Here is a 57671-nt window from a genome sequence, read left to right on the forward strand (position 1 = left end):
CCACCATCCGCCGTCCTCCGCGAGCCCGAGGGCGCATCGGCCCTGCCGCGCGGTGAGAAGGTCCGCGGATTCGGCGAGCAGTCCCGCCGTCACCTGCGGTGTGTCCATTCCGATCTGGAGAATCGGCAGCCCGAAACGGCCGAACGTGTCGGCGTGGGCGTTCACCAACCGCTCCGCGAAACTCTCACCCCGCTGCGGCACCACGGTGAATCTGCTCAGCGTCGCGGCGATGTCGCCGCCCCGGACCGCGCGGCCGAGGTCACCGGTCATCGCCACCACCCGCTGCGCCACCCCGGCACCGGCGACTGCGTCGAGCGTGTCCAGCAGTGAGGCGGCGGCGAGGGCTGCCGCCCGGGCGTCGCCGACGTCCCTTGCGAGCCGGGTCTTCGCGAAGCCGGGCACCGGCGCCTTCGCGGCCACGAGTACGGCGACGTCGAGGGTCACCCGATCACCTTCCAGAAGTCGTGGACGGCAACGACGGTGCCCTTCAGTGAACCCGACACCTTCGACGTGCCCGCGGTGCGCGGGCGATACGTGATGTCCTGCTCCACGACCCGCCAGTGGGCGCGGCCCGCGAGCACGAGAAGCTGCAGCGGGTAGCCGGACCTGCGGTCGTCGACACCCAGATCGAGAAGGTCCTGCCTGCGTACGGCTCGCATCGCCCCGAGGTCGTGGATCGGCAGCCCGTACCGGCGCCGGAGCCGGGCGGCGAGGACGGCGTTGCCGATCCTGCTGTGCAGCAGCCACTTTCCCCGTCGCCGGCCCACCGCGAGGTCGGCACCCGAGTTCAGGGCGGCGACCAGCCGGGGGAGTTCACCGGGGTCCATCGAGCCGTCGCCGTCCAGCACGCAGACCACCCGGGTCTGCGCCGCCAGCACCCCGGCTTGCACAGCGGAACCGTACCCCGGGACGGGCTCCCGCACCACCGACGCTCCGTGTGCCACCGCGACCGCGGCGGTGTCGTCGGTGGAATTATTGTCCACCACCACCGTCCGGTAATCGCGGGGTACCGCGGCGAGCACGCCGGGCAGGGAACCGGCCTCGTTCATGCACGGGATCACGACGGTGACGTCCCGCGCGGAGATCGGCGCACGCTCAGACACGGGGAGGTCCCGCCGGCGCCGCGTCCCGCAGGGGTGCGTGTGCGAACGCCGCAATCCCCTCGGCGGGCAGGATCTTCGCCCGAAACCCCAGCCGCTCCCTGGCTCGTCGGGGGTCGGCGACGATGTGCCGGACGTCGCCGGGACGGTACTCACCGGTGACGACGGGTTCGGGCCCGCCGTAGGACCGGGCGAGCGTCGCCGCCACCTCGCCGATCGTCACCGGTTGTCCGGAGCAGACGTTGAAGGCTGTGAATCCCGGCAGTGCGGCCTCGGCCGCGGCCACGTTCGCCGCCGCGACGTCGTGAACGTGCACGAAATCCCGTGTCTGCCTGCCGTCTTCGAACACGCTCGGTGGTTCGCCGGCCTCGAGGGCGGACCGGAACATCGCCGCCACTCCCGAGTACGGCGTGTTGCGCGGCATGCGGTCGCCGTACACGTTGTGGTAGCGCAGCGCCGTCACGGATCCGCCGGTGGCCAGCGCCCAGGCGAGAGCGTAGTTCTCCTGGGCCACCTTGCTCGCGGCGTAGAGACTTCGCGGCCGCAGCGGCGAATTCTCCTCCACGAGTGCCCACTCCAGGAGTTCGCCCGTGCCGGGGTCCGTCTCGTCGAAGTTCCCTGCCGCCAGGTCCTCGGCCCGCCGGGCGGACGGTTCCACGAACTCGCCCCGACCGTTGCGGTACCGGCCCGCCCCGTAGACGACCATCGACGATGCGAGTATCAGCCGGCGGCAACCCGACTCGTGCATCGCGGCGAGCAGTGTCGCCGTGCCGAGGTCGTTGTGGCTGGCGTAGGCCGGGGCGTCGCTCACATTCACTCCGGCGCCGACGACGGCGGCCTGATGGCACACCACGTCCACACCCCTGAGCAATTCGGTCAGGGCAGGTAGGTCGCGCACGTCGGCATGCCGCACACCGTCCGGGGGTTCGGCGCAGTTCCCGTGCGCGGACGGAAGCAGCGCGTCGACGGCGACGACGTCGTGGCCGGCCTCGGCCAGCGCGGTGCGGACGTGGCCGCCGATGAATCCGGCGGCGCCCGTGAGCAGTACGCGGGTTCCGGTCACGGCAACTCGATCGGCAGGGTCACGCCCTCGTGGACCCGGCAGGCGTCGCACGGACCCTCGGGGGCGGCGGCGATCGCGGACCGCACGAGCGTCTTCAATGACCCGAGGTTGCGCTGGAACTCGGCGAACACGTCCACGGCACGCACCCCGTCGCCGGCCTCGATTCCCGCATCGAGATCGGTGACCAAAGCGATGGTGGCGTAGCACATCTCGAGCTCTCGGGCGAGGACCGCCTCGGGATGACCCGTCATGTTGACGAGGGTCCAGCCCTGCCGGGCGAACCACAGGCTCTCGGCCCGGGTCGAGAACCGCGGTCCCTCGACCACCACCAGCACACCGCCCTCGACGGTGCCCGGCCGCGCGGCGGCCTTGCGCAGGTCGGCGCAGTACGGGTCGGCGAACTGGACGTGGACGCCGCCGCCGTCGAAGTACGTCTGCGCGCGGCCGCTGGTGCGATCGACCAGTTGGTCCGGCACGACCATCGAACCCGTTACGAGGTCCGGGGTGAGGCTGCCGGCGGCGCAGGGTGCGAACACCCGCTGCACGCCCAGCGTGCGCAGCGCCCACAGGTTCGCGCGGTACGGGATGGTGTGGGGAGCGAACTCGTGCCGGACGCCGTGGCGGGGGAGGAACGCCACCGTCCTGCCCTCCACGTCGCCGACCGTGATCGGAGCGCTGGGGCTGCCGTACGGCGTGTCGATCGTGATCTCGGTGGCTCCCTCGTCGAAGAACGAGTAGAAGCCGCTCCCTCCGATCACGGCGACGTCCGCGCGGACCGGGTCGGGTGAACTCGTTGCGGTCATACGCTCCATCCTCCGTCGTTATGCTGGGCGCGAGTGCGACTTTCGTCGAAGGAGATGACGTCATCGGATCCCCACAGCGCACCGGCGAGCGGAATTTCCTCTACCGCGACTTCGTCGGCGCCGGGCTCGCCCTGATCCTCGTGGTGGTCGCGTTCGTCGTTCCGTACTTCGGAAACGAGACGATCACCCCCATCGTCAACCGCACCGCGAAGAGTGTGCGGGATTTCGCGGACGCCGCGCCGCTGTTCGGGTTCCGCGACGTGCACTTCGGGTGGGGCAGCCCGGTCGCCGTCGTCATCGCGGTGGCGGTCGTCGTGTGGGGCCCCGGGCTGGCGCAGACGCTGTCGTGGCGGCGCCTCACTGTCGGGGTGTGGCTCGGGTCCGCCCTGTGGGCGATGGCGCTGGCACTGGTCGACGGCTGGCGGCGCGGATTCGTCGACCGCCTGACCTCCACCGACGAGTACCTGCACGAGGTCCCCGGTGTCACGGACATCCCGGCGACGCTGCGGGGTTTCGCCGACCGGATCCTGGACCTGCAGCCCGACTCGTGGACCACCCATGTGTCCGGGCACCCGCCCGGTGCGCTGCTGACGTTCGTCTGGCTCGACCGGATCGGACTCGACGGCGGTGCGTGGGCGTCCGCGCTGTGCGTCGCGGTCGGGTCGAGTGCCGGCGCCGCCGTGATCGTCGCCGTCCGGGCGCTCGGCGACGAGGCGACGGCCCGCCGCGCGGCCCCGTTCCTGGTGCTCGCACCCGCCGCGATCTGGGTGGCGGTGTCGGCGGACGCGCTGTTCGCCGGCGTGGTCGCGTGGGGAATCGCCCTGCTGGCGATGTCGGCGACCCGTGCCGTCCCGGTCCCCGCGCTCGTCGCCGTGGCCGCGGGAGTGCTGCTCGGATTCGGCGTCTACCTCAGCTACGGGCTCACGCTGATGGCGATACCCGCGGTCGCCGTCCTGGTGATCGCGCGCACGGCCCGGCCGCTGGCGTTCGCACTGGTCGGCGCGCTCGCGGTGGCCGCCGTGTTCACGCTGTGCGGATTCTGGTGGTTCGACGGCTACCAGTTGGTGCAGGAACGGTACTACCAGGGCATCGCGTCGGACCGCCCCTTCGCCTACTGGGGCTGGGCCAACGTCGCGTCGCTGATCTGCGCGGTCGGGTTGGCGGTACCCGCCGCGTTGCCCCGGACGTTCGCCTGGTCGCGGGTTCGGACGCTGTCGCCGGTCCCTCTCCTGGTGCTCGCCGCGGTCCTCGCAGTGGTGATCGCCGACCTGAGCGCGCTGAGCAAGGCCGAGACCGAGCGGATCTGGTTGCCGTTCGAATGGTGGCTTCTCGCCGCCCCCGCACTCCTGCCGCGCGGAAGCCATCGGTTCTGGCTCGCGGTGCAGGCCGCCGGTGCGCTGGCCGTCAACCATCTGCTGTTCACCAACTGGTGACGGCCGGCGCATCCGGGTTGCCGTGAGAGGGCCTACGGTCACTTGGTCGCGATCGTGATGGTTGCGATCCCGACCAGCAGGCCCGGCGTGACGGCGTCGGTCTTGAACGTCTCGTTCAGCAGGCCGGCAGCATCCGCCGAGACCTTGACCTCGGTGCCCTGCAGGATCGCCGTGTCGTTCGGTCCGGTCTGCAGCGGCTTCAGCGTACGGCCGTTGAGATCGAACAACACCGCGTCGGTCGCCGCGGGTGAACCGTTGACGCTCACGTCGCCGGTGAGGAGCGACGTGCCCGGATCGATCGCGAAATCGGTGAGTTCGACGACGGTGCCCGGTGCCGCCAGCGACAATCCGCTGCCGTCGTGCATGATCTCGCCCTGCACGTAGGGGTCGACCGTGCCCGGCTCCCAGTACTTCACGTTGCCGCCGGTGATCGGGAAGCTGACCGAGCCGTCGGCGAGCGTTGCCGAGCCCACCACTCCGGGTGTGAGGCCGAGCGTCGTCAGCGCCCCGGTGAAGCCGGGATCGAGTGCGACGGCGGTACTCACCCCGGTCAGGTTGTCGACCTGGGCGACGGGTGCCGGCTGGGAGGATGCTACTGCGCTCATATCTGAGGATGCACTCGAATCATTGCTCGAGCACGCCGCGAGCGGGGTCAGTGCCAGGGCTCCGATGGCCGCTGCTACGAGTGCTTTTCGATAGTTCGACATCATGATCAAACAACCTTTCCGGAGGAAGGGGTGGTGGGTGGATGTTCACTAGGTATTCGACGCGGCTTCCCCGGCGGATGGGAGCTCTTACGCCCATTCCATCCGCACGAAGTGCCGATTCGCATGCTGCAGAACATCGATCACCCGAAGCCCCGCCGCGCGTGCGACCTCGGACGCGGCGGCCACGCCCACACTGGCCCAGGCGAACCAGTCTCCGGCGAGATGCTCCGTCTCCCAGCGCAGGAGTTCGCGGCGAACCCCCGCCGTGGTCGGTGGATCCACCTCGGCGATCACAATTCCATGTGGTTGCAACAGTTCTCGCGCGCGATTGAGCACGCGAACGGGTTCCCCGCCGATGCCGATGTTGCCGTCGGCGAGCAGCACCCGGTCCCAGTTCCCCGACCGCGGCAGCGGCGCGAAGATGTCCCGATGCAACGCGACACCGCCGCGGCGGATCGTGAGCTGTACTGCCGTGACGGATGAATCGACGCCCAGCGCCGTGACACCGGCGGACACGAGCGCCGCAGTGAGCCTGCCGGGCCCGCACCCGAGATCGACGGTCGGGCCGTGACACCCGGCGAGCATCACCCGGTCGGCGATCCGATCGGCGAGCGAGGCCGACGCGCCGCCCATCCACCGGTCGAGCGGCAGGGCACGGCGCGTTCCCGTCGCATCACGCACCCAGCACGGGAGCCCCGCCGACGCCCGCCGCAGCAGGAGGTTCGTGGACATCCCGGTCTTCCTCATGGCCGACTCACGGCGTCGCCGTCCTTGCGGGACAGCGCGAGTCGGGTGGCGTAGGCGAGAGCGGCCACCGCGAAGAACGCGGCACTGAGTAGCAGCCAGCGGTCGAGATACGGTTCCTGCGTCAACCCCGTCGCCGCAAGATATGCGTCGCCGCCCTGCTCGATGATCCCCGGCAGGAACAGCAGCAGGGTCAGCCCGGACGCGAGCGCCGGTACGCGAATGTAGTTCAGCGCCGGAACCGTCCGGGGCTGCAGAGATCTCCGTCCCCGCACCGCGTCCAGCCCCGACGTCAGCGACCGGTCGGCGAGTGCGTACAGCGGGAACAGCACGAGGTCGTGGGCGATCACCGCACCGAGGAACCACACGGCGATCGACTTCCACCACACGTCCGGATTCCACAAATTGTGCAAACCCACCACCGACACCGCGTACCCGGCGAGTGCGAACGTGAACAGCACGGCCAGCAGATGCAGCGGGTCGGCTCCGTAGACGCGGGCGAATCGGCGCATCTCACGCCTCCCGGAATTCGATGGACTGCACCCATTTGGTGTTGTGGACACCGGGCAGGGCGGGAACGATGATCCGCGCGGGATAGCCGTGGTCGAGGGAGATTTCCGCGCCGTTCACCTCGAGGGCGAGCAGGGCGTCGGAGTCGCGCACCTGATCGGCCGTGAGCACCGCCTGATTGAACGCCCCGGACCGCTCCAGCGACGTCACCTTCGCCGAGCCGAACACCGTCACCCCCGCGGCGTCGGCGAGGTCACGCAGTCGCACGCCGGTCCAAGTCTCGACGGTGGACCACCCCTCGACGCACGCGATCGGGAGCGACGCGGTGTGCGACGGCATCGCACGCAGCTGACTTCGGCTCAGCTGCACGGGTTCCGCGCCACCCGTCACCGACAGCCGCCAGGTGTCGTCCGTCTGATCCGGGGTGATCTGCGCGGCCACCGCGGTCCGGTTGATCTGAAAGTCGTTGGGGCCGTCCCCGTACGAGCGACCACGCGGCAGCAGCAGCGCGGCGTTGCGCAGGAAACCGCCGGTGGTCTGTCCGACCGACAGCACCGCGACGAGTGCGGCGCCGCCGCCGACCAGGGCGAGTGCGCCGCGCCTGCTGATCGTGGCCGGGGTGGGGTCCGCGGCGACGAGGCCGTTCTCGTCCACCGGCTCGGGCCGCGTGTCGGCGCGGGACGTGCGCAGCACTTCCCGGAACGACCGGGACCGCAGCGACCGCACCATCAACGGCACCTTCAGGATCGTGTGCGTCACGAACCCGGCGATGAAGACCCACGCGCCCCAATAGTGCGCCGTGTAGAAGTCGAAACCGAAGATGTAGTCGTACTGGATGTTCAGGACGCCGGTGATGATCTCGAACAGCGCACCACCGACAAGGGCGATCAGCGACAGTCGTTCGAGCGCCTGCGCCGGCGACCGCACCGGTGGGAACACGAACAGTTTCGGGATCACCGACCACAGTTTGGCGAGCACGATCGGCACCAGGATCAGTCCGAGCCCGACGTGCAGACCCTGCGTGAGCCGGTACAACCACGACGGCCGGGTGGGCCACGCGAAATACGGAAGGTGCAACCAGCCGACGTCGCCGGGTCGAGCCTGCCCGAATTGCGGCCCGTACGCGATGTAGGAGAGCAGCCCCGTGACGATGACGACGGGCAGCCCGATCAGCAGTACGAGGCCGAATACCGAGGTCAGCCACGGTCCGCGCAGTGGGCTGCGGAGCCGTGGGCCGCGCGAGTGGTCGGTCATCGTGATCAATCCCTCCGGCTCGATCGTCTCGAGCCTCAGAGGTGATTCGGTACCGCCGCCGTGCAGGACTGCCCTTCGGGCCCGTGAGTACTTGTTAACCGCCGGACGTTAACAAGTACTCACGGGTGGCCGTGCCGGATCTCGTCCCGCGGCTGGTCGTAGCGAACCATCTCGTATCCGATCATCGCGAGCAGGACCGCGGTCAGCACGCCGAGCGTGGCGAGCGCGGGGATGTGCCAGACGACGGGGAGCAGTGCGATCAGCACGACCGCCGTCACGACGCGCGGCACGGTCACCGACCTCGTCGCGTACGCCTTGAAGGCGACCAGCGCGAGGAGGTACAGCGCCGCGCCACCGAACAGTGCCACCAGCGGCCAGCCGTGCAGCGGATCCACCAATCGGTGATTGTTGCCGTCGCCGACGTACGACAGGATCTTCTTCAGACCCAGCGACAGCATCACGATCCCGATCACCATCGGCAGGTGGATGAAGCTGTAGCAGTTGCGGGCGATCTTGATCTGACGCGCACCGGTTGCCTCCTCGAACGCGTGCTCCACCGCCAGGGATGTGACGTCGAAGTACGACCACCACAGCAGTCCCGACACCGCGAGCCCCAGCAGGGACGCGACGATGATCGCCCACGAGATCGGCAGGCTCGCGACACCGATGCCGATCGACACGATCGACTCGCCCAGCGCGACGATGATGATGAGCCCGTGCCGCTCGGCGAAGTGGCTGACCGACCGCAGCCGCCAGTCGTTTCCGCCGACCAGTGTCCCGAGGTAGTCCCCGGCGAGCGCCAGAATCCACATGACGGTCTGCGCGGTGCCGGTGAGTTGCGACGCGACGAGCAGGAACACGGTGCCGGTCACCATGCTGGGTGCGAACCGGAGCACCTGGCCGCGCAGTTGCGGGTCCTCGCGGCTGACCACCCAGAACATCACCAGGTGCAGGAGCCGGACGACGAAATAGCCGAGGGCGAAGATGACGGGACCGTCGAGTCCGCCCGGGAGGTCGTCGAAGGCCTCGGGGATGGTCAACGCGGTGACGAACATGGCGCCCATCGCCCCGAACATCACGACCCGCACGATGCCCTCGTCGGCGCGCACGAGGTTGCACAGCCACGCGTACCCCACCCAGCTCCACCACAGCACGGCCATCACCAGGGCGCCGCGCAGCAGATTGACGCCGGTGGGGTCGTCGGCCATCAGGTCGGTGACACGGGTGAGCGCGAAGACGAAGACGAGGTCGAAGAACAGCTCGAGCGGCGACACCGACGCTCGCTCTTCGACGAGACGGGGACGCAAACGATGGGCGAAGGTCACGGGAAGAATGCTGCCACCGGAACGCGGCCCGGCAAAGTCCTACGAACTGCGACGATCCTCGGGGTCGGGTGTGCTCGTCCGGTCGGGGGTTCCCACGGGGGTGCTGGGAATCCGCCCGGTGAAGAACAGCGCGGCGATGGCGAGCAGCGCGGTGACGGCGTACGCGACCTGAAGCGCCTCGAGTCGCGCGTCGGAATTGATCGCGAGAATCTCCTGGGCGGTGGAATCCGGAACGGACGCCTCCTTCATGGCCGCCTCCAGTTGGGTGTCGGAGAGGAACGGGACACCGCTCGCCAGTTCGGTGGTGGCCTGCTCCTGCACCGACGGCGGAACGTCGGGGTCGGCCTGGATTCCCGCGACGATGGAGGTGCTGAGGGTCGCGATGAGCACCGATCCGATCAACGCCGTGCCCAGCGACGCACCGAGGTTGGTGGCCGTGTTCTGCAGGCCGCCGACCTCGGCGCTCTGCGAGTCGGGGACGGCCGAGACCGTGACGGCGCCGAGTTGGGAGGCCAGCGCGCCCAGCCCGAGCCCCATCAGCAGCATCGGAACGGCCACGACACCGGCATTGGCCCCGGGATCCATGCCTGCCACGAGGACGAGGATGCCGACGATCATCGAGGTCAGACCGAACCGGACCACCGTGCGCGGGCTGGCCGCGGGCCACAGTTTGGGGATTCCGGCGGCGGCCAGCAGCAGAGCGACGGACAGCGGGATGAGCCGGAGCCCGGTCTGCAGCGCGTTGAGTTCGAGGACGACGGACAGAAACAGGGGGACGGTGAAGAAGACACCGGCCTGAATGGTGAACTGGGCGAAGAACATGGTGAGCCCACCGGACAGTTGCCGGTTGCGCAGCAGCCCGGGGTCGATCAGGGGTTCGCCGCCGGTGGCGGCGAGATGGGATTCCCACCGTAGGAACCCGTAGAGCACGAGCAGGCCGACCAGGACCAGCCACACGACGGGCGACAACCCGAGGACGTCGGGTCCGCCGGGCTTGGGCTGCAGCCAGCCCCATTCGCTCGACCGCAGCACACCGAACACCACCATGCCGAGGCTCACCACCGACAGCGCCGATCCGGCCAGGTCGAGGTGCACCTTCGATGGGGGAACGTCGCTGATGCGGCGCAGCACCAGTAGGATGCCGACGACGATCACCACCTCGCCGGCGAACACGTACCGCCACGACGCGAACGTCGTGACCGCACCGCCGATGAGGGGGCCGGCCGCGACCGCCATCGCACCGGCCGCGGCCACCAGTCCGTACGCTGCGGGACGCCGCTCGGCGGCGAAGTTCGACGCGACGAGGGCGACGATTGCGGGCATGATCAGCGCGGCGCCGATGCCCTCGAGCAGCGACCAGCCGATCAGCAACACCGGAAGGTTCGGTGCCAGCGACGTCGTCAGCGAGCCGGCGCCGTAGATGACCAGGCCGAGGCCGAACGCGCGCCGGCGACCGATGATCGTGCCGACCTTGCCGCCGGTGATCATGAGCGTCGCCATCACGAGTGTGTACAGCGTGATGGCCGTCTGGATGCCGGTGATCGTGGTGCCCAGGTCCGAGGCGACCGTGGCCATGGACACGTTCATGACGGAACTGTCCAATGTCATGAGGAACTGGCCGGACGCCAGCACGGTCAGGACGAGACCGGATCCCGCGACCGTCGACGACTCGTTGCCAGTAGCCATGACGGCCATTCTCGCCGGGCAACGGCGCGCGCGTCCCCCGAACGGTGAACCTGTGAGTACTTATTAACCCCCGGCGGTTAATAAGTACTCACGGGCGGCGGAGCCGCCCTACTTCACGCCACCCGCGGTGAGGCCCGACACGATGCGGCGCTGCAGGAGCAGCACGATGATGACGAGCGGGATGGTCACGACCGTTCCCGCGGCCATCACGGACGTGAACGGCTCTTCGTGCGGTTTGCTTCCCGCGAATTGTGCGATGGCGACGGTGGCCGGCTGGGTGATGTCGTTGGACAGCTGACTCGAGATCAGGTACTCGTTCCACGACGCGATGAAGGCGAGGATCGCGGTGGTGAACAGTCCCGGTGCGGCCAAGGGCAGCAGCACCATTCGGAAGGCCTGCCGTCTGCTGGCCCCGTCGATCCGGGCGGCCTCCTCGAGTTCCCAGGGCAGTTCCTTGAAGAACGCGGTGAGGGTGTAGATGGTGAGGGGCAGCACGAACGAGATGTTCGGGACGATCAGCGCCTGGTACGTGCCGAACCAGCCCATCGACGTGAACAGCTGGAACAGCGGTGTCAGGACGGCGACACCCGGGAACATCGACGCGGCCAGGATGATCCCGAGGACCGCGTGTTTGCCCCGGAACTGCAACCGTGCCAGCGCGTACGCGGTGCCGACCCCGACGATCAGTCCGATCGCGGTGGTGACGGCGCCGATGATCGTGCTGTTGACGAGTGCCCGGGCGAAGTGGTTGCCCGCGTCCGTGGAGAACACGTTCGCGAAGTTGTCCAGCGTGACGTGGGTGGGCCACGGCGTGGTGTCGAACGTGTAGTCGGAGTCCCGGAAGGCTGTGACCACCATCCAGTAGACGGGGGCCAGACCCCAGACGACGATCACCGCGAGGCCCGCGTACGTGCGGATCGACGCGAGCGACGGTCCCCGGCGCCTGCGTGTCACCGTGGGCCGGGTTGTTCCCGGCGTGACGACTGCTGTGGACATGGGTCAGGCCTTTCGCTGCTGCTCTTGGGTGTCGATCACGTTGACGCCCATTACCTTCACGAGCACGTAGGCGACGGCGAAGATGAACAGGAACGTGATCGTGGAGAGGGCGGACGCGCTGTTGAATCCCTGGCGCATCTGGTCGATCACGAGGATCGACAGTGTGGTGGTGGCGGTGCCGTCGCCGCCACCGCCGCGGGTGAGGATCGCCGGGAGGTCGTAGATCCGCAGGACGTCGAGGACGCGGAAGAGGACCGCCACCAGAATGGCCGGCTTGATGAGGGGCAATGTGATCGAACGGAACCGCTGCCACGCGCCGGCGCCGTCCATCCGTGCCGCCTCGTATACCTCGGCGGGCACCATCTGCAGTCCGGCGAGGATCAGCAACGCCACGAACGGGGTGGTCTTCCAGGCGTCGGCGATCACGACGGCGAACCGGGCGGGCCAGGTGTCACCCGTCCACAGGATGTCCGTGCCGAGCAGTTTGTTGGCGATGCCGTCGTAGGCGAAGACGAAGTACCACAGTTTCGCGGTGACGGCGGTCGGGATGGCCCACGCGACGAGGATGCTGGTGCGCAGCAGTGCCCGGCCGCGGAACGCCCGGTTCATGATGGTGGCGAACCAGAGTCCCAGCGCGACCTCGATGGTGACGGTGACGACGGTGAAGAACACGGTGACCCACATCGACTGCCAGAACAGCGATCCCAGTGTGCCGCCGGGGCACGACACGGATGCCCCGGTCGTGTCGGTGCATCGCTGGAACAGCCAGTGCGTGTAGTTCGACAGCCCCGCGAAGCCCTGGTCGACGAATTTGCCGGTGGCGGGGTCGATGGTCGGGTCCTTGAACAGCGACATCACCATCGCGCTGACCACCGGGTACAGGACGACGATGCCCAGCAGGATCATGGTGGGCAGGACCAGGAGCATCGCTGCCTTGCTGCGTCCCTTCCTGGGCCGTGGCGGCGCTTCGGACGAATCCGGTTGCGGGACCACCTCGGTCGTCGGTTCCGAGAGTTCGTGAACGGTCATCGGCTTGTCTCCTCTAGGACCCGGCCGCGGCGATCGCGGACTGGATGTCGGCGGCGGCCTGGTCCACCGTCTTCTCGCCCTTGATCGCGGCGTACGCGTTGTTCTGCACGGCCCGGGTGACCGCGGGATAGAACGGGGTGACCGGCCGGGTCACGGCGTTCTCGATCGACGTCTTCAACGTGGGGATGTACGGGTACTGCCCGATCAGTTCCGGGTCGTCGTAGACGTCGGCGCGGACGGGGGCGAGCGACCCCTGCGAGAGGAAGAACGCCTGCGACTTCTTCTCCAGGAAGAACTTCAGGAAGTCGGACGCGGTGGCCTTGTGCTCCGAGTACACGTTGATCGCGGCGCTGTGCCCGCCGAGCGTGGAGTGACCGGGCCCGTTCTTCCCGGGCAGCGGCGCGACCGCGAACTTGCCGGACACCGCGGAACTGCCCTGACCGTTCATCAGGCTGTACGCATAAGGCCAGTTGCGCATGAAGAGAAGGTCGCCGCTCTGGAATGCCTGCCGGGCCTGCTCTTCCTGGAACGTGACGGACTCGCGGGGGATGGCGCCCGAGCGGTAGGCGTCGACGAGCGATTGCAACCCCGCCTTGGCTTCCGGGGTGGTCATCGTCGGGGTCACGCCGTCCGGTGCGAGGATCGACCCGCCTGCCGTGTTGATGGCCTCGGACGCGTTGACGGTCAGCCCCTCGTACTTGGCGTACTGACCGGCGTAGCAGCCGATTCCGGCCTGCTGCGCCGTCCCGCACGCGCCGACCAGCTCGTCCCATGTGGCGGGCGGGTGATCCAGCAGATCGGTGCGGTAGTAGAGCAGGGCGCCGTCGCTGGTCTGCGGCGCCGCGTACAGGACACCCCCGTACGTGGCCCCCGCGACGGTGGCGGGGAGCAGGCCGGACGTGTCGATCGCCATCGGACCCTCGAGCGGTTGCAGCCATCCGCGGGCCGCGAATTCGGCGGTCCACACGACGTCGACGACGGCGACGTCGTAGCCGGGGTCACGGGACTGGAAATGCTGCACCAGGTCCTCGTGCTGCTGGTCGGCCTGGTCGGACTGCTCCTTGAACGTCACCTCCTCACCGGGATGGGTGGCGTTCCACTCGTCGATCAACGGCCGGACGACGTTGGAGTTGTCCTTGCCCTGCACGTAGGTGATGGGTCCGCGGCCGTCGAGGTTCAGCTTCTCCGCCTGCGCGGCGGCGTCGATGCCCTGATCGGCGCAGGACGTCGCCGCGAACAGGACCCCGACGGCCACCGCGGCGGCGGCGACGCGCTTCATCGTGATTCACCCGAGCCCGGTTCCGACAGCCACACCGCGGCGTCGGACGGGAGCAGGCCGCCGGTGATGCCGGCGATCGAACCGAGCACCACGGTCGAGCCTTCGGGAAGTGCGGCCGGTTCGGTGCCGGTGTTCACCCAGCACTGCACTCCGCCGCGTGCGAACGCGAGGACGCCCGGGGGAGTGTCGAGCCACTCGATGCCGTGCGGGGTGTCGAAGAACTCGGGTCGCAGTTCCAGCGCCCGGCGGTACAGCGTGAGGACCGACTCGGGGTGGCCTGCCTGCGCTTCCGCGGTGTGCGGGGCCCAGTGCCCAGGCTGCGGAAGCCAGGTGTCCTCTTCCGCGTCGAAGGGGGAGAAGCCGTACGGCACTGCGTCGTTCGACCACGGGATCGGCACCCGGCAGCCGTCGCGGCCGCAGTCGGTGAAGCCGGTCTGGAACCACGTCGGATCCTGGCGGACGTCGTCGGGAAGGTCCTCGACCTCTTCCAGTCCGAGTTCCTCGCCCTGGTAGATGTACGCGGTGCCGGGCAATGCCAACTGCAGCAGCGCGGCGGCGCGGGCACGGCGCCTGCCCAGGTCGTGGTTCGGTTCCTCGAGCGCCCAGCGGGCGCGTTCCCAATCGGTTTCGACGAGGTGGTCGGGCTGCGAGCGGGAGTAGCGGGTGACGGTGCGGGGCACGTCGTGGTTGGAGAGCACCCAGGTGGCGGGTGCGCCGACGGTGGCCGCCTGCTCGAGCGCGTCGTCGATCACGGCGCGAATGCTGTCCGAACGCCACGGGGCACGCAGGAAGTCGAACTGGAACGCGGTGTGGAGTTCGTCGGGGCGCAGGTACCGGGCCAGCCGGTCGTTGCCGGGAACCCAGGCCTCGGCGACGAAGACGCGGTCGTTGTAGGCGTTGGCGACGGCCCGCCAGCCCCGGTACACCTCGTGGACGGCGTCCTGGTCCCACGCAGGGTGCGGGTCGGTGTGCTGCGAACCGGGAAGGCGCTCACCGGCATCGGGGAGCGCGGGGTCCTTGGCCAGGCCGTGGGCGACGTCGATCCGGAAGCCGTCGACGCCCTTGTCGAACCAGAAGCGCAGGATGTCCTCGAACTCCGCACGGACCTCGGGGTGCTCCCAGTTGAGGTCGGGCTGCGCGGGGGCGAACAGGTGCAGGTACCACTCGCCGGTGTCGAGGCGGCTCCACGCGGGACCGCCGAATGCGCTCTGCCAGTCGTTGGGCGGCTCGTCGCCCGCGGGGCCGCGGCCGGGCCGGAAGATGTAGCGCTCGCGTGCTCCGGGCTCGTCACGGAGCGCGGCCTCGAACCAGCGGTGCTCGCTGGAGGTGTGGTTGGGCACGATGTCGAGGATCACGCGGATCCCCAGCTCGTGGGCCTCGGCGATGAACGCCTCACCCTCCGCGAGCGTGCCGTACGACGGCTCGATGTCGCGGAAGTCGGCGACGTCGTAGCCGGCGTCGGCCATCGGCGACGGGTACCAGGGGTTGATCCACACGGCGTCGACGCCGAGGTCGGCGAGGTAGGGCAGCTTGGAACGCAACCCGGTGAGGTCGCCGATGCCGTCGCCGTTCCCGTCGGCGAAGCTGCGGATGTAGACCTGGTAGACGACGGCCGTCTTCCACCAGGCTTCGGGGTGCCGGCTCGCGACGGTGGTTGCGGTCGACTCCACGGACTGGGTCATCGAATCTCCTCGGTGCGGGGATGGGATGGGGGAATGTGATGCGTAAACGTTTGCGTTAAGAGCGTGAGGCACGTCACAGGGTGCTGTCAACTCGAACAGGGTGTTTTCTTTCTTGCACTACAACGGCTTGCGGTGGATGAGGAATTTACGCAAATATTTGCGTTGCTCGCTTACTGTGGGAACGTGATCCCCAAGCAGTCCGTGAACATGGCCGACGTCGCGCGCCGCACCGGCGTCTCGATCGCCACCGTCTCCCGTGCGTTGCGCGGCGAGAAGGGGGTCTCCGAAGCGACGCGGCTGCGGATTCAGCGGATCGCCGACGAGTTGGCGTACGTCGTCTCGCCCGAGGCGTCGAAGCTGTCGGGGGGCGCGACGGGCCGGGTGGCCGTCGTCGTGCCGTGGATCGACGCCTGGTTCTACTCGCGGATTCTCGCCGGCATCGAACACGAACTCCGCGCGGCCGACCTGGACGTGATGCTGTACTGCCTCGAGGAGTCGTCCCAGCGCGAATCGTTCTTCGAGCGGCTTCCGTTGCGCCGCAAGGTTGATGCGGTCATCGCCGTGGCGTTTCCGCTGACCGGGCCGGAGCGGGCGCGGCTCGAGGAGATGGACGTGACCGTGGTGGTCATCGGCGCGCACGCCGGTGACTTCCCGTCCGTCCGGATCGACGACGAACTGGCCGCGCGCCAGGCCGTCGGGCATCTGATCAGGATCGGCCACACGCGGATCGGCATGATCCGCACGGTCGACCCGGAGGGGCAGTCCTGGGAGGGCGACATCGCCCGGGTCGCGGGTTTCCACGGTGCGCTCGCCGACGCCGGACTCGACGACGACTGCACCGCGACCGTGCCCTGGGGCATCGAGGGCGGCGAGCGCGGCATGGAACTGCTGCTCAGCCGGGCCGACGTGCCCACCGCGGTGTTCTGTCATTCCGACGAGGTCGCCGTCGGAGCGCTACGCACGCTGCGACGAGCGGGGATACCCGTCCCGGCCGGGATGTCGGTGATCGGCATCGACGATCACCCGACGGCCGAACTGGCCGACCTGACCACGGTCCGGCAACCGGTGGCAGAGCAGGGGGCCGCGGCAGGCCGGGTGGTCGTGGATCTGCTCGGCGGCCGGGAACCGGCGGAACGGGCGGTCGTGCTCCCGACCCACTTGGTGGTCAGGGGCTCGACCGCCCGTCCCGCGGAACTCTGAGGTCAGCGCACCAGGCGCTCGCCCGCAGCGTCGGTGGCGAAGAGGTGCGCGTGCGCCTCGTCGACGCGGACGTGCACGACCTGGCCCTTCTCGGGCGGGTTGCGCCAGTCGACGCGCGCGACCAGGTTCTCGGTACGTCCGTGAACGGTGGTGCGGCCGAACACGAATGCCTCGGAGCCCAGCTCCTCGACGACGTCGATCTCGAGTTTCAGGCCGCCCGAATCGGCGATCTCGACGTGCTCGGGACGGATCCCGAAGATCACCTCGCCGCCCGCCGCCGTGAGCGCGTCGCGGGGGACGGGCACCAGCTGGTCGCCGATCAGCACGCCGCCGTCGGCGACGGGCACGGTGAACAGATTCATCGACGGTGAGCCCATGAACCCGGCGACGAACACGTTCGCGGGCCTGCGGTAGAGCTCGCGGGGGGAGGCGCACTGCTGCAGCACGCCGCCCTTGAGGACGGCGACGCGGTCGCCCATCGTCATGGCCTCGACCTGGTCGTGGGTGACGTAGACGGTGGTGGTGCCGAGGCGGCGCTGCAGCTGGGCGATCTGGGTGCGGGTCTGCACGCGCAGTTTCGCGTCGAGGTTCGACAGCGGCTCGTCCATCAGGAACACCTGCGGTTGCCGGACGATGGCGCGGCCCATGGCGACTCGCTGCCGCTGGCCACCGGAGAGGGCCTTGGGCTTGCGGTCGAGGTAGGCGCCGAGGTCGAGCATGTCGGCGGCCTCCGCGACGCGGGTGCGGATCTCGGACTTGTCGGTGCCTGCGAGTTTGAGGGCGAAGCCCATGTTCTCGGCGACGGTCATGTGCGGGTAGAGCGCGTAGTTCTGGAAGACCATCGCGATGTCGCGGTCCTTGGGTTCGGCGTGCGTGACGTCGCGGCCGCCGATCAGGATCTGGCCGCCGTCGACGTCCTCGAGTCCGGCGAGCATCCGGAGTGAGGTGGATTTTCCGCAGCCGGACGGGCCGACGAGGACGAGGAATTCGCCGTCCTCGATGTGCAGGTCGAGTTGATCGACGGCGGGGACGTCGGACCCGGGAAAGAGCCTGGTCGCGCGGTCGTACGTGATTGTTGCCATGAGAAATGAATCCCTCCACCGGCAGGAACGTGCCGGACGATCCGAGTGTCAGGGGCGTGCCGGCAGACGCCGACGGAGAAGAACTATGGCCTAGATCACATGCCTTGTCCAGTCGAGGATGGACGGTCTTTGTTCTCAAAAAGACTGAAGTGTGTATTGATGAAAATCCAAAGGTCCTCTACTGTCAGCGTGACACCCCTCACTCGCAGATTTGAAGAGGACACGAGATATGGCTCTGACAATTGGCATCGACGTGGGTGGCACGAAGATCGCCGCCGGCGTGGTCGACACCGACGGAGTCATCCACCGGATGGTGCGTCGTGACACCCCGTCCCACGATGCGCGCGGCGTCGAGAACGTCATCGCCGAACTCGTCCGGGAACTGGCCGATACCCATCCGGTCCAGGCCGTCGGCATCGGCGCGGCAGGCTTCGTCGCCGCCGACCTCAGCACCGTGCTCTTCGCCCCGAACCTCGCCTGGCGCAACGAACCGCTCGGTGCGGTGGTCGAAGCGGCGTGCGGACTGCCGACGGTGGTGGAGAACGACGCCAACGCCGCGGCCTGGGGCGAGGCGCGCTTCGGTGCCGGGCGGACGGGACAGACCGTCGTCGTGCTCACCGTGGGAACCGGGATCGGCGGCGGCATCGTCGTCGACGGCGTCCTCCACCGCGGCAAGTTCGGGGTGGCCGCGGAGTTCGGGCACCTCAACGTCGAACCGCACGGCCGCCGGTGCGGTTGCGGCAACCACGGCTGCTGGGAGCGTTACGCCAGCGGGCGGGCACTCGTCCGGGAAGCGCAGGACCTCGCGAACGTGTCGCCCGGTTTCGCCGCCGACCTCCTCGCCCGCGCAGGCGGAAGGGCGGACGCCATCACCGGCCTGCACGTCACCGCCGCCGCGCAGGACGGTGACCCCGCGGCGCTCGAATGTTTCCGGGTGATCGGTTCCTGGCTGGGGCACGGCATGGCGGACATCGCCGCGTTCTTCGACCCCGACCTGTTCATCATCGGCGGGGGAGTGTGCGAGGCCGGTGAACTGCTGCGCGGTCCCGCCGCCGCCGCTTTCGAGAACCGCCTCACCGGACGCGCACATCGACCGGTCGCCGAGGTGCGACTGGCGGAACTCGGCGCGAACGTCGGCATCGTCGGCGCCGCCGATCTGGCCCGGGAACGAGTTCTCGGGCTCGCACACAACGGCTCACGAGTATCTGGAGGAGTGCAATGTCCAATCGGTTGAGTCTTCCCATTCCGGTCGCCGAGGTGTGGGACTGGCAGAGGGACGCCGCGTGCCGCGGCTACGAGTCGTCCACCTTCTTCCACCCCGACCGCGAACGTGGCCGGGCCCGCGAGATGCGGGACTTCCGCGCCAAGATGATCTGCCGCGGCTGCCCCGTGCTGGTGCAGTGCCGGGAGCACGCGCTCAGTGTCGGTGAACCGTACGGCATCTGGGGCGGGCTCTCCGCGAACGAACGCGAAGAGTTGCTGGCCAATCACCACGGCCGGGTGGACGAGGCCGTCGCCGAATCGTTCGGGTTCGACCTGGCACGCCAGGCCTGAGCGGTCAGCTGCCCGCGGGCAGCATGACCACCCGGCTGTTGTCGGTGTCCGCGACGTACACGTCGCCCCGGCTCGACACGGCGATGCCCTCCGGCTGGTCCAGGCCGGTGAACGGGAGGACCTCCTGCTCGTCCGAACCGGGGGGTAGCCGCAGAATCCGGTTGTGGTTCTGGTCGATCGCGTACACGGTTCCCTCGTCGTCGACCGCGACACCACCGACGCTCTGGAGGTCGGTGAACGGCAGGAAACTCTGCGCGCGGGTGGCGGCGTTCCACGCGAGCACCTTGTTGGGTGTGCCGACGTAGAGGTCGCCCTGCTCACCGACGGCGACGGCGAACGGGCCGATCACCGACAGCGGTACCGCGACGGGGGCGGCGGTGACGTCGCGCACGGCCAGCACCCGGTTGTTCAGCGTGTCCGCGACGTACAGCGTCCCGTCCGGTCCGAGCGCGATTCCGAACGGCTGGTTCAGCCCACCGATCGGCATCGGTACCTGGGTGCTGCCGTGCAGCATCGTCACGGTGTTGGTCACGAGGTCGGAGACGTACACGTCGCCGGACGTGCTGACCGCAACTCCCTGCGGAACCTCGAGTCCGGTGAACGGAAGAACCGTCTGCTCGTAGGTCCCGGCCCGCACCTCCAGTACCTGCTTGGCCGCGCTGTCCGCGATGTACAGGTTCCCGCTGCCCGACACCGCGATCCCGGCCGGACCTTGCAAGCCGGTCAGCGGGAGCACGACCTGACTGTCGGGCGACTCCTCGCCCGGCCAGACGACGTAGGCGACAGCGGCGGCGACGACGACAACCGCCAGAAGAGCGGCGAGCAACCAGCGCTTCCGCCGCCACCGCCCCGCGACCGTGGTCGGTGCCGTCGGCTCCGCACCCGGCTCGGCGTCGGGCCGGGTCACGGCGGGACGGCTCGTCCGGGTGGTCGCAGCGGAGTCGGCGCGTGCGGCAGGACGGGTGACGCTGCCCGGCCCGTCCCACGTGATCGCGTGGACGGCGTCGCTGAACTCACGGCACGTCGAGTAGCGCTCCTCGCGGTCCTTGGCCATGGCGCGCGCGACGACCGCGTCGACCCCGGCCGGAAGCCCGGGTCTTACGACGCTCGGCTTGGGAATCGGCCCGTTCAGATGGCCGTGCATCACCGAGGACGCGGTGGTCCCGGGATACGGCGGTTCGTTGGTGAGCAGATGGAAGAAGGTGCAGCCCAACGCGTAGATGTCGACGCGGTGGTCGAGTTTCCGGCCCTCGATCTGCTCGGGCGCCGCGTAGTGCAGCGTCGCCACCAGCATCCCGGTGCGGGTCAGCTGATGCGTTTCGTCGAGGGCCTTGGCGGTGCCGAAATCGGTGAGCAGCACACGTTCGGGGTCGCCCGGCGCGAGCAGGATGTTCGCCGGCTTCACGTCGCGATGCAGAATCCCGGCCTCGTGCGCGTGATCGAGCGCCCTCCCGGTCTCGCTGACGATGTGCACGGCGCGCTCGACGTCCAGTGCCCCGGAATTGAGCGCTCTCCTGGCGTCGACGCCAGGAACGTACTGCATCGCGATCCACAACCTGCCACCCTCGCGGCCGCGGTCGTGGACGGTGACGATGTTGGGATGGTCGAGGTGGGCGGCGTGGTCCGCTTCCGACTCGAAACGCGACCGGACGTAGTCGTCGCTCGTCCACGACGTGTCGAGCAGTTTGAGAGCGACCTTGCGCGGCAGGTTGGGATGCTGGGCGAGGTAGACGGTGCCCATCCCGCCTCGTCCCAGAACCCGTTCGATCACGTAGCCGGCAAACACCGTGCCCGGTTCGAACTCGCCGCTCACTCGGCTTCACCGCCTCCCGGGAACCCTTCACCATTGAACCCCGCGGCCCGGTCAGTCCGGTAGCCTGCGCATCTCGATGACGGTCAGCCCCAGCGCGTCGAAGCGGGCCAGCATGCCGCGGAGATCCGACGGGCCGTCGACCGGGCCGTAGAGCGTCGTGTCACCGGTCGTGACGTCCGAGACGTCCAACTCGGGGAAGGCCGCCAGCACCCGATCGGAGAGAGCGCCGCTGATCAGGAAGGCGTACCTGACCTTGCCCGGCCAGTTCGATTCAGGACGCACCACGGTGGGCTCCTTCATTCGCATCGTCGTTCCAGAACTCGGTCAGCCGTAGATTTCAGGGTGACCGACGGAACGGCGACGCGCCTCACCCGCAAGTGGTGAACCGTCTCAGAGCAGACCGTTGTGTTGCGCGGCGGCGATCGCGTCGCGGCGGGACGTGACGCCGAGTTTGCGGTAGATCCCGCGCAGATGAGTCTTCACCGTGTTCACCGACACGCACAGGTCGGCCGCGATCTGCTCGGCGGTGCGCCACGACGGAAGCTCCACGAGCAGTTCCAGTTCACGGGGAGTGAGCATGTCGGACGCCGCGCTCTCCGACCGGGGGAACGACGCGCGGAGCCGTTCCGTGAACGGTTCGAGCACCCCGAACCGGCCGGTGCTCCGCACGAGAAGATCCCGGATCTGTGGTCCGCAGTCGTGGAACGGACGCAGCACCGACTGCGGCTCCGCGAGCCGCAGCGCCTCGGTGAGTGCGCTGTGGGCGCGCGAATCATGTTTGCGGGCAAGCGCGATCGACGCGTCCACGAGCCACGCCGCGATCAGGTTGGTGCCCGCCGCGCATTCCAATTCACCGTCCAGGACCGGCTGGATCGTCCGGCGGGCCAGGTCGAGGCGGTGCAGATGCAGGTGGATGATCGCCTCGACGAGGGGTGTGTCGCCGGTGGGCCCGAGGAAGGCCTGCGCCTCGGTGGCCAACTCGTGCGCCCACCCGATCTCACCGGCGGACAGATACGCGTACTGGATGGCGGGCAGCAGCACCGCCCGGATTCCCGGCGGCATCGGCAGCGCGGACGACACCGGGCTGTCCGCATGCACCATCGTCACCGAACCGTGCCGGTGCTCGGACTCGTCGAGACCGAACAGGGCCGCGGCGCCGTCGGCGAAACCGGCGGTGCCGGTGCTCGCGCGACGCAACGCCTCGGCGGACTCGGCGGCGACGCGGGCGGCGTCGGGGTCCATCCGCATGTAGCGGCAATAGGAGTCGACGAGCTTCGTCAACTGGAATGTCGGATCGCTCGTCGCCGACTGCGCCCGGCCGATCGTCAGGGCCTCGTCCACCAGTGTGGACGCCACCGCCACGTCCCCCCGCGCCATCGCGACGGCGGCGAGACTTCCCAGGCAGTACATGACGCTCAGCGGTGCGTCGCCGAGTCGCGCGTGCGCGAGCGACCTCCCCAGCACGGCCTCCGCGTCTTCGTCCCGTCCGAGGAAGAGCAGCGCGCGCCCCTCCTGGAGCAGGACGAACGCGTCGAGATCGGGGTCGCCGCTCGAACCGCCGCCCACCCTCTGCAGCCGGTTCAGCGCGGTCTCGATGTCGCCGGTGCCGATCGCGGTCTGCACCCGCAGCGATTCACGGAGCAGCAGGTGTACCCGGGATTCGGCGGCGCCGTCCACCAGCAGACCCGACTTCCTGCGGTCGAGGAGTTCGAGGGTGGACGTCGCCACGGGGATGTTTCCCGAGGCGAGCGCGGCGGCAGCGCGGAGCAGCCGCGCCGACGGATGGTCCTGCGACGCGCGGGGCGCCCGCGCGAGAATCCGGTCGACGGCCTCGCCGTGGCCCCCGATGATCAGGGGCAGCGACGTCCTGGCCAGCAGCGCCACGATCTCGTCGTGATCACCGGAGTTCACCGCGTGCTCGAGCGCGAGCAGCGCATCGCCGAATTCGTCGTGCCAGTGGGCCGCCGTCAATTCGAGATGCTCGACTTCGACGTGGCCGATGCGACTGATCTCCGCGCGCAGATAACTCCGCAGCAGCGGGTGGTAACGGTAATGCGTGGGGTTCTCGGTGATCCGGCTGATCAGAAAATTGTGGTGCTCGAGCCAATCGATGTTTCCGTGCGCATCCGTGCAGCCCGTGAGTTTCTCGGCGAGTTCGACCGTGAACGACGCGGGAACGGACGTGCGCAGAAGGAACTCGCGCATCTCGTCGGTCTGGCCGGCGAGGACCTCCTCGATGAGATAGTCGGCGACGGCCCGGCGGTCGCCCGAGAACTCGGCGATCAACCGGCTCGGATCCGGATGCCCTTCCAAAGACATTCCCGCCAGCCGGATTCCGGCGGCCCAGCCCTCCGTGCGAACCATGAGGGCGTCGAGATCGTACGCCGGCAGCACCACGCCGTGCTCGTCGAGCATCTCGGCCGACTCGTCGGACGTGAACGCGAGATCCGCTGCCGTGAGCGTGAACAGTTTGCCGTCCAGGCGAAGCCGCTGCAGCGCGAGCGGCGGCTCGAACCGCCCGACGATGACCGTCCGCAGCAGGGGCGGTTGCCAGCGCATGAACGACTCGAGGTCGGTGAGGACGTCGGTGTCGCGGAGCAGGTGGGCGTCATCGATGATCATCCAGATGTTCTCGCCGAGTTCGTGCAACGCGGCCGACAAGGTGGCACCGAGGTCGGGTGACTCGGAATCGAGCCCGGCGCACGCCGTCTGCAGACGAGGATTTCCGGCGTCGGTGAGCGCGCGGAGGATCACCCGGTGGACGACGTCGAGGTCGTTGTGCCGCTCCTCGATGGTGAGCCAGGCAATGGTCGGGGCGTCGTCGGCGGCCAGCAATTCCCGCGCCCAGTCGGCAACGGCCCGCGTCTTGCCGGACCCGGCAGGCGCGCAGACAAGCGCGACCGGATAGGGGCGGGTGTCGTCGGTGAGCGCGTCGGTGAGCATGGTGTGCAGGCGGGTACGGGTGACCGTTCGACCCCCTGCACTCGACGGTATTCGAGTACTCAGACGAAACTCCCCGAGCGGTGCTGCCGTCACGCCGACCCCCAATTCTCGCTGCACCGAGAAACGATCTTCGACAAACGCCAATCCCCGACGCAGTGAGCCGGTGCGATGATTTTAGCGAGTACCAGTTGTTTTGTGTGGGTGAACGTGGTTACCGCAAACCGGCAGCAACTTGAAATTCACACTCGACGGGTGAATCCGCGGCGGGCGGGCCGGCGGACGATGGCCACGTCGAAGGGCACAGGGCCGCGGCGAAGTGCCTGAACGGAGTGACCATGAAGTTGGCAGTTGCCGGGCTGATGATGTCGATCGCACTCGTCGCGGCGGGGTGCGCGAGCGGCGGCGACGCGCCGGATACCAGCGCGTCGCCGACGACGGCGGGCGGGACCGGGGCGGTCACCGTCCCCGACGCGTACACGGGACTGATCCTCACCCCGATCGGTGATCCGACCTTCCCGTTCCCGGGCACCGACGGGAAGTACCACGTCGCCTACGACCTCCAGCTGACGAACGCGACACCCGTCCCGGCGACCCTCGACAAACTGGACGTCGTCGACGGAACCGACCCGTCGAAGGTGATCGCGTCGTTCTCCGGTACGGCGCTCGTCGAACCGAATTGTCCGTACGGCGACTGCAACCGGCTGCGAATGCTGACCGCGCCGGCAGCGACGTCCACGGCGATCCCGCCGCAGGAGACTCGTATCCTGTTCGTCGACTACACGTTCGACTCGCTCGACCAGGCCCCGAAAGCGGTGCTCCATCACCTGTACGGCAGCGCCGCGGCCGCGCCGTCGTCACGGGAACCGTCCCCCGTCGACTATCTGATCACCGCGCTCGACATCGACGCCGGGACCCCACGCGTCATCTCGCCACCGCTGAAGGGCGACAACTGGATTGCCCTCAACGGCTGCTGCCTGCCGGGCTTCCCGCACCGTACGTCGCCGCTCCCGGTCGACGGCAAGATCAACAACAGTCAACGATTCGCGATCGACTGGAAACGCACCAACGACCAGGGCGAGTTCTACACCGGCGACCGGACGAAGAACGAGAGCTACGTCGACTACGGTTCCGACGTGTACGCCGTCGCCGACGGAACGGTCGTGGCCACACTCGACAACGTGCCCGCCAACGCCCCGGGCACACTGCCCGCCGAGGTGCCGGAACTCGCCGCGAAACTCACCGTCGAGAACGTCGACGGAAACCACGTCGTCCTCGACCTCGGGGGCGGCGTCTACGCGATGTACGCGCACTTCATCGAGGGTTCGCTGCTCGTCAAGCCCGGCGACAAGGTCTCGAAGGGCGACACCCTCGCGAAACTCGGGAACACCGGCAACGCCAACGCGTCGCACCTGCACTTCCAGTTGATGAACGGCCCGAGCCTGCTCTACGCCGACTCCCTGCCGTACGTCTTCGACAGCTTCGAATACGAGGGGCAGGTCGCGCCGCAGCAGATCCTCGACGCCGACGACTACCTTTCGGGGCAGTTCCTGCAGGGAAAACTGCCCACCGGTGAACCGCGGACGGATCAGCTTCCGAGCAACCTCGCGATCGTCGACTTCGGGTAGGCCCTCCGGGCTCGTGCGCCTTTCTGGTAGCTGGAACAACCAAAAAGGCGCACGGGCGCGAAGCGCCTACGGCGTGACGATGGGGAACACGTTGTCGGGCGGGTCGAGCAATTCGGTGAGCGCGAGGAGTTTCGACGGGTCACCCGTCACCTCGATGCCCTCCATGCCCCGGCCGGCGAACAGGGCGAGCAACTGCATCTTCGTCAGGGTCAGAGTGACGTCCGGTTGCGCCGCGGTCCTCGGCGCGACCGTCTGGATGAGCGCGCCGTTGGACAGCGTCGTCCGGTAGTGCGCTTCGGGTTCGGTGAAGTGCCACTCCGCGACGAGGGTGGCGTCCCAGGCTCGCGGGCCGTTGATGCGGAGGGCGACGGAGTCGAAGATCTGGTCGATGGTCAGGGCGCTCAGCATGTCCGCGCCGAGGTCGCTGAGCGGCGGGGTGGTGATGCCGCCGCGCAGTTCGAGTGCCCCGGTGAGGTAGAAGTTGCGCCACGTGGCGTTCTCCGCGCCGAACCCGAGTTGCTCGTACGTGCGGGCCAGCAGTTCCTTGGCCGCATCGTCGGAGGGGTCGGCGAACACGGCGTGCTTGAGCAGTTCGGCGGCGAACCGCAGATCTCCGCGCTCGAGGTACTGCGTCGCCTTCGACCGGACCTCGTCCTGGCCGCCCATGCACTCGACGTAGCGGGTGGCCACGCTTTCGGGCGGATGCTGCCACAGCGACGTCGGGTTGCCGTCGAACCAGCCCATGTACCGCTGGTAGATCGCCTTCACGTTGTGGCTGACCGACCCGTAGTAACCGCGTGCGTGCCAGGCGGATTCGAGGGCGGGTGGCAGCGGGAAGTTTTCGGCGATCTCGATCCCGGTCAGTCCCGCGTTGAGCATCCGCAGGGTCTGGTCGTGCAGGTACTGGTACAGGTCGCGCTGCTCCGACAGGAATTTCACCACCCGGTCCCGACCCCACGTCGGCCAGTGGTGGGAGGCGAACGCGACGTCGTAACCGCCGTCGAACATCTCGATCGCCTGGTCGAGGTACCGCGACCAGGCGCGGGGATCGCGGACCAGTGCGCCGCGCAACGTGAGGAGATTGTGCAGGTTGTGGGTGGCGTTCTCGGCCATGCACAGCGCGCGGTGGTCCGGGAACAGGAAGTTCATCTCGGCGGGCGCCTCCGTTCCCGGCGTCACCTGGAAGAGGATCCGGATGCCGTCGACGGTCTCCTCCTGGCCGGTGTGGGTGATGTCGACGGTCGGCGGAATCAGCCCCGGCCTTCCGGTCGACGTGTTCGTTCCGAGCCCCGCACCGAGGTGCCCGCGCGGACCCTTCGGCAGCAGCGGTCCGTACATGTAGGTGGCGCGCCTGCCCATTGCCGTTCCGGCGTAGATGTTCTCGGAGACCGCGTGCTCGAGGAACCCTTCGGGCGCGAAGATCGGGACGTCGCCGCGACCGTCCGGGAGTACGCCGACGACGCCGCCGAAGTGATCGATGTGGGAGTGCGTGTAGAGGACCCCGGTGACGGGCCGGTCGCCCCGGTTCTTCCGGTACAGCGCGAGCGCCGCGGCCGCGGTCTCCTGCGAGATGAGCGGGTCGATCACCAGGACGCCTGTCTCGCCTTCGACGATCGTCATGTTGGACAGGTCGATTCCGCGTAGCTGGTAGATGCCCTCGGTGACCTCGTACAACCCGTCCTTCGCGCACAGTTGCGACTGCCGCCACAGACTCGGGTTGGCGGTGTCCGGGCAGTCGCCGGACAGGAACGCGTACTCCTGCATGTCCCACACCGTGCGACCGTCCGCGTCTGTGACGGTGCAGGGGTCGAGGCGGTCGACGAAACCGCGGTCGGCGTCCTCGAAATCGGTGGTGTCGGAGAAGTCGGGTGTCATGGTTCTTCCTTCTCGTGTCGCGGTGTGGTGGGGGCGGTGATCGGTGCCGGGGGTGTGGGGGAGTCGCTGAGAATCGTGTTCACCCACCTCGTGGACGGGTCGATGTCGATCAGCAGTGCCTTCGCCATCAGGGTCAGCGGGATGGCGAGGATCGCGCCGAGGGGTCCGAGGATCCACGTCCAGAACACCAGCGACAGGAACGTGAACGTCACGGACAGGCCGACCGCGTCCCCGACGAACTTCGGCTGGATCACGGACTGGATGATGACGTTGATGACGCTGTACACGACGATGACGGTCAGCATCAGTCCCGGACCGCCCTGGAGCAGCGCCAGCAGGGCCGGCGGGACGAGTCCGAGAATGAAGCCGACGTTCGGGATGTAGTTGGTGATGAACGACAGCAGACCCCACAGGATCGGCAACGGAATCCCCAACGCCCACAGTGCCCCGGTGTCGATGACGGCGACGATCAATCCGAAGACCGTGGTGACGATCAGGTACTTGCGGGTGCCGAGGGAGAAGGCGGAGAGGGCGGTGGCGATGTCGGGGCGCATCCGCGTGACGATGCTCATCCGCGAACCGTAGGAGCTTCCGTCTACGGCCATGAACAGCAGGAGGGCGGCGAGGAACAGCAGGTTCGAGAAGATTCCCAGCATCGCCTGCAGGATGCCGTCCACGAAACCGAACACCTTGGTGTAATCCACCTGGGAGAGCAAAGTCTGGGCGCTGGTGGAGTTCACGCCGTGGCTGTTCAGGAAGCTCTGGGCGCTGTCGATGAGGGACGTGAAGTCGTCCGCGTACTGCGGGAGCAGCGTGGCGAGCTGCGCGACCGACAGCGCCAGCGACAGCACGAGTACGACGAGGATGCCGTTGACGACCACGATCGCGACGATCGTCGCGAGCCACGGCGGGACGCCCTTCCTGTGAAGCCATACGGGGAGCGGGTGGACCGCGACGGTGAGCATGAGGGCGAGGAAGATCGGGGCGAGGATCGATGCCGCCACCTCGATCCCGGCCACGGTGATGACGAGCGCGGCGAGTCCGAGGATCACGATCAGGCCCCGCGGCATCGACCACCGAGAGTCCGGCTCCGCGCCGGATGCGTCCTGCGGATCGATCATCGCGTGTCCCTTCGCAACGGCCGGCCTTTCGGGATGCCCCGATTCGACTCTTGCACCGCGACGTCGGCGTCACATCATCCGTTGCAGATGAGGATCACCCGGCGCGGATGATGCCCCCCACCGCCCGGGGCCGGACGATTCGACTGTTCGCAAACACACTTTCGAGAAGGGCATGGACATGACGACTACCCCGGAGTCCAGGACGGACAGCCCTGTGAAACAGGGTTTTGCAGCAGGAACTTCACTGGCAGCGGCGATATTGCTGCTGACCGTCGGCGTGATCTCGTTCTTCCAGGGCATCGCCGCAGTCGCGTCCGACGACCTGCTGGTCATCGGCGTGCAGTACACCTACCAGTTCGACACCACCACGTGGGGCTGGATCCACATCGTGCTGGGCGTCGTCCTGGCCATCAGTGCGATCGGACTGATGACGGGCGCCACGTGGGCACGCGTCGTCGCGGTCTGCATCGCCGCGCTGTCGATCCTCGCCAATTTCCTGTGGCTGCCCTACTACCCGCTGTGGTCCATTCTGATCATCGCACTCGACGTCGTCGTGATCTGGGCGGTCACCACCTGGGACACCGACAGGGTAGCCGGATGACGTGGTGAAGTCCGCGACCGGCGCCTGGCCGGTCTTCGGCTCGCTGCGCGACTACCGACGGGGGTGGGTCAGGCCCGACGTGATCGCGGGCCTGACCGTGTGGGCGGTGCTCGTCCCGGAGGCACTGGCCTACGCGACGATCGCGGGAGTGCCACCGGTTGTCGGCCTCTACGCGGCGGTCCCGGCTCTGATCCTGTACGCGGCGGCGGGCAGTTCGCGCCACCTCGTGGTGGGTCCGATGTCGGCGACCGCCGCCCTGTCGGCGGCGATCGTCGCGCCGCTGGCCGGTGCGGACGGCGGAAAGTATGCGGCGCTGTCCGCCGTCCTCGCGATCGCCACCGGGATCGCGGGGCTGCTGGCCGGTCTGCTGCGCCTCGGATTCATCGCCTCGTTCATCTCCGAGCCGGTGCTGAAGGGCTTCATCGTCGGCCTCGCCCTCACCATCATCATCGGACAGGTGCCCGCGCTGTTCGGGGTGGAGAAGGCGAAGGGCAACTTCTTCGAACAGGCCTGGGGGGTGCTCACTCATCTCGGGGACACGCACGGGGTAACGCTCGTCGTCGGCGGTCTCAGCCTGGTGGTGGTGCTCGGGTTCAAACGGTGGCTGCCGCTGGTCCCGGGATCGCTGCTCGCCGTGCTGCTCGGGATCGCGGCGGTGTCGCTGTTCGGGTTGGACGACCGGGGCGTCGACATCGTCGGGCACATCGATCCGGGTCTGCCGGCGCTCGGATTGCCGGCCGGTGTCGGGTTCGACGACTACGTGGACCTGCTGGGTCCGGCGGTCGGTGTGCTGCTGATCGGCTTCGCCGAAGGTCTCGGCGCCGCGAAGACGTACGCGGCGAAGGAGGGCTACGAGATCGACGCGAACCGGGAACTTCTCGGCCTCGGCACCGCAAACCTCGGTTCCGGCCTTTGCTCGGGCATGGTGGTCAACGGCAGCCTCTCGAAGACGGCGGTGAACGGTGGGGCGGGGGCGAAATCTCAGGTCAGCGGACTCGTCGTCGCCGCACTGACCGTGGTCACGCTGCTGTTTCTCACCGGACTCTTCGAGAAGCTGCCCGAGGCGACCCTGGCCGCGGTGGTGATCGCCGCCGTCATCGAACTCGTCGACATCGCCGCGCTCCGGAGGCTGTACGGGGTGTGGACGCGGCGGCTGGGCAGCATTTACGGCCACGCCGCGCGCGCCGACTTCGCGGCGGCACTCGCGGCGATGCTGGGCGTCCTACTCTTCGACACCCTGCCCGGCCTGGTCATCGGCATCGGCGTCTCCATGCTCCTGCTGCTCTACCGGGCCTCCCGCCCCCACGTCGTGGCGCTCGTGAAGGACGGGTCGCTGTGGGTGGACGCCGAACGCCACCCCGAACTGCCCGTCACCCCGCACGTGGTGGTCGTGCGGGTCGAGTCCGGATTGTTCTTCGCCAACGCCGATCACGTGAAGGACCGCATCGAAGAACTGTGCACCGAAGGCACCAGGACGATCGTGCTCGACGCGGAGACGTCCCCGTTCATCGACGTCAGTGCGGCGCAGATGCTCGTGCAACTGCGCGACGCCCTGAAACGCAAGGGCGTCGACCTCCGGGTGGCCCTCGACATCGGTCAGTTCCGCGACACGATGCGGCGCGCGGGCTCCCGAACTTCACCCGTCGGCCTGTACCCGACCGTGCGGGAAGCGCTTGCCGATGCGAGCAGGGAACGGCCAGAGGAGGATTCGTGACCGTCAACGCGGAATTGCAGGAACTCGCCGCGAAGGCGTGGGTGTACGGTTTCCCGCTGGTGTTCGACCTCGACCAGGTGAACCGCTTCGTGGCGGACGGGATGGGGAGCCTCGCGCCCGCACCGTTCAACACGTTCAGTCACGCCCGCACCCTCGCCGGGCCGCGGGACACCTTCGTCTCGGTCAACAACGACACCGTCTACTCGATCGCCCAGATCGACCTCGGTCACGGGCCGCAACTGCTGCGGGTGCCCGACAGCGGCGGCGCGTACTACGTGCTGCAGTTCGTCGACGCGTGGACCGACAATTTCGCGTACGTCGGCAAACGGGCGACGGGAACGGCGGCCGGCCGGTATCTGCTGACCGGCCCCGGGTGGTCCGGCGAGGTCCCCGCCGGCGCGACGCGGATCGCGTTCCCCACCGCGGTCGGCACCATCGTCGGCCGCTGGGCCTGCGACGGCGTGGACGACCTGGAACGGGTGAACGCACTGCAGTCGGCCCTCACGCTGGAACCCGTCGGAGACCGGGAACCGGCGAAGGGTCTGCCCGTGCCCGACCCGAACGTCCCCGAGGACCTTCGGTTCTGGGAGAAGCTGCGGGTGTACTCGCAGGCGTACCCGCCGGCCGCGCAGGACCTGATCGCCGAGCAGATGTTCGCCCCACTCGGGTTGCTCGAGACCGGGGCGTCGCCGTACCTCGAGGCTCCGCCGGATCTCGCGTCCGTCCTGACGGCGGGAGCCGAGGCGGGCCACCGATCGCTCGTAGCCGCACTGAAATCGGGTGGCGGTGCGGCGATCGTCAACGGCTGGCAGTTGATGTACCACGCCTTCGACTACAACGACGACTTCTTCGAGGTCGGCACCGTGGACTCACCCGAGTGGCGGATCGAGGACCGCTCGGAGGCGCTGGGCCTGCGGGCCGGGGCCGCGATGGCGGGACTGTGGGGCAACCACGGCTACGAGGCCGCGTACGCGCCGATCTACCACGACAGCGAAGGCAACGAACTCTCCGGCGAACACACCTACACCCTCACGTTCGCGCCGACCCCGCCCGTCGACGCGTTCTGGTCGATCACCATGTACGACCTCCCGGAGTTCTTCCTCGTCGACAATCCGATCGACCGCTACTCGATCGGCGACCGCACTCCGGGACTGGTGTTCGCCGACGACGGTTCGCTGACCATCACGCTCGGCGCCACCGCTCCGGCCGACCCGGTCGCCCGCGCCAACTGGCTGCCCACACCGACCGCTGGATTCCGGCCGATGCTGCGGATGTACAGCCCCCGGACCGAGGTGTTCGACGGCACGTTCGAGATCCCGCCGATCGTGAAGACCGCGTGATCCGCGGGACGGTGCATCGGCGGTAGTGTTCGGGCCGATTCGAGGGGGGATCGGGTGAAGAAGGTCGCCGCGGCGCTGCTGTGCGCCGCGATCACGTCCGGGTGCGCGCACAGCGTGTCGGGGACCGCGGGGGCGTCCCCGCTGCAGGGACTGAGTCCGGACCAGCAACGGCACGTCCACGTCGAGGATGCGCTCCGCGCCGCCGATCCGTGCGGGCTGCTCGACGAGGCGGTGGTGCGGCACGCCGGGACGGTCCAGCAGTACGGGTCGGCCGTGCAACTGCCGGTGTGCTCGGCGCTGATGACACGGCCCGACGGCGCGAGCACCTATGTGGAGTTGTCCCTGCTGCCGTCGATGCTGTCCGACCCCTCGCTGACGCGGCCGGAGACGGTGGACGGGGTGACCGTCTACCGCGGCGCGGGCGCCGACCTGGCTCGCGGGACGTGCGAGCGGGTCTTCCGGCTACCCCTGGGAACCGGTGACGAACAGGTGGGAGGGCCGCCTGCGACTGTCCGCGCCGGAATCGGCGCGGGCCAGGACGCCTGCCCGCTGGCCGACGCGGTGCTGGACTCGGCGCTCGACAGGATGCGGTCGGGGCTGCCCGCGCGCGACGCCGGTTCCCCGGATCAGGTGGCGCTCGCCGTCCACGACCCCTGCGAAGTCCTCGACGTGCTGGGGACCACGGCGGGCGGACGCGTCGTCGATCCGGAGTCGCCGCCTGCCCCGTTCGACTGCGTCCTGTTCCCGAACCCGAATCGGGTGCCCGGGAGCGAGGTGACCGTGTCGTTCACGATGTCGCCGGTGAAGGAAAACAGACCACCCGTTCCCGCCGTGCCGGAGACGGTCGGCGACCGGTGCCGGTGGACGAGCCCGATGGGTGAGCCGATCGACATCACACGGCCAGGGGCGGGTGTCGACGAGTTCACCCGCAGGCTCGGCCACGCGGGTGCAGTCGTCACTGTTCACGGCCCGAACTGCGCCGCCGTGGCGAGGGTCGCGGACGCCGCGAACACGGCGTTCGGATAGGCCGCCGAACGGACTCACCCGGGATCAGATTGGACTCCGCCGGTAAGCTCGACAGCTGGACCAGTACAGATTCATCGACCTGGAGGTAGAAACGCGTGGCTCTCGTCGTCCAGAAGTACGGCGGATCCTCGGTGGCAACCGCCGAGAGAATCCGACGAGTGGCTGAACGGATCGTCGAGACCAAGAAGGCCGGCAACGATGTCGTCGTCGTGGTTTCAGCGATGGGGGACACCACTGATGAGCTGCTCGATCTGGCTCAGCAGGTGTGCCCAGCCCCACCCGCCCGCGAAATGGACATGCTGCTGACCTCCGGTGAGCGCATTTCCAATTCTCTCGTCGCAATGGCAATTCATTCGCTCGGTGCGGAGGCCCGTTCGTTCACGGGCTCGCAGGCGGGCGTCATCACCACCGGTGCTCACGGCAACGCCAAGATCATCGACGTCACACCGGGCCGCGTCCGGGATGCGCTCGACGAGGGCTCGATCGTCCTCGTCGCCGGATTCCAGGGCGTCAGCCAGGACAGCAAGGACGTGACGACCCTCGGGCGCGGCGGTTCGGACACCACCGCGGTGGCCCTCGCCGCAGCCCTCGAGGCCGACGTCTGCGAGATCTACACCGACGTCGACGGCATCTTCACCGCCGACCCGCGCATCGTTCCCGACGCGCAGCGGCTCGAGACGGTGTCGTTCGAGGAAATGCTCGAACTCGCGGCGTGCGGCGCGAAGGTGCTCATGCTCCGCTGCGTCGAGTACGCCCGCCGATACAACGTGCCTGTGCACGTCCGTTCGTCATACACGACCAAGCCGGGCACCATCGTGTCCGGATCGATGGAGGACATCCCCGTGGAAGAGGCAATCATCACCGGAGTCGCGCACGATCGCGGCGAGTCCAAGATCACCGTCGTCGGCCTGCCCGACACCCCGGGTTACGCCGCGCAGGTCTTCCGCGCGGTGGCCGAGGCGGAGATCAACATCGACATGGTGCTGCAGAACATCTCGAAGGTCGAGACCGGCAAGACGGACATCACGTTCACCCTGCCGACGGCCGACGGCCCGCGGGCGGTCGAGAAGCTGACGAAGCTGCAGGGCGAGATCGGCTTCACGCAGGTGCTGTTCGACGACCACATCGGCAAGGTGTCGCTGGTCGGTGCCGGCATGAAGAGCCACCCCGGCGTCACCGCGACGTTCTGTGAGGCGCTCGCGAAGGCGGGTGTCAACATCGACCTCATCTCCACGTCGGAGATCCGCATCTCGGTGCTCGTCAAGGACGTGGAGCTGGACAAGGCCGTGAAGGCGATCCACGATGCATTCGAGCTCGGCGGCGACGAAGAAGCCGTCGTGCACGCAGGAACGGGACGGTAATCATGACCACCATCGCTGTCGTCGGTGCGACCGGACAGGTCGGCATCGTCATGCGCACCCTCCTCGAGGAACGCAATTTCCCCGCGGACAAGGTGCGGTTCTTCGCCTCCGCGCGGTCGGCGGGCAAGAAGCTGCCGTTCCGCGGTGAGGAGATCGTCGTCGAGGACGCGTCCGCGACGTCCGACGAGGACCTGAAGGGCATCGACATCGCCCTGTTCTCGGCCGGTGCCACGCTGTCCCGGGAGCAGGCCCCGCGCTTCGCGGCGGCCGGTGCCACTGTCGTCGACAACTCTTCGGCGTTCCGCAAGGACCCCGACGTTCCGCTGGTCGTCAGCGAGGTGAACCCGGAGCAGGCGAAGAACCCGCCGAAGGGCATCATCGCCAACCCCAACTGCACCACGATGGCCGCGATGCCGGTGCTGAAGGTCCTGCACGACGAGGCCGGACTGCAGCGTCTCATCGTGTCGAGCTACCAGGCCGTTTCCGGCAGCGGCATCGCCGGTGTCGAGGAGCTGGTGGGCCAGGCCCGCGCCGTCATCGGCGACGCGGAGAAGCTGGTCCACGACGGCAGCGCCGTCGACTTCCCGGCCCCGAACAAGTACGTCGCCCCGATCGCGTTCAACGTGCTGCCGTTGGCCGGCTCGCTCGTCGACGACGGCAGCGGTGAGACGGACGAGGACCAGAAGCTCCGCAACGAGAGCCGCAAGATCCTCGGACTGCCCGACCTGCTGGTGTCGGGCACGTGCGTCCGCGTCCCCGTGATCACGGGCCACTCGTTGTCGATCAACGCCGAGTTCGAGCGTCCGCTGTCGGTGGAACGCGCGCAGGAGATCCTGTCGAAGGCTCCCGGCGTGCAGCTCGTGGACGTCCCCACCCCGCTCCAGGCCGCGGGCAGCGACCCGTCGCTGGTCGGGCGGATCCGTCAGGATCCGGGTGTTCCGGAGGGCCGCGGGCTCGCGCTGTTCGTGTCCGGCGACAACCTGCGTAAGGGTGCCGCCCTCAACACCATTCAGATCGCCGAACTGCTCGTCTAGCTCTCCCCCCACGTGAGTGGCAAAGTGTGCTCCCGCACGCTTTGCCACTCACGTGTCGGTTGGGGGTGGATACTGGGCCGATGAGAGTGGTCGGGGCCGCGGTGGCGGCGGTTCTGCTGCTGCTCACCGGCGCGAGCGAGGTCTCCGCGCAGCCGCCCGGGATCCTGTTGTCGCAGGAGCAGTTGCCCCTCGCCACGGTCCCCGCCCGGGCGGGCGACAGCGTCCGGGTGCGCTACTCCACCCTGCGTACCTCGACCGCGACCGGTGAATCGACCGGATCGGTCTTCCTTCCCCGTGGCGAACCGCCCGCCGGCGGCTGGCCGGTGGTGTCCTACGCCCACGGCACCGTCGGTGTCGCCGACCAGTGCGCGCCGTCCGTCGCCGGGTTCAACTACGTCGAGCTGCCCGCGATCGAGCAGTGGCTCGCCGCCGGGTACGCCGTCGCAGCAACGGATTACGCGGGAATCGGCACACCGGGTGTCAACGCCTATCTGGACGGTCCGGCGGCCGCCGCGAACGCCGTCGACGTCGTCCTCGCCGCGCACGAGGTCTACGGCGACGTGCTCGCCGACCGGTGGATCGTCACCGGACTGTCGCAGGGCGGGCAGGCGACCTACTTCGCCGCCCGCGAGGCCACCACCCGGGCACCCGCGCTCGACTTCCGGGGCGCCGTCGCCGTGGCCGCGCCGACCCACCTCGAACAGCTCTTTCCCGCCGCGGGTCCGTCGGTTCCTGATCTGCCGACATCCGGAATCGTGAACTACGCGCTGCTGACCCTCGCCGGTATCGACGACCAACGTCCCGAGGTCGACATCCGGCGGTACCTGTCGTCGACGGGACTCGACCTGATGGAGTTCGCGAAGGTGACGTGCAGCCGCGAACTCGGCCGGTACCTGCTCGCCCATCCCACGTCGGTCGGCGACCTGTTCGCGGCGCCCCTGTGGAACGACCAGTTCCGGGAGCTGTTCCGGGAGATGCAGCAGGTACCCGTCGACGGCTTCGACCGGCCCCTGCGGGTGGTGCACAGCCTGTCCGACGCGTCGGGCCGATTCCGTTGACGTGGGCACAACTCGCCGAGATGCGGCAGCACGGGGTGAACGCCGAATTCCAGCAACTCGTCGGTGAGGACCATCGCGGGTCGCTGATCGCCTCCATGCCGGAGTCCCTCGCGTTCGCTGCGCGGGTGCTGTCCTGACCCCCAGGTGAGTGGCAAAGCGTCCTCCCACACACATCGCCGCTCACCTCACCCGGGACGTGCGAGGCGGACACGGCCGCGCGACCCCTACGGTTCGGACATGGGCTCAGTCATCGGAGAACTGCTACCGCTCGCCGTGGGTGTCGCGATCTCGCCGATACCGATCATCGCCGTCATCCTGATGCTGCTGTCGAAGCGTGCGGGCGGGGCGAGCGCGGGCTTCGGTGTCGGCTGGATCCTGGGCATCGTCGTCGCGACAGGGATCTTCGTGCTCCTCGCCGGCAGCGTCGACACATCCGATTCCGACGGCCCCTCCGCGACGACGTCGTGGGTGAAAGTCGTTCTGGGTGTGCTGCTGCTCCTGCTCGCGGGACGGCAGTGGCGCAGTCGCAACGCTGACGCGGAACCCCCGAAGTGGATGCAGGCGATCGACGACCTGAACTTCGTGAAGTCCACGGGACTCGGATTCGCGCTGGCAGCGATCAATCCCAAGAACCTGCTGCTCTGTGTGTCCGCGGGCGTCGGGATCGGCACGGCGGGGGTGAGCGGCCCCGAGCAGGTGGTGGCCCTGGTCGTGTACACCGTGCTGGCCGGATCTACCGTCCTCGTCCCGGTGGTCGCGTACGCCGTGGCCGCCGACAGGATGCGCGGGACCCTCGACAGCCTCAAGGTCTGGTTGCAGGCCAACAACGCCGCAGTGATGAGCGTGCTGCTACTCGTGATGGGCGCCGTCGTTCTCGGGAAGGGATTCGGTGGATTGTTCTGAGCCGTTGACGGGCCCTCGCAGATAGCGGCCGATGTAGGTCTCGTCGAGAGCGACTGCCTTGGTGATCACCGCCGCAGCCACGATGACCACCGACATCACGAACAGCCAGCTGATCGCGGTGAACACGAGTCCGATCGCACCGAACTGGTGTTGCGCGGTTTCGGTGATCCGGGGAAGGACGAGACGTCCCCCGGCGTGGATGGTGGTGAGCCCCGCGGCGGTCAGCGCGCCGCTGGCCCAGAGGACGCGTCCCTTGAGGGTTCCCATCGTCAGCAGGTACGGGCAGAGCGTCCACACCGCCCACCAGATCGCGAGTTCGGCGACGAGCGCGAGGGGGAGTCCGAAGTACCTCAGGTTGGTGAGCTGGTGCGCGGCGGCGATCGCGGACGCCGAGAGCGCGACGCTGAAGAGCACCACCAGCCAGCGCCAGGCGTCGCGCAGGGAGATCGAGGGGACGTTCCAGATCTTCGCGTAGATCCGTGCGAGCGCCCGCGCGAACGACGTGCCACTGACGGCGACCATCAACAGGCCGAACACGCCGAACGCGGCGAACGTCGGGGTGGTCGGATCCACGGTGCCCACGGCGGACGACAACACGGACGGATCGAAGCCGAACTGGTCTTCGAGACTTCTGGCCGTCACGTTCCACTCGCTGACCGTCGACACCGCGATCATGACGGGCAGCACCGACGTGAAGATCTTCGCGGCGAGCGTCATGGACCTGTCGAAGAGTTCGATCCCCACGAGGCCGTCGATGATGCGCCGGACCGTGCGCCCGGGAGGGGTCCCCTGGAGCCAGCCGTTAGCCGTTTCGGTGCGCGCGGCCAGAGCTTCCCTGGCCAGCGCCACAGACAGTTTCGTCGACCGCACTCTTCGAGCGAACACCGATTCGGCCGGGTTGTCATCATCCGCGTGAGGTGAGAACGCGGGGACCGGTCACGAGCGGACGATGCACCGGAACCCGATGTGACAGGTCGACGTCTCCTCGGTGTCACCCTGCCGGGCCGACGGCCGGTAGCGGAGGCAGTAGTTGGGTGCGCAGAGATGCGAGCCGCCCTTGATTACGCGGCGCGCGTACGGCTCGTGCGGGTCCGGGGCGGCGGCGGTGTCGATGCGGGGGTTCGCCGGAATGCAGCAGGAACTCGCGGGTGCCACGTTCTTGCCACTCGCGGAGTGGTCGGCGGTGAAGTAGTCGCTGGTCCATTCCCACACGTTGCCGGCCATGTCGCCGAGTCCGTAACCGTTGGACCGGAAATGGCCGACGGGCGACGTCCCGGCGAACCCGTCCTCGAGGAGGTTCTCCCACGGGAACTGCCCCTGCCACACGTTGCCGCCGGGCCTGCCACCCGGTTCGTGCTCGTCGCCCCAGACGAACGGCTTCCGGTCCAGGCCGCCGCGGGCGGCGAACTCCCATTCGGCCTCGGTCGGCAGGTCCTTGCCCGCCCACTCCGCGTAGGCACGGGCGTCGAACCACGACACGTGCGTCACGGGATGGCGTTCGCGTCCGCCGACGTTGCTGCCCGGACCTTCCGGGTGCCGCCAGTCGGCGCCCGGCGTGAACGACCACCAGCGGGTGAAGTCGTCGAGGGGCACCGGGCCGGGGGTCGGGGTGAACACCAGCGAACCGGGCACGAGTAGAGCCGGATCCGCGCCCGGGTACTGGGCCGGGTCGGGGGCGATCTCGGCGGTCGTGACGTGGCCGGTGTCCTTCACGAACCGCCGGAACTCGGCGACGGTGACCTGGTGTGCGTCCATCCAGAAGCCGTCGACCGTCACCTGGTGGACGGGGCGTTCCTCGGGGTAGAAGTCCTCCGAACCCATCCAGAAGGTGCCCCCGGGGATCCATGCCATGTTCTTCGGAACTGCACGAGTCATGGGGTCAGACTGGCACGACGGCGGCCGCCGTGCGACGGTGCGCCCGTAAACCGGGTGCGAGCGGTGACGGTTGGGGTACCGTCGGCTACTCGAGTCGGCTACTCCAGTCGCAACGCTGGTCGCATCGTGCAGGGGGCTCCACCGAATGGATGGACGAATTCCGCGTAGGTCGTTCGTGCGTGGTCTGGCGCTGACGGCCGGGCTCGGTGCCGTCGGAGCGGGATCGGCGAGTGCCTACCCGTTCGGCATCGATCCGCTGCGGCCGTTCGTCTTCTCCTCGCCGCCGCTGCAGCCGTTCCGGGAACAGTTGCCGCCGCTGCCGGTGCTGGGCGGGACCGCCGTCGAGGTGCACGCGAGCAGCACGATGCACGTGTTCCATCCCGACCTCCCCGCTTCGCCGGCCCTCGGCTACGGCGGCATGGACTACCTGGGTCCGACCATCGAGGCGCACGTCGGTGAACGGACGTCGCTCACCTACCGCAACGACATCACGAGCAACCCGCTCGCCGCCGACGTCGACCCACGGATCCACGGGGTGAGCGAGCAGGACCGCACCCAGGTCCCGACGTCGCTGCACCTGCACGGCGGCCGGACGCCCCCCGAGTTCGACGGACACCCCGAGGACACGATGCGGCCCGGGCAGGGGATGGTGCACGAATACCCGAACCGGCAGGACGCCTGCGCGCTCTGGTACCACGACCACGCGATGGGCGTCACCCGGCTCAACATCTACGCCGGGCTGGCCGGGATGTACCTGCTGCGCGACGAGTACGACACCGGTCTGAGCGGCAATCCCCTCGGCTTGCCCTCGGGCGAGTTCGAACTGCCGCTGGTGTTGCAGGACAAGAACTTCACCGACGACGGACGGCAGAGTGTCCGCTCCAACCCACTGAATCCGCAGGGCAGCTGGGAGGCCGCCACCCCCGGTGACGTGGGGGTGGTGAACGGCAAGGTGTGGCCGGAGATGGCGGTGGCGCGGGGTCTGTACCGGCTGCGGATGGTGAACGCGGCGTCGTTCAGCGTGTGGAATCTGTTCTTCGAGAACCGGATGAGGTTCTGGGTGATCGGCGCCGAAGGCGGACTGCTCGACGCGCCCGTCCCCACCGACCACGTCCGGCTCGGACCGGGGGAGCGGGTGGACCTCCTCGTCGACTTCGGGGCCCTCGCCCCCGGAACGACGGTGGAACTGCGCAACGACGAGCCGATTACGGCGCAGGTCGCTCAACGCGGCGTGCAGATCATGCCGCGGTTCTGCCGGTTCCGGGTCGGCACGGCCGCCGGGTTCACCGGCGGTGTGCCGGAAACGCTCCGGGGCAGCAGTCGTGGTCTCACCGTGCTTCCGCCCGTCGCGCAACCGTCGGTCGTGCGGAACGTGTCGGTGATGCAGCTCGCGGAGGGCCCCGGCCAGCCGTCCCCGCTGATGTCGCTGAACAACCTGCGCTACACGACCGACGACATCGAGATGCCCCGCCAGGGGACCGTCGAGCAGTGGAACATCGTCAACGTCACGCCCGAACCGCACCCGATCCATCTGCACCTGGTGACGTTCCGGGTGATCGGTCGGCAGGCGATCGACACGAACGCCCTGATGCAGGCCGTCCCGGTACCCGCGGTCGGGGTGCGGTGGACGCCGTCGGCGGACCCGTTCGTCGTCGGGCCGGTCCAGGCGCCGCAGGTGTGGGAGTCGGGGTTCAAGGACACCGTGATCGCGGACGCGAACTCGATCACCCGGATCATCGTCCGGTTCCCGACGGCGGACGAACTCGGCTTCGACCCGGATGCCACCTTCGGGATGTCGGCGGCGCACACGATGGATCACTCCGGTGGCGGCCACATGGAGCAGTCGCCGCATCCCCTGCAGGGGTACGTCTGGCACTGCCACATGCTCGACCACGAGGACCACGACATGATGCTGCGGTACCGCCTCGTGCCCTGAGACCCGTGAGTACTTCTTAACCGCCGGACGTTAACAAGTACTCACAGCAACTTAAAGTCAGTCTGGACTGTTTTCTTTTTTCGGCCTACAGTCCTGGGTGTGACCCCTGACACGGCAGTAGCCAAAACGACCCGCACACAGGCCGAGCGGACCGCGGCGATGCGCACGAAGCTGCTCGACGCGGCCGTCGACTCCCTCGTCGAGCTCGGATACGCCCGCACAACGACGCAGGGCATCGCACGGCGGGCCGGGGTGTCGCGCGGCGCGCAGTTGCACCACTTCCCGACCAAGGAGTCGCTGGTGGTGGCCGCGGTGGAACATCTCGTCGACAAGCGGATGGAGGAGATCCTCGCCGCCGAGGTGGATGCCGCCCGCGGCATCGAGGTGCTCGCCGACGCCTTCTCCGGCCCGCTGTTCTACGCGGCCCTCGAACTGTGGGTGGCCGCCCGCACCGACCCGGCCCTGTTCGAGGCGACGGTCCCGCTGGAGCGGAAGGTCACCGACGCGCTGCGACGCGGGTCGGCGGAGGTGTTCGGCGATCGGTTCGACTCCGATGCCATCGAACTCAGTATCGAATTGGTTCGCGGTCTGGCGGTGTCGGCACTGTTCCGCACGCCCGAGGCCGAACAGTCACTACGCGCGCGGCTGTTGCCCGTGTGGGAATCGAAGGTGGAGAAGTCGTGAATCTTCCGCAGCACGTACACACCCTGATCGTGGGGGCGGGTTTCGCGGGCCTGGGCCTGGCGGCGCGCATCCTGCAGGCGCAGCCGCACGCCGACGTCCTGATCATCGAGCGCGGCGACGACGTCGGCGGGACGTGGCGCGACAACACGTACCCGGGGTGCGCGTGCGACGTCCCGACGTCGCTGTATTCGTACTCGTTCGCGCCCAGCGCCGACTGGAGTCACACGTTCGCCCGCCAGCCCGAGATCCACCGCTACCTGAAGAAGGTCGCGGCCGACACCGGTATTCGGTCCCGGGTGGTCACCGATTGCGAACTGCAGGAGGCGCACTGGGACGACGACGGTGCCATCTGGACCGTCCGGACGAGCCGCGGAACGCTGACGGCCGACGTCGTGGTGGCCGCGACCGGTGCGCTGTCGACGCCCAGTGTCCCGGACATGCCCGGGCTGGAGAGTTTCGGCGGCACCACGTTCCATTCGGCGACGTGGAATCACGACCACGACCTCACCGGTCAACGCGTGGCCGTCATCGGCACCGGTGCGTCGGCCGTGCAGTTCGTGCCCGAGATCGCGCCCGTGGCCGAGCATCTCACCGTGTTCCAGCGCACCCCAGCCTGGGTGATCCCCCGACTCGACCGTGCACTGCCGGACGCAGAGAAGGCGCTCTATCGACGACTGCCGTTGGTGCAGAAGGCTGTCCGCGGGTCGGTGTACAGCTTCCGGGAAGCTCTGGGTGGCGTGCTCGCGCACGCCACCGGGCTGCTGCCGGTGTTCGAGGCGGTGGCCAGGGTGCACCTTCGCCGCCAGGTGCGGGATCCGGAATTGCGCCGGAAGCTCACGCCGAACTTCACGATCGGCTGCAAGCGGATGCTGCTGTCGAACGACTGGCTCCGGACCCTCGACCGCCCCGACGTCACGCTCGTCGACGCCGGACTCGCCGGGGTGACAGCGGACGGTGTCGTCGACGCGGTCGGCAACGAGCACAAGGTCGACACCATCATCTTCGCGACGGGGTTCACGCCGACGGAACCGCCGGTGGCGCACGCGTTGCGCGGTGCGAACGGCCGCACCCTCGCCGAGCACTGGGCCGGGAGCCCGAGCGCGTACAAGGGGACCACCGTCGCCGGGTTCCCCAATCTGTTCCTGATGTACGGGCCCAACACCAATCTCGGTCACAGCTCCATCGTCTACATGCTCGAATCGCAGTCCGCGTACATCGCCGACGCGTTGACGGCGATGCACCACAACGGAATCGCCGCGTTCGAGGTCACCGAGGAGGCGCAGCGCCGCTACAACACCCGCATCCAGTCCGACCTGCGGACCACCGTCTGGAACAAGGGCGGCTGCTCGAGTTGGTACTACGACTCCGAGGGCCGGAACTCCGTCCAGTGGCCGACGTTCACCTGGAAGTTCCGCTCGCAGTTGCAGCGCTTCGACCGGGAGAACTACGTCTCCCGGCGCAAGGTGGCGAAGGAGACCGTCGCGTGACGCACTACGACGTGGTCGTGGTCGGCTCCGGGTTCGGCGGCAGCGTCGCGGCGCTCCGGCTCACCGAGAAGGGGTACCGGGTCGGTGTTCTCGAGGCGGGCAGGCGCTTCGCCGACGACGAACTGCCCGAAACGAGTTGGCGGCTGCGACGCTACCTGTGGGCGCCCTGGCTGGGCTGCTACGGCGTGCAACGGATCCACCTCCTCCCCGACGTCCTGGTCATGGCAGGCGCCGGGGTCGGCGGTGGTTCGCTGAACTACGCGAACACGCTGTACCAGCCGCCGCGCCGCTTCTTCGAGGACCGGCAGTGGGCGCACATCACCGACTGGCAGTCGGAGCTGGCCCCGTACTACGAGCAGGCGAAGCGGATGCTGGGGGTGACGGCCAATCCGTCGTTCACCCCCGCCGACGCCGTCATGCGCGAGGTCGCCGAGGAGATGGGCGCCGGTGCCACGTTCACGTCCACACCGGTGGGAGTCTTCTTCGGGGAACCGGGATCACGGGTGGCCGACCCGTTCTTCGGCGGCGAGGGTCCCGACCGGACGGGGTGCACGGAGTGCGGCAGTTGCATGACGGGTTGCCGTGTGGGAGCGAAGAACACGCTCGTCAAGAATTACCTCCACCTCGCGGAGAAGGCGGGCGCCCGGGTCCATCCGCTGACGACGGTGAAAGAGTTGCGCCCCCGATCGGGCGGCGGCTACGAGTTGCGGACCCGCCGCACCGACGGAATCCGCCGGCGGGAGTACACGTTCACCGCCGACCAGGTGGTGGTTGCCGCGGGCACGTACGGCACCGCCCGGCTGCTGCTGGCGATGAAGGAATCCGGTGCGCTGCCACGGTTGTCGCCGAGACTGGGCTCGGTCGTGCGCACCAACTCGGAGGCGGTGCTCGCGGCCACGGCCCGCAGCCGCGACACCGACTACACGAAGGGCGTGGCCATCACGTCCTCGTTCCACCCGGATGATCACACCCACATCGAGCCGGTGCGGTACGGCAAGGGCAGCAACGCAATCGGCTTGCTGCAGACCGTCCTCAGCGACGGCGGCGGCCGGACGCCGCGGCTGCTGAAGACGGTGGGCGTCGCGCTGCGCCGGCCGGGGGCGTTCGCCCGCAGCCTGTCGGTGCGGCACTGGTCGGAGCGCACCGTGATCGCGCTCGTCATGCAGACCGACGACAATTCGCTCGAGCTGGCCAAGGGCAAGGGGCGACTCGGCCGGGCGGTCACCAGCCGTCCGGGGCCCGGAGATCCGCCGCCCGAATGGATCCCGCAGGGGCACACGGCCATCAGGAAGGTGGCCGCGCGGATCGGCGGCGACCCCGGCGGCTCGGTCGCCGACGTCGTGAACATTCCGATGACCGCGCATTTCCTCGGGGGATGCGCCATCGGGGACTCGGCGGATACCGGAGTCGTCGACCCCTACCTGCGCGCGTACGGGCACGACGGGCTGCACGTGGCCGACGGGTCGGTGGTGAGCGCGAACCTCGGCGTCAACCCGTCGCTCACCATCACCGCCCAGGCCGAGCGCGCATTCGCGCTGTGGCCCAACAAGGGAGAGACCGACACCCGGCCCGAACCGGGCAAGCCATACGTACGTATCGAACCGTCACCGCCCCGGAATCCGGTGGTGCCCGCCGACGCGCCGGGCGCGCTGCGGCTTCCGCTGACGGTCGTGAACCGAAGGGAGACAGTCGATGTGGAGCGTGCCTGAATCGACCACCGAGCGCACCGACTGGCCCGAGAGCTCACCGCCCCCGTGGCCGGCGACCGTTCGCGCGACGCTGTGGTGGCACCGCAGCACCGCGGCCGCGCGCGCCCTCGGACCGGACGGCGCCACCGTGCCGATGACCCTCGCGATGATGGTCGACTATCTGGACTCGCCAGTCGGCCCGTACCGCGAAATCCTCGCCAGCCCGGTGCTCCGTGCGCCGGGACGTCGAGTCGGCGTCCTGCCGCGCATGGCGGTCCCGTTCATCGCCGTGGATTCGGAACCCTCCGTACACGGTGGACGCGCACACTGGAGCCTGCCCAAGGTGCCTGCCGAGTTCGACGGCGACGTGCACGGCGACTTCGCGGCGGCGTCCGGGGCATGGCGTGTCACCACGAGCACCCGGCCGCGCGGACCGCGGCTACCGATCGCCGGAGCGCTGGGGTTCGCGCAACCGGGCGAGGGCGGGCACGGTCTCGTGACGGCGTCCGCTCGGCTCCGGGGCCACTTCCGGTACGCCCGCGTGGACGTGGCAGCCGACGGACCTACGCTTGCCGACTGGCTGACTCCGGGAACCCATCACGGCATCGTGATCACGGACGGCCGGATGACCACCGGGCCCGCGCGGCAGCGCTGACTGCCTGGCGCTATGCGATCTCCGCGGCGACGCCTGCGAGGCGCGGCAGCACGGTGTCGCGCCAGCCCGGACCCATCCGCTCGAACGCGTCACGGCTGCGCTTGTCGTCGAGGTCGAAGCCCGAGTGGTCGAGGAACAGGCGCGTGCCCGCGCCCTAGGGAACGAGGCGCCACACCAGCGTCCAGTTCTCGGTGAACGTGTAGACGAAGCGCCGCTCGGGCTCGACCTCGACCACTTCACAGGGGACGGCGCCCCAGCCGGGCATGTCGAGGTGGAACCGGTGCCCGACGGTCGCGGCGACGTCGCCCGCGGCCCACCAGCGGGCCAGCAGGTCGGGCTCGGTGAGGGCGCGCCACACCTTGGCGGGCGGCGCGGCGATGAACTGGTCGACGGAGATCTGGGTGGTGGTGCGGTCGGTCACGAGTCCTCCTCGAAAAAGTCGGCGAGTGTGCGCAAGCGGTGACGCCAGAACCGCTCGAACGGGTGCAGCCAGTCGCCGACGTCGGCGAGCGGCTCGGCGGTCAGGTGGTAGTGCCGCTGCCGTCCGGACGGTTCGTCGCGGACGAGCCCGGCCCGGCGCAGCACCTGTAGATGCTCCGCCACCGCGGGACGGCTGAGGTCGAACCGGCCCGCGAGGTCCCCGGCGGTGAGCGGTCCGTCCGCCAGGATTTCGAGCAGACGGCGTCGCACCGGGTTGGCGAGGGCGAGGAAGACGTCGTCATCGGGCACGGGGCGAGCTTATGTCGGAGATTTCCGACATGTCAACAATCTCCGACACATCCTTTTCTTGACTAATTCCAAAAAGGCGCGATACTGGAACACATGCGACACGACACAGATCCCAAAGCGCAGCTGCGCGGCGTGGGCCTGCGTGTCACTGCACCACGCGTTGCAGTGTTGAATGCGGTTGCCGTACAGCCGCATTCCGACGTCGACGATATTGCAGCCGTAGTTCGTGAAGAGCTGGGATCGGTCTCCACCCAGGCGGTATACGACGTCCTCAAGGCGTGCACCGCCGCCGGTCTGCTCAGACGTATCGAACCCGCGGGATCGCCCGCACGGTTCGAAACCCGTACCGGAGACAACCACCACCACCTCGTGTGCCGCAGCTGCGGGACCGTCGTGGACGTGGACTGCGCCGTCGGCGAGGCACCGTGCCTCGACCCCTCGCAGGCCCACGGTTTCGAGATCGACGAGGCCGAGGTCGTCTTCTGGGGGCTCTGCTCCCAGTGCCAGACCGACGCGAAGAGCGGAACCGGGTCGGCAGCAGCCCTGTCCTGACCCCGTTCGTCCCCGCCGATACACCCTCACCCGATTGCAACCTGGAGGCTTTGCCATGCCTGAAACTCAGCGCGCGACCACCACCAACGCCGGGATCCCCGTCGCCAGCGACAACGAGTCGCTCACCGCCGGGCCCCAGGGCCCCATCCTGCTGCACGACCACTACCTCGTCGAGAAGCTCGCGCAGTTCAACCGGGAGCGCGTCCCGGAGCGCGTCGTCCACGCGAAGGGCGCCGGCGCGTTCGGCGAACTGGTCGTCACCCACGACGTGAGCCGCTACACGAAGGCCAAGCTGTTCCAGCCCGGCGCGAAGACCGAATCGCTGGTGCGCTTCTCCACCGTCGCAGGCGAGCAGGGCAGCCCCGACACCTGGCGCGACCCGCGCGGATTCGCCGTGAAGTTCTACACCGAGGACGGCAACTACGACCTCGTCGGCAACAACACGCCCGTCTTCTTCATCAAGGACCCGATCAAGTTCCCCGACTTCATCCACTCGCAGAAGCGGCTGCCCGGATCCGGTCTGCGCGACCACAACATGCAGTGGGACTTCTGGACGCTGCGGCCCGAGTCCGCGCACCAGGTGACCTGGCTGATGGGTGACCGCGGCATCCCGAAGACGTGGCGGCACATGGACGGTTTCGGCTCGCACACGTACCAGTGGGTCAACGCCGAGGGCGAGCGGTTCTGGGTCAAGTACCACTTCAAGACCGACCAGGGCATCGAGTTCCTCACTCAGGGCGAGGCCGACACCCTCGCCGGCACCGACCCCGACCATCACCGCGCCGACCTGTACGACACGATCGCCCGCGGCGAGTTCCCCAGCTGGACGCTGAAGGTCCAGGTCATGCCCGTCGACGAGGCCGAGGGCTACCGGTTCAACCCGTTCGACCTCACCAAGGTGTGGTCGCAGAAGGACTACCCGCTGATCGAGGTCGGCAAGTGGACCCTCAACCGGAACCCCGACAACTTCTTCGCCCAGATCGAGCAGGCGTCGTTCGAACCGTCGAATGTCGTTCCGGGAATCGGCTTCTCACCCGACAAGATGCTGCTGGGACGGGTCTTCTCGTACGCCGACGCGCACCGGTACCGCATCGGCGCCAACTACGCGCAACTGCCGGTCAACGCCCCGAAGAACCAGGTGAACTCGTACTCGCAGGACGGCGCGATGCGGTACGCCACCAATTCGCCCGAGACCCCGGTGTACGCACCGAATTCGTACGGCGGTCCGCACGCCGACGCGTCGCTCGCGGGCGACGAAGGCCTCTGGGCGTTCGACGGCGAGTCCGTGCGCGCCGGCTACGTCGAGCACGCCGAGGACGGCGACTTCACGCAGGCGGGCACCCTCGTCCGCGAGGTCCTGAGCGACGACGAACGCGACCGCCTGGTCAGCAACATCGTCGGTCACGCACTCGGCGGTGTCAGCGAACCGGTTCTGCTTCGGGTGTTCGACTACTGGAAGAGCGTCGACCCCGACCTGGGCAAGCGCGTGGAAATCGGTGTCCGGGAAGGGCAGAGCCAGAACTGATGTCGTCGGTGGGGCAGGCTCAGAGCAGGCCCCACCAATAGACCAGCAACGCGAGAACGAAAACCACCACAGTTTCCACGACGACCCTCCTTCGCCCGACTGGACGTAGCGCACGATTCCATCATCCCCCATGTGCTTCGCACCCGTGAGTACTTGTTAACCGCCGGCGGTTAACAAGTACTCACGGGGGTGTGACGGGTGTGTCGGATGTTGTTGCTAGGTTGAGCGGTGTCAGGACACCGGCTCGGATGACCGTGTCCCGAGTCGGGGTCGAAAGGTGCTGTCTTCCATGGTGATGGGTCCCACCCACGCAATGTCCGGTGCGGCCGTCGGTCTGGCGGTGGCAGATCTGCTGCCGCTCGACTGGGGTGGGCCCACGTCCACCGCCGAGACGTTCACGTTCGCGGCGGTGTGCGCCGGGGCGGCGCTGCTCCCGGACCTCGACACGAGCCAGTCCACGGTGTCGCGGTCGTTCGGTCCGGTCAGCAACGTCGTCGCGAAGGGCGTCGACGCGGTGTCGCTGGGTTTCTACACGATCACCAAGGGCAAACGCGACGGCAAGCGGCGCGGTGGGCACCGCACGCTCACCCACACCGCCCTGTTCGCGGCGGGTATCGGGGCCGGGGTGTCCGCGCTCGTCGTCCAGTTCGGCAAGCCCGCCATCATCGCGACGCTGTTCGTCTGCCTCGGCCTGGCCCTGCGCGGGCTGGCCGGTGAGCTGGCCAAAGAAAAAGGCTGGCTGGCGGTTTCGGTGGTCGCCGCGGTGCTGTCCGCGCTCACCTGGCAGTCGTATCCCACCGAGGCCGGTTCCACCGGGCTCGGCGTCGCCGTGGCCCTCGGCTGCGCGACGCACTGCCTCGGGGACGCCATCACCAAGGAGGGCGTCCCCTTCCTCGCGCCGTTCCTCACGCTCGGTAAGGAACGGTGGTGGGAGTTCCGGCTCCCGTCGTTCCTGTCCATCCGGGCGGGCGGGCCCTTCGAGAAGGTCGTGCTCGGGCCCGCCCTGACGGTGGCCGTCGGACTCATGGTCATCTGGGCCATCGACGGTGCGCCGCAGGCAATCTACGACGCATTCGTCCCCGCCCCGAAGTGAATCAGGCGCCGACGTGACTCAGGTGACTCAGGCCGCGAGCATCTTCTCGAGGTCGTCGAGGACGAGCATTGCTCCGGTGGGTCCGAGCGCGAGGAACCAGGTCTCGTCGCTGACGTGCACGGACTTGCCGTCCTTCACCGCCTGCATCTGATTCCACAGCGGTCCGCCGACCACGGTCGACTCGTCGGTGGTCTCGGGCGCGCCGTAGCTGGAGTAGAAGATCCGGTCGGCGTCCGCCTCGCCGATCGTCTCCTGGCTGACCTCGACGGCGAGTTCGTCGATGTTCTGCACCGTGGGGCGCGGGAGCCCGACGTCCTGCAGGATGACGCCGATGAACGACAGGTTGCCGTACAGGCGGATCTTGCCGGACATGAACCGGACCAGCGAGATCGTCGGTTCGTCCGTGATGGACTCCCGGACCTCGTCCGCGCGGGCCTGGTAGGCGTTGAGCACGCCCTCCGCCTTGGTCTCCTCGCCCAGGGCGTCCGCGACGAGCAGGAAGTTCTCCTTCCACGGGAATCCGGGGCGGATGCCGAAGACGGTCGGCGCGATCGACGACAGCTGCGGGTACAGCTTGTCGGCGCGCAGTTTGCTGCCCAGGATCAGATCGGGATGCAGCGCGGAGATCGCCTCGAGGTTCAGGTTGTTGGTGGTCCCGACGTCCGGCACTCCGGCGAGCTTGTCGGCCAGGTAGGACGGCTGTCCGGCGGCGCTCTCCGGGCTGGCCAGTCCGACGGGCGTGATTCCCAGAGACAGCACGTCGTCGAGTTCGCCGCCGTCGAGGACGATCACCCGTTCGGGCTTCTTCTCGATGACGGTTTCGCCGAGCGCGTGGGTGATGGTCCGGGGGAAGACGCCCGGTTCGGCGTCGGTGCCGAGCTTGGCGGTCTCGGCGTCCGCCGTGGCGAACAGGCGGCCACCGGTGGCGACGTCGGTGTTGCCGGTGGTCGATCCGGTGTCGGTGGTGCCGCAGGCGGCGAGAAAGACGCTGGCCAGGGCGACCAGCCCGGCGCGTACGTAGAGCCTCGATGACATGAGGTGAGGCTATCCTGAGGTAGTGGAGGGGCGGTGGCGGGGTCCGGCTACCGGAAAACGCCCCACCACGCAGAAGAGGCCTCGACCGGCGGACCGGTCGAGGCCTCTTCTCGGTGTCTCACACTGTCGGGGTGGCGGGATTTGAACCCACGACCTCTTCGTCCCGAACGAAGCGCGCTACCAAGCTGCGCCACACCCCGTGTTGAACCTCGGCTAGCTTACATTACCCAACCAGTCACCATTAAATCCCCTGGTCAATTGCGTAAAACGCTGCTCTCCGACGACTCGGCGCGAGCCCGCGCGGTGTCGGCGTCCGGGCCGCCGCGCTGTGCCGGGACCAACGTCAGGAGCGTCGCCTCGGGGCGGCAGCAGAAGCGGGCCGGCGCCCACGGCGACGTCCCGATACCCGCGGACACGTGCAGCTGGGTGTGCGCCCCCCACTTGGATGGCCCCTTCACCCGCGAGCGGTCGATGTCGCAGTTGGTGACGAGCGCGCCGTAGAACGGCAGACACAGCTGACCGCCGTGCGTGTGGCCGGCCAGCACCAGGTCGTACCCGTCGTCCGCGAACCGATCGAGAACCCGCGGCTCGGGCGAGTGGGTGATGCCCAGCCGGAGATCGGCCAGCGGATTCGGCGGGCCCGCGATGGTGTCGTACCGGTCGCGCTGGAGGTGCGGATCGTCGACCCCGGCCGACGCGATCCGGACCCCCGACACCTCGAGGTCGCGGCGCACGTGCGTGACGTCGAACCAGCCGCGTTCGGTGAACGCGGCGCGCAGGTCGCCCCACGGCAACGGCTCGCCGAGGATGCGCTTGCGGTCCTTGCGGAAGTACTCGAACGGGTTCTTCGGCTTCGGTGCGAAGTAGTCGTTGCTGCCGAACACGAACAGTCCGGGGCGGGCGAGCAGATTCCCCAGCGCCTGGACCACGGCGGGCACCGCCCGCTGGTGCGACAGGTTGTCGCCGGTGTTCACGACGAGGTCGGGGTCGAGGTTGTCGAGTTCCCGCAGCCAGTTCTGTTTCAGCCGCTGTCCGGGCATCATGTGCAGGTCGCTGATGTGCAGCACACGGAGCGTCGACGACCCGGGTTCGAGCACCGGCATCGTGACCTCACGCAGCGCGAACGCATTGCGCTCGATGAGCGAGGCGTAGCCGATGCCGAGGGCGGCGGCACCCGCCGTACCCAGGGCGGCGCGGGTCAGGTTGGTGCGGAACTCGTCAGACACTCTTCCAGGATACTGATGAGCGCAATCGAGATGCAGTGGCCGAATCGGGGCGCGTAGCGTTTCGCCCATGCCAGATTCACTGAAAGCAAGACTGCGCTCCGACATGACGGCCGCCATGAAGGCCAAGGATTCGCTGCGCACCGCCACGATCCGCATGCTGATGGCCGCCGTGCAGACCGAAGAGGTTTCCGGCAAGGAAGCCCGCGAACTCACCGACGACGAGGTGCTGAAGGTCCTCGCGAAGGAGTCGAAGAAGCGCGGCGAGTCCGCCGAGATCTACACCGAGAACGGCCGGGGTGAGCTGGCAGCGCAGGAGCGGGCCGAAGCGCAGATCATCGACGAGTACCTGCCGACGCCGCTGACGGACGCCGAACTCGTCGACGTCGTGGACACCGCCATCGCCCAGGTGGCCGAGGAGATCGGTGAGCGTCCCGGCATGCGTCAGATGGGTCAGGTCATGAAGGCCGCAGGCGCACTCGCGGGCGGCAAGGCGGACGGTTCACGGCTCTCGCACGCGGTGAAGTCCCGCCTCTGACCCCCACGTGAGTGGGAAAGCGTGCGCCTGCACACTTTCCCACTCACCTGTGGTTACCGGGGTATGGGCGGCAGCTGGATCGGCGGCAGGCCGGGCAGCTGGATGGGCGGAACGGGGATTCCCTGAGCCGGGGCCTGCGGGGGAGCGGCCTTCACCGATCCGTCGCTGACGTAGATCGTGATCGTCGACCCCGGAATCGCCGAACCGGACGGCGCCGAGCTCGTGACCGTCCCCTTGGCGGCCTGCGACGCGGTGGTGATCGCGTTCACGGTGAATCCGGCTCCCTGCAGGCGGGACGTCGCGGCCGACTGGCTCAGCCCGGTGACGTCCGGAACCTGACCGTTCTGCGAACCCCGCGCGTACTTCTGGTCGACCGGCGGTAGCGTCGTCGGCCCGAAGTTGTTCGCGACGGGACTCATCGCGGCGTACCACGTCTGGGCGGGCTCGTTACCGCCGTAGAGATTTCCGTCACCACAGGGCCGCAGCGGGCCCGAGCAGATCTCGCCCGGGGTCGGCGAGTCGCCGAACACGTAGACGGCGGCGGCGAAGTTGTTGGTGAACCCGAGGAAGCCCGAAGACATGTGGGACTCGGTGGTTCCGGTCTTACCCGACATCGGGAGCGTCCAGCCGGCACTGCCCGCGGCCCCGGCCGACGTGCCGCCTGGCTTGTCGTCCTTGCTCATGGCGTTGGCGAGGGTGTCCGCGAGGCCGGGTTCGACCACCTGCTCGCAGGCCTGCTGCGTGACCGAGACGGGCTTGCCTTCACGGTCGAAGACCGAATCGATGGGGGTGGGCGGGCACCACTTGCCGTGCGACGCGAGCGTTGCCGCGACATTCGACAGTTCCAGCGGGTTGACCCAGGTGGGCCCGAGGGTGAACGAACCCAGGTTCTGATCCTTCTGGAAGTCCGCCATGCTGCGGTCGTCGAATCCGGAGGTGCCGGGGTCGGCGTACGAGCGCAGCCCCAGCCGCACCGCCATGTCGACGGTGGGGGCGACGCCGGTGGCCTGGATGAGCTTGACGAACGCCGTGTTGGGCGACTGCGCGAGCGCGTCCGTCACCGACAGCGACGCCGGGTACTTGCCCGCGTTCTCGACGCAGTACGTGGCCGCCGGGCATCCGCGGGCACCACCGCTACCCATGCCCCGGGCCTCGAACCGTCCGGGGACGTCCAGGACGGCGTTGGTGCCGAGGCCCTTCTCCATGGCGGCGGCCGTCGTGAAGATCTTGAAGATCGACCCGGCGCCGTGACCGGCCAGCGAGTACGGCTGGGCCTGGACGGTTTCGTTGGCGTTCGCGTCGAGGCCGTAGGTGCGGCTACTGCCCATCGCGAGGATGCGGTGTGAATCCTGGCCGGGCTGGACCACGTTCATGACGTTGGCGATGCCGTCGAGGCCGGGGCTGGCCTTCGCGGTGAGCGCCGCCTTGGTGGACGCCTGCACCGCGGGGTCGAGCGTCGTCTTGATCAGGTAGCCGCCCTTGTCGATCTGCTCGCGGCTGATGCCGGCGTTCGCCAGGTACTGCAGGGCGTAGTCGCAGAAGAATCCGCGGTCGCCTGCGGCGATGCACCCGCGGGGCAGCCGGTTGGGTTCGGGCAGCACGCCGAGGGGCGTCTCCTTGAGCGCCCGCAGTTCGGCGGCGCGCTCGGGGATGCTCGAGATCATCGTGTCGAGAACCACGTTGCGGCGTTCGAGGACGCCCTCGGGGTTCGTGTACGGGTTCAGCGCCGAACTGGACTGCACCATGCCCGCGAGCATCGCGGACTGCTGGGTGTTCAGTTCGGACGCGTCGATGCCGAAGTACGTCTGGGCGGCGTCCTGGATGCCGAACGAGGCGTTGCCGAACGGCACCAGGTTGAGATACCGGGTGAGGATCTCGTCCTTGGTGAGTTCCTTGTCGAGCGTCAGCGCCATCCGGATCTCGCGGATCTTGCGGGCGGGTGTCGTCTCGATCGCGGCCCGCCGTTCGGCGTCCGTCTTGGCGACGACGAGCAGCTGGTAGTTCTTCACGTACTGCTGGTCGAGTGTCGACGCGCCCTGCTGCACCTCACCGCTCGTGGTGTTGGTCAGGAAGGCGCGCATCGTGCCCTGCCAGTCGACGCCCTTGTGCTCCGGGAACCGGCGGTCCTCGACGGAGACGATGGCGAGCTTCATCTCGTTGGAGATCTTGTCGCTGGGGACTTCGAAGCGGCGCTGGTCGTACAGCCATGCGATGGGATTGCCCGCGGAGTCGACCATCGTCGAGACCGCGGGGACCGTTCCTTCGACCAGTTCGGCGGAGACGTTGTCGACGGTGTCAGCCGCCCGGTTGGAGGCGTAACCGAAGCCTCCGGCGAGCGGAAACATCACGCCGGCGAGGAGCACTCCTGCCAAGGCGGAGGATCCTGCGAGCTTCCCCACTGTTTTTGCAATCGACACGATCTACAGACTACGTGGGGTCTGAGGGTGCGCTGGTTGGGCGCAGAATTCGGCCCGGAAAATGCCCTGAGCACGGGGTATGGACGGCCGTACCAAAAAAGCGTGTTCTTCGTCTTGCGCGTGGCGGTTTCTTTACCTAAATTGTTGGAACAGTGTGATGGAGATAACACCCCATCGCTTATGTGGTGCAGCCTCGGCGTGCTACGCGCTGGGTTTGCGCAGACTCGAAGAGGGGAAACGAATGCACATGACCACCCCAACCAGCCGTCTGGACGTCGAGCAAGCAGAAGCGCGAATCGCCTGGGTCACCCAGGCCCGTTGCCGGGAAGTCGATCCCGATCAACTCTTTGTACGCGGTGCAGCACAGCGCAAGGCCGCAACCATTTGCCGGCATTGCCCGGTATTGATGCAGTGCGGAGCCGATGCACTCGACAATCGTGTCGAGTTCGGCGTGTGGGGTGGCATGACGGAACGTCAACGCCGGGCGTTGCTCAAGCAGCACCCCGAGGTGGAATCATGGTCCGATTTCTTCGAGGCTCAGCGGCAGCACCAGTCCGCTGTCTGAGATGCGGGATCGGATTCGCAGTAAGGAAGAACACAGGCGGGTGACCGGTTCTCCGGTAGCGGGCTGATCAGCTCGTCCGAGTGAGCTGGTCGCCTACCGCTCTCAAGGCCTCGAGGTCCGACACCTCGAACGGCAGCGAGGGCACGCCGACGATCGGTACCCGAGGGTGGGCTGCCGTGAACCGGCTCAGTAGTTGGACCTCACGCTTGGCGATCACCGCCCGATGGGCGTGGATTCGCAGCACAGCGGCGGTGAGGGGGTCTTGGTCCCCGAGTTGGTCGGCGGCAGTGACCGCGTGATCGGCCGACAGGGAACTGAGAGTGGGGTGCGTCCGATTCAGGACGAGGCCCGCGAGCGGCATCTCGTCGCCTGCGAGCCGGTCGACGAAGAATGCCGCCTCGCGCAGCGCATCCGGTTCCGCTGCGGCGATCACCAGAAACTTCGTTCCCGGCTGCCGCAGCAATTCGTAAGTGCGCGTTGCCCTTTCCCGGAATCCGCCGAACATCGAGTCCAGTGACTGCACGAAACTCGAGGCGTCCGAAAGCATCTGGCTGCCGACGATGGTGGACACGCCGCGCAGCGCCAGGCCCATCGCGCCGGTGACGAGCCGGGTGAGGCCGCGGCCGGGCGCGGTGAGCAACCGGATCATGCGACCGTCGAGGAAGGCGCCCAGGCGCTGGGGTGCGTCGAGGAAGTCCAGGGCGTTGCGCGACGGTGGCGTGTCGACGACCACCAGATCCCATTCGTCGCTGGAGGCGAGTTGCCCCAGCTTCTCCATCGCCATGTACTCCTGCGTCCCCGAGAACGAGCTGGCGACGGTCTGGTAGAAGGGGTTCGCGAGAATCTGCTCCGCCTTCTCCGGTGTGGAGTGCTCGATCACCATCTCGTCGAACGTGCGGCGCATGTTGAGCATCATGGCGTGCAGTTCGCCCGTCGCGTCCGGTCCGAGCTGCACCGGTTGCGGCGTGTTGTCGAGTTCCGCGACGCCGAGAGCCTGCGCGAGCCGGCGGGCCGGGTCGATGGTCAGCACGACCACCTTGCGTCCCTGCTCCGCCGCGCGCAGTGCCAGCGACGCGGCCGTGGTGGTCTTGCCGACGCCGCCGGCTCCGCAACAGACGACGATCCGCGTTGCCCTGTTCTCCAGAATCCCCGCGACGTCGAGTGCGGAGGCGGTGCGGCGACGCTCGTGTTCAGCTGTCTGGGTCATCGGACACCCTGTTCCGTCAGATATTCCGCGAGCTCGTACAGCCCGCCCAGGTCCACACCGTCGGCGAGGGACGGCAGATGCAGCCGCGCCCCGTCCACTTCGCTGAGCGCTCCGGCGCTCTCCTCCTGCGCTTCGAGGACGGACGCGTGTTCGATCGTCTCGGTGAGCAGCCCGGCGAAATTCTCTTCGTCCAGGGTGATCCCGGTCTTCTGCAGTCCGGCCCGGACGGCCTCGGCGTCGATGCGGCCCTTCGCGACGTCGGTGAGGGTGTCGGCGGGCAGGAACTGCGGGCTGGTGCGGTTGACGACGACGGTGCCCAGCCGCAGGTCGGCGCGGGCCAGTTCCTCTGCGGCGTCGGTGGTCTCCTGCACGGGTAGCGCCTCGAGCAGGGTCACGAGGTGGACGACGGTCTCGTCGGAGTGCAGCAGGCGTACCACGCCCTCGCTCTGCGAGCGCACCGGCCCGCCCTTCGCGAGGTCGGCCATCGCCTTCGTCACGTCGAGGAAGTTGCCGATCCGCCCGGTCGGCGGGGCGTCGACGACGACGGCGTCGTACACCCGCTTACCCGACTTGTCGGAGCGCACCACGCATTCCTTGATCT

The 57671-nt window shown here is 68.4% G+C and carries 50 protein-coding genes, 1 tRNA gene and 2 pseudogenes (2 of these 53 running past the window's edge); 23 read left to right on the forward strand and 30 right to left on the reverse strand.

Annotated elements, in window-relative coordinates:
- The 4 genes in view from MLGJGCBP_RS14195 to MLGJGCBP_RS14210 are tightly spaced (each overlapping or abutting the next) and all read right to left on the reverse strand, a layout consistent with a single transcriptional unit that may run on beyond the window.
- On the reverse strand, positions 1-444 hold the 5' portion of the coding sequence (locus MLGJGCBP_RS14195) for a TIGR04282 family arsenosugar biosynthesis glycosyltransferase (protein ID WP_160096322.1). 231 nt of this gene lie to the left of the window's left edge; the window shows 444 of its 675 coding nt (coding positions 1-444); it begins with the start codon at positions 442-444; its stop codon lies off the left edge, out of view.
- Positions 441-1103, reverse strand: a complete 663-nt coding sequence (locus MLGJGCBP_RS14200; RefSeq protein WP_442972098.1) for a glycosyltransferase family 2 protein — start codon at positions 1101-1103, stop codon at positions 441-443. The genes MLGJGCBP_RS14195 and MLGJGCBP_RS14200 overlap by 4 nt, the downstream gene beginning before the upstream one ends.
- Complete coding sequence (locus MLGJGCBP_RS14205; RefSeq protein WP_160096324.1) at positions 1096-2163, reverse strand: NAD-dependent epimerase/dehydratase family protein; 1068 nt, start codon at positions 2161-2163, stop codon at positions 1096-1098. Before MLGJGCBP_RS14205 ends, MLGJGCBP_RS14200 begins: the two co-directional genes overlap by 8 nt.
- On the reverse strand, positions 2160-2966 hold the full coding sequence (locus tag MLGJGCBP_RS14210; RefSeq protein WP_160096326.1) for an S-methyl-5'-thioadenosine phosphorylase: 807 nt from the start codon (positions 2964-2966) through the stop codon (positions 2160-2162). Before MLGJGCBP_RS14210 ends, MLGJGCBP_RS14205 begins: the two co-directional genes overlap by 4 nt.
- A gap of 20 nt (positions 2967-2986) precedes the next feature.
- On the opposite strand from MLGJGCBP_RS14210, the gene MLGJGCBP_RS14215 reads away from it, so the two are divergent.
- Positions 2987-4399: a hypothetical protein gene (locus MLGJGCBP_RS14215; RefSeq protein WP_160096328.1), complete on the forward strand. Its 1413-nt coding sequence runs from the start codon at positions 2987-2989 to the stop codon at positions 4397-4399.
- 38 nt (positions 4400-4437) lie between these two features.
- Here the strand turns inward: MLGJGCBP_RS14215 and MLGJGCBP_RS14220 are convergent, their stop codons facing one another.
- The 10 genes from MLGJGCBP_RS14220 to MLGJGCBP_RS14265 all read right to left on the reverse strand — a co-directional run bounded on the left by MLGJGCBP_RS14220 (position 4438) and on the right by MLGJGCBP_RS14265 (position 15611).
- Positions 4438-5106 carry a hypothetical protein gene (locus MLGJGCBP_RS14220; protein WP_087557301.1) on the reverse strand — a complete coding sequence of 223 codons (669 nt, stop codon included), beginning with the start codon at positions 5104-5106 and terminating at the stop codon, positions 4438-4440.
- An 87-nt stretch (positions 5107-5193) separates the two neighbouring features.
- Positions 5194-5838, reverse strand: a complete 645-nt coding sequence (locus MLGJGCBP_RS14225; protein ID WP_236581081.1) for a class I SAM-dependent methyltransferase — start codon at positions 5836-5838, stop codon at positions 5194-5196.
- A gap of 11 nt (positions 5839-5849) precedes the next feature.
- Entirely contained in the window at positions 5850-6362 is a 513-nt protein-coding gene (locus MLGJGCBP_RS14230) for a hypothetical protein (protein WP_160096330.1), read from the reverse strand.
- Between the two features lies 1 nt (position 6363).
- Complete coding sequence (locus MLGJGCBP_RS14235) at positions 6364-7614, reverse strand: molybdopterin-dependent oxidoreductase (protein WP_160096332.1); 1251 nt, start codon at positions 7612-7614, stop codon at positions 6364-6366.
- Between the two features lie 119 nt (positions 7615-7733).
- Entirely contained in the window at positions 7734-8939 is a 1206-nt protein-coding gene (locus MLGJGCBP_RS14240; protein ID WP_160096334.1) for a low temperature requirement protein A, read from the reverse strand.
- A 39-nt stretch (positions 8940-8978) separates the two neighbouring features.
- A complete protein-coding gene (locus MLGJGCBP_RS14245; RefSeq protein ID WP_442972099.1) occupies positions 8979-10625 on the reverse strand; it encodes an MFS transporter in 1647 nt (548 codons plus the stop codon).
- Positions 10626-10733: 108 nt separating this feature from the next.
- On the reverse strand, positions 10734-11621 hold the full coding sequence (locus tag MLGJGCBP_RS14250; RefSeq protein WP_160096338.1) for a carbohydrate ABC transporter permease: 888 nt from the start codon (positions 11619-11621) through the stop codon (positions 10734-10736).
- A gap of 3 nt (positions 11622-11624) precedes the next feature.
- Positions 11625-12650 (reverse strand): carbohydrate ABC transporter permease, encoded by a 1026-nt coding sequence (locus tag MLGJGCBP_RS14255; RefSeq protein ID WP_201453058.1) that lies wholly within the window; start codon positions 12648-12650, stop codon positions 11625-11627.
- Positions 12651-12663: 13 nt separating this feature from the next.
- Positions 12664-13929, reverse strand: a complete 1266-nt coding sequence (locus MLGJGCBP_RS14260; RefSeq protein ID WP_160096340.1) for an ABC transporter substrate-binding protein — start codon at positions 13927-13929, stop codon at positions 12664-12666.
- A complete protein-coding gene (locus MLGJGCBP_RS14265) occupies positions 13926-15611 on the reverse strand; it encodes a glycoside hydrolase family 13 protein (protein WP_160096342.1) in 1686 nt (561 codons plus the stop codon). Before MLGJGCBP_RS14265 ends, MLGJGCBP_RS14260 begins: the two co-directional genes overlap by 4 nt.
- A gap of 183 nt (positions 15612-15794) precedes the next feature.
- Between MLGJGCBP_RS14265 and MLGJGCBP_RS14270 the strand changes: the two genes are divergently transcribed.
- Complete coding sequence (locus tag MLGJGCBP_RS14270; RefSeq protein ID WP_087557228.1) at positions 15795-16811, forward strand: LacI family DNA-binding transcriptional regulator; 1017 nt, start codon at positions 15795-15797, stop codon at positions 16809-16811.
- Positions 16812-16813: 2 nt separating this feature from the next.
- On the opposite strand, the gene MLGJGCBP_RS14275 is transcribed toward MLGJGCBP_RS14270, so the two are convergent.
- The gene (locus MLGJGCBP_RS14275; protein ID WP_160096344.1) at positions 16814-17893 is read right to left on the reverse strand and encodes an ABC transporter ATP-binding protein; all 1080 of its coding nucleotides are present in this window, start codon (positions 17891-17893) and stop codon (positions 16814-16816) included.
- A 229-nt stretch (positions 17894-18122) separates the two neighbouring features.
- Between MLGJGCBP_RS14275 and MLGJGCBP_RS14280 the strand changes: the two genes are divergently transcribed.
- Positions 18123-19127, forward strand: a complete 1005-nt coding sequence (locus MLGJGCBP_RS14280; RefSeq protein WP_087557230.1) for an ROK family glucokinase — start codon at positions 18123-18125, stop codon at positions 19125-19127.
- Entirely contained in the window at positions 19112-19447 is a 336-nt protein-coding gene (locus MLGJGCBP_RS14285; protein ID WP_005253437.1) for a WhiB family transcriptional regulator, read from the forward strand. The genes MLGJGCBP_RS14280 and MLGJGCBP_RS14285 overlap by 16 nt, the downstream gene beginning before the upstream one ends.
- Positions 19448-19451: 4 nt before the next feature.
- On the opposite strand, the gene MLGJGCBP_RS14290 is transcribed toward MLGJGCBP_RS14285, so the two are convergent.
- From MLGJGCBP_RS14290 to MLGJGCBP_RS14300, 3 genes are all read right to left on the reverse strand, one after another.
- A complete protein-coding gene (locus MLGJGCBP_RS14290; RefSeq protein ID WP_160096346.1) occupies positions 19452-21260 on the reverse strand; it encodes a serine/threonine-protein kinase PknD in 1809 nt (602 codons plus the stop codon).
- Positions 21261-21311: 51 nt separating this feature from the next.
- On the reverse strand, positions 21312-21560 hold the full coding sequence (locus MLGJGCBP_RS14295; protein WP_087557233.1) for a hypothetical protein: 249 nt from the start codon (positions 21558-21560) through the stop codon (positions 21312-21314).
- Positions 21561-21650: 90 nt separating this feature from the next.
- Entirely contained in the window at positions 21651-24296 is a 2646-nt protein-coding gene (locus MLGJGCBP_RS14300; protein WP_236581082.1) for a LuxR C-terminal-related transcriptional regulator, read from the reverse strand.
- Between the two features lie 242 nt (positions 24297-24538).
- On the opposite strand from MLGJGCBP_RS14300, the gene MLGJGCBP_RS14305 reads away from it, so the two are divergent.
- The gene (locus MLGJGCBP_RS14305) at positions 24539-25828 is read left to right on the forward strand and encodes a M23 family metallopeptidase (RefSeq protein WP_160096348.1); all 1290 of its coding nucleotides are present in this window, start codon (positions 24539-24541) and stop codon (positions 25826-25828) included.
- 66 nt (positions 25829-25894) lie between these two features.
- Here MLGJGCBP_RS14305 and MLGJGCBP_RS14310 read toward each other — a convergent pair whose 3' ends face one another.
- Together MLGJGCBP_RS14310 and MLGJGCBP_RS14315 are read right to left on the reverse strand one after the other, a co-directional pair.
- A complete protein-coding gene (locus MLGJGCBP_RS14310) occupies positions 25895-27703 on the reverse strand; it encodes an alkyl/aryl-sulfatase (RefSeq protein ID WP_160096350.1) in 1809 nt (602 codons plus the stop codon).
- Entirely contained in the window at positions 27700-28824 is a 1125-nt protein-coding gene (locus MLGJGCBP_RS14315; RefSeq protein WP_160096352.1) for an AI-2E family transporter, read from the reverse strand. The genes MLGJGCBP_RS14310 and MLGJGCBP_RS14315 overlap by 4 nt, the downstream gene beginning before the upstream one ends.
- 172 nt (positions 28825-28996) lie before the next feature.
- Between MLGJGCBP_RS14315 and MLGJGCBP_RS14320 the strand changes: the two genes are divergently transcribed.
- The 8 genes and pseudogenes from MLGJGCBP_RS14320 to MLGJGCBP_RS14355 all read left to right on the forward strand — a co-directional run bounded on the left by MLGJGCBP_RS14320 (position 28997) and on the right by MLGJGCBP_RS14355 (position 37861).
- Positions 28997-29425, forward strand: coding sequence for a DUF7144 family membrane protein (locus MLGJGCBP_RS14320; RefSeq protein WP_087557237.1), 429 nt, complete (start codon positions 28997-28999; stop codon positions 29423-29425).
- 1 nt (position 29426) lies between these two features.
- A complete protein-coding gene (locus tag MLGJGCBP_RS14325; protein WP_160096354.1) occupies positions 29427-31139 on the forward strand; it encodes a SulP family inorganic anion transporter in 1713 nt (570 codons plus the stop codon).
- Positions 31136-32479, forward strand: a complete 1344-nt coding sequence (locus MLGJGCBP_RS14330; RefSeq protein ID WP_160096356.1) for a DUF1254 domain-containing protein — start codon at positions 31136-31138, stop codon at positions 32477-32479. The genes MLGJGCBP_RS14325 and MLGJGCBP_RS14330 overlap by 4 nt, the downstream gene beginning before the upstream one ends.
- Before the next feature lie 54 nt (positions 32480-32533).
- On the forward strand, positions 32534-33505 hold the full coding sequence (locus MLGJGCBP_RS14335) for a hypothetical protein (protein WP_160096358.1): 972 nt from the start codon (positions 32534-32536) through the stop codon (positions 33503-33505).
- Positions 33506-33600: 95 nt separating this feature from the next.
- Positions 33601-34866 carry an aspartate kinase gene (locus MLGJGCBP_RS14340; RefSeq protein ID WP_005248517.1) on the forward strand — a complete coding sequence of 422 codons (1266 nt, stop codon included), beginning with the start codon at positions 33601-33603 and terminating at the stop codon, positions 34864-34866.
- A 2-nt stretch (positions 34867-34868) separates the two neighbouring features.
- On the forward strand, positions 34869-35900 hold the full coding sequence (locus MLGJGCBP_RS14345) for an aspartate-semialdehyde dehydrogenase (protein ID WP_087557241.1): 1032 nt from the start codon (positions 34869-34871) through the stop codon (positions 35898-35900).
- An 80-nt stretch (positions 35901-35980) separates the two neighbouring features.
- Positions 35981-37095 (forward strand): annotated as a pseudogene (locus MLGJGCBP_RS14350) (alpha/beta hydrolase family protein).
- A 100-nt stretch (positions 37096-37195) separates the two neighbouring features.
- Complete coding sequence (locus MLGJGCBP_RS14355) at positions 37196-37861, forward strand: GAP family protein (RefSeq protein WP_160096360.1); 666 nt, start codon at positions 37196-37198, stop codon at positions 37859-37861.
- Here MLGJGCBP_RS14355 and MLGJGCBP_RS14360 read toward each other — a convergent pair.
- Positions 37808-38710 carry a hypothetical protein gene (locus MLGJGCBP_RS14360; RefSeq protein ID WP_201453062.1) on the reverse strand — a complete coding sequence of 301 codons (903 nt, stop codon included), beginning with the start codon at positions 38708-38710 and terminating at the stop codon, positions 37808-37810. The genes MLGJGCBP_RS14355 and MLGJGCBP_RS14360 overlap by 54 nt on opposite strands.
- Positions 38711-38797: 87 nt before the next feature.
- Positions 38798-39736: a formylglycine-generating enzyme family protein gene (locus MLGJGCBP_RS14365; protein ID WP_160096362.1), complete on the reverse strand. Its 939-nt coding sequence runs from the start codon at positions 39734-39736 to the stop codon at positions 38798-38800.
- A 145-nt stretch (positions 39737-39881) separates the two neighbouring features.
- On the opposite strand from MLGJGCBP_RS14365, the gene MLGJGCBP_RS14370 reads away from it, so the two are divergent.
- The 5 genes from MLGJGCBP_RS14370 (at position 39882) to MLGJGCBP_RS14390 (ending at position 46186) form a co-directional block, all read left to right on the forward strand.
- Entirely contained in the window at positions 39882-41672 is a 1791-nt protein-coding gene (locus tag MLGJGCBP_RS14370; protein ID WP_160096364.1) for a multicopper oxidase family protein, read from the forward strand.
- Between the two features lie 159 nt (positions 41673-41831).
- Complete coding sequence (locus MLGJGCBP_RS14375; protein ID WP_160096366.1) at positions 41832-42356, forward strand: TetR/AcrR family transcriptional regulator; 525 nt, start codon at positions 41832-41834, stop codon at positions 42354-42356.
- Positions 42353-43843: a flavin-containing monooxygenase gene (locus MLGJGCBP_RS14380; protein WP_160096368.1), complete on the forward strand. Its 1491-nt coding sequence runs from the start codon at positions 42353-42355 to the stop codon at positions 43841-43843. Before MLGJGCBP_RS14375 ends, MLGJGCBP_RS14380 begins: the two co-directional genes overlap by 4 nt.
- Complete coding sequence (locus MLGJGCBP_RS14385) at positions 43840-45552, forward strand: GMC family oxidoreductase (protein ID WP_160096370.1); 1713 nt, start codon at positions 43840-43842, stop codon at positions 45550-45552. Before MLGJGCBP_RS14380 ends, MLGJGCBP_RS14385 begins: the two co-directional genes overlap by 4 nt.
- Positions 45536-46186 carry a hypothetical protein gene (locus tag MLGJGCBP_RS14390; protein WP_160096372.1) on the forward strand — a complete coding sequence of 217 codons (651 nt, stop codon included), beginning with the start codon at positions 45536-45538 and terminating at the stop codon, positions 46184-46186. Before MLGJGCBP_RS14385 ends, MLGJGCBP_RS14390 begins: the two co-directional genes overlap by 17 nt.
- A 10-nt stretch (positions 46187-46196) precedes the next feature.
- Here MLGJGCBP_RS14390 and MLGJGCBP_RS14395 read toward each other — a convergent pair.
- Together MLGJGCBP_RS14395 and MLGJGCBP_RS14400 are read right to left on the reverse strand one after the other, a co-directional pair.
- A pseudogene (locus MLGJGCBP_RS14395) lies at positions 46197-46607 on the reverse strand (SRPBCC family protein).
- The gene (locus MLGJGCBP_RS14400; RefSeq protein ID WP_160096374.1) at positions 46604-46915 is read right to left on the reverse strand and encodes an ArsR/SmtB family transcription factor; all 312 of its coding nucleotides are present in this window, start codon (positions 46913-46915) and stop codon (positions 46604-46606) included. Before MLGJGCBP_RS14400 ends, MLGJGCBP_RS14395 begins: the two are co-directional and overlap by 4 nt.
- A 93-nt stretch (positions 46916-47008) precedes the next feature.
- On the opposite strand from MLGJGCBP_RS14400, the gene MLGJGCBP_RS14405 reads away from it, so the two are divergent.
- From MLGJGCBP_RS14405 to MLGJGCBP_RS14415, 3 genes are all read left to right on the forward strand, one after another.
- Positions 47009-47467 (forward strand): Fur family transcriptional regulator, encoded by a 459-nt coding sequence (locus MLGJGCBP_RS14405; RefSeq protein ID WP_160096376.1) that lies wholly within the window; start codon positions 47009-47011, stop codon positions 47465-47467.
- 55 nt (positions 47468-47522) lie between these two features.
- Positions 47523-48992 (forward strand): catalase, encoded by a 1470-nt coding sequence (locus MLGJGCBP_RS14410; RefSeq protein WP_160096378.1) that lies wholly within the window; start codon positions 47523-47525, stop codon positions 48990-48992.
- A 289-nt stretch (positions 48993-49281) separates the two neighbouring features.
- On the forward strand, positions 49282-50085 hold the full coding sequence (locus MLGJGCBP_RS14415; protein ID WP_160096380.1) for a metal-dependent hydrolase: 804 nt from the start codon (positions 49282-49284) through the stop codon (positions 50083-50085).
- Between the two features lie 27 nt (positions 50086-50112).
- Here the strand turns inward: MLGJGCBP_RS14415 and MLGJGCBP_RS14420 are convergent, their stop codons facing one another.
- From MLGJGCBP_RS14420 to MLGJGCBP_RS14430, 3 genes are all read right to left on the reverse strand, one after another.
- Positions 50113-51120 (reverse strand): ABC transporter substrate-binding protein, encoded by a 1008-nt coding sequence (locus MLGJGCBP_RS14420; RefSeq protein ID WP_160096382.1) that lies wholly within the window; start codon positions 51118-51120, stop codon positions 50113-50115.
- 126 nt (positions 51121-51246) lie between these two features.
- A tRNA-Pro gene (locus MLGJGCBP_RS14425) sits at positions 51247-51320 on the reverse strand.
- Between the two features lie 54 nt (positions 51321-51374).
- Positions 51375-52346 (reverse strand): metallophosphoesterase, encoded by a 972-nt coding sequence (locus MLGJGCBP_RS14430; protein WP_160096384.1) that lies wholly within the window; start codon positions 52344-52346, stop codon positions 51375-51377.
- 67 nt (positions 52347-52413) lie between these two features.
- Here MLGJGCBP_RS14430 and MLGJGCBP_RS14435 point away from each other — a divergent pair, with 67 nt between their 5' ends.
- Positions 52414-52881 (forward strand): GatB/YqeY domain-containing protein, encoded by a 468-nt coding sequence (locus MLGJGCBP_RS14435; RefSeq protein ID WP_005248498.1) that lies wholly within the window; start codon positions 52414-52416, stop codon positions 52879-52881.
- A gap of 53 nt (positions 52882-52934) precedes the next feature.
- Here MLGJGCBP_RS14435 and MLGJGCBP_RS14440 read toward each other — a convergent pair whose 3' ends face one another.
- Positions 52935-55280 carry a penicillin-binding protein gene (locus MLGJGCBP_RS14440; RefSeq protein ID WP_160096386.1) on the reverse strand — a complete coding sequence of 782 codons (2346 nt, stop codon included), beginning with the start codon at positions 55278-55280 and terminating at the stop codon, positions 52935-52937.
- A gap of 259 nt (positions 55281-55539) precedes the next feature.
- On the opposite strand from MLGJGCBP_RS14440, the gene MLGJGCBP_RS14445 reads away from it, so the two are divergent.
- Positions 55540-55863, forward strand: coding sequence for a WhiB family transcriptional regulator (locus MLGJGCBP_RS14445; RefSeq protein ID WP_005248496.1), 324 nt, complete (start codon positions 55540-55542; stop codon positions 55861-55863).
- A 67-nt stretch (positions 55864-55930) separates the two neighbouring features.
- Here MLGJGCBP_RS14445 and MLGJGCBP_RS14450 read toward each other — a convergent pair whose 3' ends face one another.
- A complete protein-coding gene (locus MLGJGCBP_RS14450) occupies positions 55931-57070 on the reverse strand; it encodes an ArsA family ATPase (RefSeq protein ID WP_160096388.1) in 1140 nt (379 codons plus the stop codon).
- Positions 57067-57671 carry the 3' portion of an ArsA family ATPase gene (locus MLGJGCBP_RS14455; RefSeq protein ID WP_160096390.1) on the reverse strand. The gene runs 412 nt beyond the window's last position, so only the last 605 of its 1017 coding nucleotides appear in the window; its start codon lies beyond the right edge, outside the window; its stop codon occupies positions 57067-57069. Before MLGJGCBP_RS14455 ends, MLGJGCBP_RS14450 begins: the two co-directional genes overlap by 4 nt.

It is taken from the genome of Rhodococcus sp. T7 (assembly GCF_009872365.1).
In the GTDB taxonomy this organism is placed as follows: domain Bacteria; phylum Actinomycetota; class Actinomycetes; order Mycobacteriales; family Mycobacteriaceae; genus Rhodococcus_F.

Coding starts and splice junctions, on each gene's coding strand:
- MLGJGCBP_RS14210 (WP_160096326.1), bottom strand. CDS start 2,966: ATGACCGCAACGAGTTCACCCGACCCGGTCCGCGCGGACGTCGCCGTG.
- MLGJGCBP_RS14215 (WP_160096328.1), top strand. CDS start 2,987: ATGCTGGGCGCGAGTGCGACTTTCGTCGAAGGAGATGACGTCATCGGA.
- MLGJGCBP_RS14220 (WP_087557301.1), bottom strand. CDS start 5,106: ATGTCGAACTATCGAAAAGCACTCGTAGCAGCGGCCATCGGAGCCCTG.
- MLGJGCBP_RS14225 (WP_236581081.1), bottom strand. CDS start 5,838: ATGTCCACGAACCTCCTGCTGCGGCGGGCGTCGGCGGGGCTCCCGTGC.
- MLGJGCBP_RS14230 (WP_160096330.1), bottom strand. CDS start 6,362: ATGCGCCGATTCGCCCGCGTCTACGGAGCCGACCCGCTGCATCTGCTG.
- MLGJGCBP_RS14235 (WP_160096332.1), bottom strand. CDS start 7,614: ATGACCGACCACTCGCGCGGCCCACGGCTCCGCAGCCCACTGCGCGGA.
- MLGJGCBP_RS14245 (WP_442972099.1), bottom strand. CDS start 10,625: ATGGCTACTGGCAACGAGTCGTCGACGGTCGCGGGATCCGGTCTCGTC.
- MLGJGCBP_RS14250 (WP_160096338.1), bottom strand. CDS start 11,621: ATGTCCACAGCAGTCGTCACGCCGGGAACAACCCGGCCCACGGTGACA.
- MLGJGCBP_RS14255 (WP_201453058.1), bottom strand. CDS start 12,650: ATGACCGTTCACGAACTCTCGGAACCGACGACCGAGGTGGTCCCGCAA.
- MLGJGCBP_RS14260 (WP_160096340.1), bottom strand. CDS start 13,929: ATGAAGCGCGTCGCCGCCGCCGCGGTGGCCGTCGGGGTCCTGTTCGCG.
- MLGJGCBP_RS14265 (WP_160096342.1), bottom strand. CDS start 15,611: ATGACCCAGTCCGTGGAGTCGACCGCAACCACCGTCGCGAGCCGGCAC.
- MLGJGCBP_RS14275 (WP_160096344.1), bottom strand. CDS start 17,893: ATGGCAACAATCACGTACGACCGCGCGACCAGGCTCTTTCCCGGGTCC.
- MLGJGCBP_RS14280 (WP_087557230.1), top strand. CDS start 18,123: ATGGCTCTGACAATTGGCATCGACGTGGGTGGCACGAAGATCGCCGCC.
- MLGJGCBP_RS14285 (WP_005253437.1), top strand. CDS start 19,112: ATGTCCAATCGGTTGAGTCTTCCCATTCCGGTCGCCGAGGTGTGGGAC.
- MLGJGCBP_RS14295 (WP_087557233.1), bottom strand. CDS start 21,560: ATGAAGGAGCCCACCGTGGTGCGTCCTGAATCGAACTGGCCGGGCAAG.
- MLGJGCBP_RS14305 (WP_160096348.1), top strand. CDS start 24,539: ATGAAGTTGGCAGTTGCCGGGCTGATGATGTCGATCGCACTCGTCGCG.
- MLGJGCBP_RS14310 (WP_160096350.1), bottom strand. CDS start 27,703: ATGACACCCGACTTCTCCGACACCACCGATTTCGAGGACGCCGACCGC.
- MLGJGCBP_RS14315 (WP_160096352.1), bottom strand. CDS start 28,824: ATGATCGATCCGCAGGACGCATCCGGCGCGGAGCCGGACTCTCGGTGG.
- MLGJGCBP_RS14320 (WP_087557237.1), top strand. CDS start 28,997: ATGGACATGACGACTACCCCGGAGTCCAGGACGGACAGCCCTGTGAAA.
- MLGJGCBP_RS14345 (WP_087557241.1), top strand. CDS start 34,869: ATGACCACCATCGCTGTCGTCGGTGCGACCGGACAGGTCGGCATCGTC.
- MLGJGCBP_RS14355 (WP_160096360.1), top strand. CDS start 37,196: ATGGGCTCAGTCATCGGAGAACTGCTACCGCTCGCCGTGGGTGTCGCG.
- MLGJGCBP_RS14365 (WP_160096362.1), bottom strand. CDS start 39,736: ATGACTCGTGCAGTTCCGAAGAACATGGCATGGATCCCCGGGGGCACC.
- MLGJGCBP_RS14370 (WP_160096364.1), top strand. CDS start 39,882: ATGGATGGACGAATTCCGCGTAGGTCGTTCGTGCGTGGTCTGGCGCTG.
- MLGJGCBP_RS14375 (WP_160096366.1), top strand. CDS start 41,832: ATGCGCACGAAGCTGCTCGACGCGGCCGTCGACTCCCTCGTCGAGCTC.
- MLGJGCBP_RS14390 (WP_160096372.1), top strand. CDS start 45,536: ATGTGGAGCGTGCCTGAATCGACCACCGAGCGCACCGACTGGCCCGAG.
- MLGJGCBP_RS14405 (WP_160096376.1), top strand. CDS start 47,009: ATGCGACACGACACAGATCCCAAAGCGCAGCTGCGCGGCGTGGGCCTG.
- MLGJGCBP_RS14410 (WP_160096378.1), top strand. CDS start 47,523: ATGCCTGAAACTCAGCGCGCGACCACCACCAACGCCGGGATCCCCGTC.
- MLGJGCBP_RS14415 (WP_160096380.1), top strand. CDS start 49,282: ATGGTGATGGGTCCCACCCACGCAATGTCCGGTGCGGCCGTCGGTCTG.
- MLGJGCBP_RS14420 (WP_160096382.1), bottom strand. CDS start 51,120: ATGTCATCGAGGCTCTACGTACGCGCCGGGCTGGTCGCCCTGGCCAGC.
- MLGJGCBP_RS14435 (WP_005248498.1), top strand. CDS start 52,414: ATGCCAGATTCACTGAAAGCAAGACTGCGCTCCGACATGACGGCCGCC.
- MLGJGCBP_RS14445 (WP_005248496.1), top strand. CDS start 55,540: ATGCACATGACCACCCCAACCAGCCGTCTGGACGTCGAGCAAGCAGAA.
- MLGJGCBP_RS14450 (WP_160096388.1), bottom strand. CDS start 57,070: ATGACCCAGACAGCTGAACACGAGCGTCGCCGCACCGCCTCCGCACTC.